Source organism: Burkholderia sp. GW821-FHT14F03, assembly GCF_058803765.1.
In genome coordinates this window covers 24,314-77,747 of record NZ_JBXAPG010000040.1, presented here as the reverse complement: position 1 = coordinate 77,747, position 53,434 = coordinate 24,314, and the positions used below count along the sequence as shown (strand labels likewise).

At 66.8% G+C, this 53,434-nt stretch carries 38 protein-coding genes and 2 pseudogenes; 23 read left to right on the top strand and 17 right to left on the bottom strand.

The features are described 5' to 3' along the window. Positions 1 to 493, top strand: a pseudogene (locus AC1RQF_RS24725) (integrase core domain-containing protein); the annotation flags it as partial. A 211-nt stretch (positions 494 to 704) separates the two neighbouring features. On the opposite strand, the gene AC1RQF_RS24720 reads toward AC1RQF_RS24725, so the two are convergent. Together AC1RQF_RS24720 and AC1RQF_RS24715 are read right to left on the bottom strand one after the other, a co-directional pair. Continuing rightward, the gene (locus AC1RQF_RS24720; RefSeq protein WP_492873163.1) at positions 705 to 1,385 is read right to left on the bottom strand and encodes an NUDIX domain-containing protein; all 681 of its coding nucleotides are present in this window, start codon (positions 1,383 to 1,385) and stop codon (positions 705 to 707) included. Positions 1,386 to 1,471: 86 nt separating this feature from the next. Beyond that, complete coding sequence (locus AC1RQF_RS24715) at positions 1,472 to 1,723, bottom strand: hypothetical protein (protein WP_492873162.1); 252 nt, start codon at positions 1,721 to 1,723, stop codon at positions 1,472 to 1,474. Between the two features lie 391 nt (positions 1,724 to 2,114). Here AC1RQF_RS24715 and AC1RQF_RS24710 point away from each other — a divergent pair, with 391 nt between their 5' ends. Continuing rightward, positions 2,115 to 2,990 carry a hypothetical protein gene (locus AC1RQF_RS24710; protein ID WP_274004429.1) on the top strand — a complete coding sequence of 292 codons (876 nt, stop codon included), beginning with the start codon at positions 2,115 to 2,117 and terminating at the stop codon, positions 2,988 to 2,990. 84 nt (positions 2,991 to 3,074) lie between these two features. Further along, positions 3,075 to 3,422, top strand: coding sequence for a hypothetical protein (locus AC1RQF_RS24705; RefSeq protein ID WP_492873161.1), 348 nt, complete (start codon positions 3,075 to 3,077; stop codon positions 3,420 to 3,422). Positions 3,423 to 3,650: 228 nt separating this feature from the next. On the opposite strand, the gene AC1RQF_RS24700 is transcribed toward AC1RQF_RS24705, so the two are convergent. Further along, entirely contained in the window at positions 3,651 to 4,307 is a 657-nt protein-coding gene (locus AC1RQF_RS24700) for a hypothetical protein (RefSeq protein WP_492873160.1), read from the bottom strand. Between the two features lie 151 nt (positions 4,308 to 4,458). Here AC1RQF_RS24700 and AC1RQF_RS24695 point away from each other — a divergent pair, with 151 nt between their 5' ends. From AC1RQF_RS24695 to AC1RQF_RS24670, 6 genes are all read left to right on the top strand, one after another. Beyond that, a complete protein-coding gene (locus AC1RQF_RS24695) occupies positions 4,459 to 9,354 on the top strand; it encodes a YadA-like family protein (protein WP_492873159.1) in 4,896 nt (1,631 codons plus the stop codon). 163 nt (positions 9,355 to 9,517) lie between these two features. After that, positions 9,518 to 10,585, top strand: a complete 1,068-nt coding sequence (locus AC1RQF_RS24690) for a helix-turn-helix domain-containing protein (protein ID WP_492873158.1) — start codon at positions 9,518 to 9,520, stop codon at positions 10,583 to 10,585. A gap of 732 nt (positions 10,586 to 11,317) precedes the next feature. Then, entirely contained in the window at positions 11,318 to 14,791 is a 3,474-nt protein-coding gene (locus AC1RQF_RS24685; protein WP_492873157.1) for a type VI secretion system Vgr family protein, read from the top strand. An 82-nt stretch (positions 14,792 to 14,873) separates the two neighbouring features. Next, positions 14,874 to 15,209, top strand: a complete 336-nt coding sequence (locus AC1RQF_RS24680; protein ID WP_274000890.1) for a hypothetical protein — start codon at positions 14,874 to 14,876, stop codon at positions 15,207 to 15,209. Positions 15,210 to 15,245: 36 nt separating this feature from the next. After that, positions 15,246 to 16,655 (top strand): LysM peptidoglycan-binding domain-containing protein, encoded by a 1,410-nt coding sequence (locus AC1RQF_RS24675; RefSeq protein WP_274000891.1) that lies wholly within the window; start codon positions 15,246 to 15,248, stop codon positions 16,653 to 16,655. Further along, the gene (locus tag AC1RQF_RS24670; protein WP_274000892.1) at positions 16,655 to 17,290 is read left to right on the top strand and encodes a hypothetical protein; all 636 of its coding nucleotides are present in this window, start codon (positions 16,655 to 16,657) and stop codon (positions 17,288 to 17,290) included. The genes AC1RQF_RS24675 and AC1RQF_RS24670 overlap by 1 nt, the downstream gene beginning before the upstream one ends. 30 nt (positions 17,291 to 17,320) lie before the next feature. Here AC1RQF_RS24670 and AC1RQF_RS24665 read toward each other — a convergent pair whose 3' ends face one another. From AC1RQF_RS24665 to tssJ, 3 genes are all read right to left on the bottom strand, one after another. Beyond that, complete coding sequence (locus tag AC1RQF_RS24665; RefSeq protein WP_274000893.1) at positions 17,321 to 18,106, bottom strand: DotU family type IV/VI secretion system protein; 786 nt, start codon at positions 18,104 to 18,106, stop codon at positions 17,321 to 17,323. Continuing rightward, positions 18,103 to 19,449, bottom strand: a complete 1,347-nt coding sequence (tssK, locus tag AC1RQF_RS24660; RefSeq protein WP_274000894.1) for a type VI secretion system baseplate subunit TssK — start codon at positions 19,447 to 19,449, stop codon at positions 18,103 to 18,105. The genes AC1RQF_RS24665 and tssK overlap by 4 nt, the downstream gene beginning before the upstream one ends. Before the next feature lie 109 nt (positions 19,450 to 19,558). Beyond that, positions 19,559 to 20,173 carry a type VI secretion system lipoprotein TssJ gene (gene tssJ, locus AC1RQF_RS24655; RefSeq protein WP_274000896.1) on the bottom strand — a complete coding sequence of 205 codons (615 nt, stop codon included), beginning with the start codon at positions 20,171 to 20,173 and terminating at the stop codon, positions 19,559 to 19,561. Positions 20,174 to 20,548: 375 nt separating this feature from the next. Here tssJ and AC1RQF_RS24650 point away from each other — a divergent pair, with 375 nt between their 5' ends. The 9 genes from AC1RQF_RS24650 (at position 20,549) to tssA (ending at position 31,304) form a co-directional block, all read left to right on the top strand. Continuing rightward, positions 20,549 to 21,226 carry a tetratricopeptide repeat protein gene (locus tag AC1RQF_RS24650; protein WP_274000898.1) on the top strand — a complete coding sequence of 226 codons (678 nt, stop codon included), beginning with the start codon at positions 20,549 to 20,551 and terminating at the stop codon, positions 21,224 to 21,226. Positions 21,227 to 21,265: 39 nt separating this feature from the next. Next, on the top strand, positions 21,266 to 21,781 hold the full coding sequence (gene tssB / locus AC1RQF_RS24645) for a type VI secretion system contractile sheath small subunit (RefSeq protein ID WP_252985181.1): 516 nt from the start codon (positions 21,266 to 21,268) through the stop codon (positions 21,779 to 21,781). 15 nt (positions 21,782 to 21,796) lie between these two features. Next, positions 21,797 to 23,287 carry a type VI secretion system contractile sheath large subunit gene (tssC, locus tag AC1RQF_RS24640; protein WP_274000900.1) on the top strand — a complete coding sequence of 497 codons (1,491 nt, stop codon included), beginning with the start codon at positions 21,797 to 21,799 and terminating at the stop codon, positions 23,285 to 23,287. Between the two features lie 72 nt (positions 23,288 to 23,359). Further along, on the top strand, positions 23,360 to 23,863 hold the full coding sequence (locus AC1RQF_RS24635; protein WP_274000901.1) for an Hcp family type VI secretion system effector: 504 nt from the start codon (positions 23,360 to 23,362) through the stop codon (positions 23,861 to 23,863). A 57-nt stretch (positions 23,864 to 23,920) separates the two neighbouring features. Further along, positions 23,921 to 24,403: a type VI secretion system baseplate subunit TssE gene (gene tssE / locus AC1RQF_RS24630; RefSeq protein ID WP_252985184.1), complete on the top strand. Its 483-nt coding sequence runs from the start codon at positions 23,921 to 23,923 to the stop codon at positions 24,401 to 24,403. 84 nt (positions 24,404 to 24,487) lie between these two features. Continuing rightward, the gene (tssF, locus tag AC1RQF_RS24625) at positions 24,488 to 26,326 is read left to right on the top strand and encodes a type VI secretion system baseplate subunit TssF (protein WP_274000903.1); all 1,839 of its coding nucleotides are present in this window, start codon (positions 24,488 to 24,490) and stop codon (positions 26,324 to 26,326) included. Continuing rightward, positions 26,290 to 27,396 carry a type VI secretion system baseplate subunit TssG gene (gene tssG / locus AC1RQF_RS24620; RefSeq protein ID WP_274000905.1) on the top strand — a complete coding sequence of 369 codons (1,107 nt, stop codon included), beginning with the start codon at positions 26,290 to 26,292 and terminating at the stop codon, positions 27,394 to 27,396. The genes tssF and tssG overlap by 37 nt, the downstream gene beginning before the upstream one ends. A 33-nt stretch (positions 27,397 to 27,429) precedes the next feature. Then, positions 27,430 to 30,093, top strand: a complete 2,664-nt coding sequence (tssH, locus tag AC1RQF_RS24615; RefSeq protein WP_492873156.1) for a type VI secretion system ATPase TssH — start codon at positions 27,430 to 27,432, stop codon at positions 30,091 to 30,093. 77 nt (positions 30,094 to 30,170) lie between these two features. Then, positions 30,171 to 31,304: a type VI secretion system protein TssA gene (gene tssA / locus AC1RQF_RS24610; protein ID WP_274000909.1), complete on the top strand. Its 1,134-nt coding sequence runs from the start codon at positions 30,171 to 30,173 to the stop codon at positions 31,302 to 31,304. 53 nt (positions 31,305 to 31,357) lie between these two features. Here the strand turns inward: tssA and AC1RQF_RS24605 are convergent, their stop codons facing one another. The 4 genes from AC1RQF_RS24605 to AC1RQF_RS24590 form a co-directional block, all read right to left on the bottom strand. Continuing rightward, entirely contained in the window at positions 31,358 to 32,305 is a 948-nt protein-coding gene (locus AC1RQF_RS24605) for an OmpA family protein (RefSeq protein WP_274000911.1), read from the bottom strand. Between the two features lie 4 nt (positions 32,306 to 32,309). Continuing rightward, on the bottom strand, positions 32,310 to 33,299 hold the full coding sequence (gene tagF / locus AC1RQF_RS24600; RefSeq protein ID WP_274000913.1) for a type VI secretion system-associated protein TagF: 990 nt from the start codon (positions 33,297 to 33,299) through the stop codon (positions 32,310 to 32,312). Continuing rightward, complete coding sequence (gene tssM, locus AC1RQF_RS24595; RefSeq protein WP_492873155.1) at positions 33,296 to 37,144, bottom strand: type VI secretion system membrane subunit TssM; 3,849 nt, start codon at positions 37,142 to 37,144, stop codon at positions 33,296 to 33,298. Before tssM ends, tagF begins: the two co-directional genes overlap by 4 nt. A 292-nt stretch (positions 37,145 to 37,436) precedes the next feature. After that, entirely contained in the window at positions 37,437 to 38,285 is an 849-nt protein-coding gene (locus tag AC1RQF_RS24590; protein WP_274000916.1) for a M15 family metallopeptidase, read from the bottom strand. 123 nt (positions 38,286 to 38,408) lie between these two features. Here AC1RQF_RS24590 and AC1RQF_RS24585 point away from each other — a divergent pair, with 123 nt between their 5' ends. Next, the gene (locus AC1RQF_RS24585; RefSeq protein ID WP_492873154.1) at positions 38,409 to 39,350 is read left to right on the top strand and encodes a phage tail protein; all 942 of its coding nucleotides are present in this window, start codon (positions 38,409 to 38,411) and stop codon (positions 39,348 to 39,350) included. A 103-nt stretch (positions 39,351 to 39,453) separates the two neighbouring features. Here AC1RQF_RS24585 and AC1RQF_RS24580 read toward each other — a convergent pair whose 3' ends face one another. The 4 genes from AC1RQF_RS24580 to AC1RQF_RS24565 form a co-directional block, all read right to left on the bottom strand. Then, on the bottom strand, positions 39,454 to 40,899 hold the full coding sequence (locus AC1RQF_RS24580; RefSeq protein ID WP_274000919.1) for a TolC family protein: 1,446 nt from the start codon (positions 40,897 to 40,899) through the stop codon (positions 39,454 to 39,456). Continuing rightward, positions 40,896 to 43,142, bottom strand: coding sequence for a peptidase domain-containing ABC transporter (locus tag AC1RQF_RS24575; RefSeq protein WP_492873153.1), 2,247 nt, complete (start codon positions 43,140 to 43,142; stop codon positions 40,896 to 40,898). The genes AC1RQF_RS24580 and AC1RQF_RS24575 overlap by 4 nt, the downstream gene beginning before the upstream one ends. Before the next feature lie 13 nt (positions 43,143 to 43,155). Beyond that, the gene (locus AC1RQF_RS24570) at positions 43,156 to 44,418 is read right to left on the bottom strand and encodes an HlyD family secretion protein (RefSeq protein WP_274000921.1); all 1,263 of its coding nucleotides are present in this window, start codon (positions 44,416 to 44,418) and stop codon (positions 43,156 to 43,158) included. Between the two features lie 150 nt (positions 44,419 to 44,568). Further along, the gene (locus tag AC1RQF_RS24565; RefSeq protein ID WP_274000922.1) at positions 44,569 to 44,793 is read right to left on the bottom strand and encodes a hypothetical protein; all 225 of its coding nucleotides are present in this window, start codon (positions 44,791 to 44,793) and stop codon (positions 44,569 to 44,571) included. Positions 44,794 to 45,321: 528 nt separating this feature from the next. Between AC1RQF_RS24565 and AC1RQF_RS24560 the strand changes: the two genes are divergently transcribed. Continuing rightward, complete coding sequence (locus AC1RQF_RS24560) at positions 45,322 to 46,368, top strand: transporter (protein ID WP_274000923.1); 1,047 nt, start codon at positions 45,322 to 45,324, stop codon at positions 46,366 to 46,368. A 3-nt stretch (positions 46,369 to 46,371) separates the two neighbouring features. On the opposite strand, the pseudogene AC1RQF_RS24555 reads toward AC1RQF_RS24560, so the two are convergent. After that, a pseudogene (locus AC1RQF_RS24555) lies at positions 46,372 to 46,521 on the bottom strand (DUF1427 family protein); the annotation flags it as partial. Between the two features lie 23 nt (positions 46,522 to 46,544). After that, entirely contained in the window at positions 46,545 to 47,522 is a 978-nt protein-coding gene (locus tag AC1RQF_RS24550) for a quinone oxidoreductase family protein (RefSeq protein WP_274000924.1), read from the bottom strand. A gap of 127 nt (positions 47,523 to 47,649) precedes the next feature. Here AC1RQF_RS24550 and AC1RQF_RS24545 point away from each other — a divergent pair, with 127 nt between their 5' ends. Beyond that, positions 47,650 to 48,570: a LysR family transcriptional regulator gene (locus AC1RQF_RS24545; protein WP_274000926.1), complete on the top strand. Its 921-nt coding sequence runs from the start codon at positions 47,650 to 47,652 to the stop codon at positions 48,568 to 48,570. Between the two features lie 127 nt (positions 48,571 to 48,697). Here AC1RQF_RS24545 and AC1RQF_RS24540 read toward each other — a convergent pair whose 3' ends face one another. Then, the gene (locus AC1RQF_RS24540) at positions 48,698 to 50,878 is read right to left on the bottom strand and encodes a M1 family metallopeptidase (RefSeq protein WP_274000928.1); all 2,181 of its coding nucleotides are present in this window, start codon (positions 50,876 to 50,878) and stop codon (positions 48,698 to 48,700) included. Between the two features lie 680 nt (positions 50,879 to 51,558). Here AC1RQF_RS24540 and AC1RQF_RS24535 point away from each other — a divergent pair. Continuing rightward, positions 51,559 to 52,065, top strand: a complete 507-nt coding sequence (locus tag AC1RQF_RS24535) for an LEA/WHy family protein (protein WP_274004431.1) — start codon at positions 51,559 to 51,561, stop codon at positions 52,063 to 52,065. A 114-nt stretch (positions 52,066 to 52,179) separates the two neighbouring features. Further along, complete coding sequence (locus tag AC1RQF_RS24530; protein WP_274000929.1) at positions 52,180 to 53,310, top strand: class I SAM-dependent methyltransferase; 1,131 nt, start codon at positions 52,180 to 52,182, stop codon at positions 53,308 to 53,310. The last annotated feature ends 124 nt before the right edge of the window (positions 53,311 to 53,434 follow it).

Genomic DNA, 53,434 nt, shown 5'->3' with positions numbered 1-53,434 from the left:
GGCTGACCAGCTTGCTGATGGCTCGAAATTTCGCACTTTGACGATCGTGGATGTGTTCACGAAGGAGGCGTTGGCGATCGAAGTGGGGCAACGCTTGAAAGGCGAACACGTGGTATCCGCATTGAACCGAATCGCCGCTCGGCGCGGCGCTCCGCGGCATCTGTTTGTCGACAACGGCAGCGAGTTTTCCGGGCGCCTGCTCGATATGTAGGCGTACCACTACCAAGCAAAAATCGACTTCAGCCGACCGGGCAAGCCGACGGACAATTGCCACATCGAGACGTTTAACGGATCATTCCGCGATGAGTGCTTGAACCTACATTGGTTCGAGACGTTGGGCGAAGCCAAAGCGATCGTCGAGGCCTGGCGCCGGGATTACAACGAGAGCCGTCCTCACTCTGCTCTCAAAGAGTTGGCACCAGCTGAATTCGCCCGTCAGCTGATGCCTTTGCCGGGTTCAACCAGACCCGAAACGCCGGAAAACTCGCTCTAGATCTGGTCCGGGAAACCCAAGCGGATCAAACGAGGCCGTTCCCCAAGCTTGAAATGGCCCGAAGAAATCAGGCAGGTCATCCGCATTAACTTAAACCAACCAGCCTCCACGATTCCCGGTGCGGTTCAAACGCGCGCTTTGCTTGCCGTCACCTCCGGCCAACCGTATTCGGCCAGGCATCGGCCGGCCCTCGGCCCTGTGTCTTGGTCGCCTATTCGGCCAGTCCGAAAAGATCGACGCGCAGATATTTAAGGACGATGTAATACCAGCCGATGTCATCTCGTCCCTTCCATGACTTGATGGTATTCCAGTTGTCGGCCAGCGTGATGTTCCAGACGGCGACATGTTCAAGTTCGTTGTCGTATGGCCAGGGGATTAAATTATTGCGCACGGCATACGACACGGTATTTGAGTAGCCGATCTCGCCTTCCCATTTATTTTCCTTGATTTCGATAATTAGTTTTTCCGCATTCTTCAGGCTGGTGCCGTATATGGTCGCGCCGGTACGTGCCACATCATTTTTATTGTTCGCTTTGAAGTACGCCCCTGTGAACGAACCTCGGTCGCTGAAGGATTGCGCTTTGATGAGTTTATGAGCAGGTAGGTTGACACCGGTCTCCTCGATGAATTCGCGTTCGGCGGCCGCGGCGGCCCCCTCGTTCTTGTGTATCCCGCCGCCGGGAAGCGCGTACTGCCCGGGGCCGTTCGTTATGCGTATTCCTTTATGGTAGGCATCTCCCTTGCGGCCGTTTCCAAAATAGAAACCCTCGGTTCTCTTCTTGGCGATGATGAACCAGCCTTCCTCGTCGTATAGGACCGCATATGCAGAGGCCACGGTAATCTCCTTGATGATTTCGGCCGAAACAGGCAACGGAATTGGGAGTCTGCCCATGGGCCGGTTTTCAGCTTAGGACCGTTTTTGGCATGAAGGTAGCTACCATTTATAACAGGAATGGAAGCGCCGAATTATCCGAAACGTTATTTGGGATGTGATGTTGTTGGGAAATCAAATTCATCGATGGTGAGCGCGTCTCCCGGATATTGAGAAGGCTCGACGGGACGCCTTCCCTCCTCATGTGGCGGATCGACGCTGAACCAGCGACGCGAGGCATGGATCTCTCCAGGTCTGGTATGGAGGATCGGAAACTCAATAAATCCTCTTGGCGATTTCGTGGTATCTATGGCGCGCGGGTTAATTCTCGATGATTGTCTGTCGACCTTGTCGATCAAGCTTCATCGATCCCAAGCCCCAGCAGAACAACGATGTACAAGACGGTCTGTCGTATGGCGTGTGCCGGATTCGATGCAAGGGCGGTCGGGGAGTCAGCCGTCAACGCGCGCATGACGTGTCGTGTGTTCGCAATCGCGTCCGTATTGTCCGGTCCCGACACGCTCTATTTGACGACCTGTTCGCCGGCCCCCTCCTGCTTCTGGCTTTCGAATGCCGAGATGGCACAAACCGTCCATCCTCGGCCGCCGGTGTGCTTCCGGTCATTCGATCGATGATCGTTCCCATGTTTGTGTGGAGCATTGGCGGGGCGTGCGGCGGATTCGCGTCGACATCGCTTGATCCTGATAACAACCAATGCCCATCGAATGGCAAAACCTGGAGAGCCGTACCATGCAAGCACCGCTTCACCGCCACCATCTTCTCGCCCTTGCGCTGCTCGCGGCGACCCTTTCCGCCTGTGGCGGGGGAGATGACGGCGGGACATCCAGCACCGGATCAACCGCGTCGCCCCTGCCGGCGTCGCCCGCACCCGAAGCCCCCGCACCGTCGGCACAAGCCGCGTGCCGGCCGAGCGGTCGCTTTACCTATTCCGGCTCGGCTTCCCAGGTGGCGGCGAGCAACGGTCAACTGGCCGTGGTGGTCGTCCCGAGCCTGCCCACGGCGTATCAGAAGAAAAGAAACTTCACCGCACCGGCCGCGCCCGCATCGAGCCTGGTGCAGCAGCCGAGCGGTGGATTCACGACCTTGGCCGCATCGGCTGCGGCGACCGATTGTCTCGGCCTCGATCACGGGATGGTCACGGACATACAGAGCGTCGGCGCCGACGTGGCGATCGGCCGTTGGACTCAGGCCATGGACACGGACCGCAATACCTATAACGGCGAGCAGGGCGTCAGCTATGCGGTGGGGACGCCGTTGACGTTGTCCGCGACGAGCGGATCGCTCGTCTGCACGTCATTGATCGCGGGTCCGGTGGCAAACAACACCGGAGCGGAAGGGGGCTCGCTCGGAACGGCGTCGGCCACGCTCGATCTCGCCGCGCGCACGCTGAACAACCTGAGCCTGTCGATCACGGTGATCAATACGCCCTACACGGTGACGAAAGCGCAGACCCCGTTGAATGGGGTATCGAGCGAAGGAATGCTCACCGTCCAGTCGGTCGTCGTGGGACATGACGCGAAGCGGCCGCTGGTGGCGCTCGGCTACTCGGCAGCGCCGCCGAATACGCAAGGGGTCGGCGGCGTCGTGGTGATGTCGTGCCAGTAGTGATGGGCGCGTGACGTGACGGCGCGGCAATGTCGCGCCGGTCGTCGCGCGAGAGGATCGCCGCCACGCAGCGTGATGCCTGGCATGCAGGCGATCGGCAAAGCCGCCGTGTACTCCGGCGCCGGCGGCTTTTTTGCATCTGCATCTGGCAGCACGGCTTTGCCCGGCGCCAAGTCGGCCACCTACACCTTCAACTGGTATTTCACGCTTCGGCGCGGTTCGGATGGAATCCTCGGCACGTCTTCCACCCATCCCAGCCCATCGCTGCGCCAACGTCGCATCCTGCACCGTACTTGCCCGATCCCACCTGGGGCTGCCCTGGCCACAGAGCCGCGAGCCGATGATCCGACGGCGATCACGACGCAATTTATAAATGGAATTGTTTGGAGATATCTGCAATTCAGGTGCTCGATACAGTCAATATTTGGCTGATCGAGATTGGAAAACGTTTGCGGAAGAATTGCGTGTAAGAAGAAATAGTCCGTCGAAATGAAAAGAAGAAAAGCTCGATCCGAAATCTCATGATCCGTCGAGGGTGGCAGCCGCGAACTGCTTGCCCATGAAGGAAATGAGACGTACGGCATCATCAAATGAGACAAGGATGATGCGTCGGGATTGCGTATTTCTTGACGAATTTAAGAAATGAATGGTGAGTATTTTTTAGGCAATTTCAATAGCGTGATTTTGCGAAATTTTACAAACAAGTGATTCGTTTTTACATTTCTTGAAGATTGTAAGTCGATCGTAGTCGATATAATCGTCGCGAAATTTGAGATTGTAAGGACGGACAGGATTGCATGCCGTCCGGAAGGAAGTTCGTGGGTCGGCCCATGACGATGGGGAAGGTGGTCTGTCATGCGGCAAGGCAGGTGATGGGAAGTCGAGTGTGATCCGGTAGTCCTGCGCACGGTGCGCAAATTTTCCACGTATTGGCGACGCGTCGAGCCGAGTGATTGTGCCCATTCGGAATGCATCGTCGCGTGGATCGATTCGTCGATATAGAAGAGCGGCCTTCAAAACCCGGTGCGATATCCGGTTGAAGATGCTTCCGGCCGCGCAGGTGAAAACAGAGACCAAGATGCCATGGAAACGCGAGAGAGTTCCGGGGAAAGCTGCGTCCGCATTCGGCCGTCGATCGGTGGTCGCGCAAATCGCGACGAACGTCGATGCCGTCACGCCGGATTTCAAGGCCGCTTCAATCCGTTTTCCAACGTGTTTCGTGCGTCGCCGCCGCTTGGCGATACCGCGGAAAGTCAGCCCGTAAAACCATAGAAATCGTGCAGACAGCGCGCCCGACGGCGCGTCATCTGCGATCACAGAAATAACACGGATTCGCCGCTGCGTAGTGGCGTCCGTGCGCTTCCTGGCGCTTATCGACGTACAGCCGTCCCCGGATCCTCCCCGCGAGGAAACGTTTCGCATTACTGAATATAAATCAACGCTACTCAAGAACATTAGGAGAGACCAATTGAAGAATACGCATATTTCGATGCTTGTCACGGCGATGTTCGCGGGCGCCGGCATCCTGGGCGCAGGCACCGTGGCGGCGCAATCGAGCGCGAATTTCGTCGACCGGGGCAACCCCGACAACGCGCTCAACGGGCAATGCATCGACGGCACGACGTCCGGATGCATTTCCACCAAGAGCGGTTCGAACGTCGCGGTGAGCAGCTCGAGCTACAAGGCGGGCAACAACGCGCAAGCGGGCGCCGGCGGCATCGCGATCGGCGATCAGGCCAATGCGAACAGCAAGGGCGGCGCGGCGGGCGGCGGCGCGATCGCGGTCGGCACCGGCGCGCAGGCGCTCTCCAACTCGGCGACGGCGATCGGCACGGTGGCGATGGCCCAGGGCAATACGTCGCTCGCGGTCGGCCGCCAGTCGGCTGCGGTCGGCGATTTCTCGATGGCGGTGGGCAACGTCGCCGATGCGCGCGGCAAAAGCTCGATCGCGCTCGGCCATTCGGCGCTCGCGCAAGGCGACCGCTCGGTCGCGATCGGCGGGGCCAACCCGACGACGAGCGACGGTGTCTCGAACGGCGCATCCTACGACGCGGCCACGCAGACCCGCGCGGCCGGCACGCAATCCGTCGCGATCGGCGCAGGCGCGCAGACGGGCGGCGACAACCAGGTCGCCATCGGTTCCGGCGCGGTCGGCGCGGCGAACAACACGAGTCAGCCGGTGTTCGGCGGCACGGCCGCGCCGGTCGGCGGCGCGGTGTCGTTCGGTTCGACCGGCAAGGAGCGCCAGCTGAAGAACGTCGCGGCGGGTGTCGATGGCACGGATGCCGTCATCGTCTCGCAACTGAAGTCGGTCAACGACGGCCTGACGATGAGCATCAACAAGGTCGATGCGCGCGTGACCAGCCTGAGCACGACGGTCGGCGGCCAGATCGCGAACCTCAACACGTCCTTGTCGACGGCAACCTCGAACATCACGAACCTGCAGGCCGCCGACAAGCAGAACGTGAAGTACACGGACGGCAGCCACACCGCGATCGCGCTCGACGGGCAGGGCGGAACGACGATCGGCAACGTCAAGGCCGGCGTCGCGGATACGGACGCGGCGAACGTGGGCCAGCTGAACAGCGGCTTGTCGACGGTGCAGGGCAACGTCAATACGCAGATCAACACCCTGGGCGCGTCGCTGAGCACGTCGGTGAGCAGCGCGACCAAGGACGCCGTTCAATACGACAACGGCCGGCACGACAGCGTGACGCTCGGCGGCGCGGGCGCAACCTCGACGGTCGGCCTGCACAACGTGGCCGCGGGCGTCGCCGACACCGACGCCGTGAACGTCAAGCAGTTGAACGGCAGCCTCAGCAGCGCGGTCGCGCCGATCAACCAGAGCATCTCGAACCTGCAGACCTCGATCAGCACGACCAACCAGACAGTCGGCAACCTGAGCACGAGCGTCGCCCGCATCAATACGTCGTTGAGCACGGCGGCATCGAACATCACGCAGCTGCAGCAGCTGGACGCACGCAACGTGAAGTACGACGGCCCGGCGGGCTTCGAGACGGTGACGCTGCAAGGCGCGAACGGCACGACGCTTAAAAATGTCGCCGACGGCAAGGATGCGCATGACGCGGTGAACGTCGGCCAGTTGAGCGGCGGCCTGTCGTCGCTCAGCACGAGCGTGACGAACGGTGTCAATGCGCAGATCCAGAATCTCAGCACGACGGTCAACAGCCAGATCGGCGCGGCGACGAAGAACGCCGTGCAGTACGACGACGACAGCCATGCGAGCATCACCCTCGGCGGCTCGGGCGCGAGCGGCCCGGTGAGCCTGCACAACGTCGCGGACGGCGTCGCGAGCCGCGATGCGGTCAACGTCGGGCAACTGAACGGCGCGATCTCGCCGCTTCAATCGTCGCTGTCGTCCGCGGCGACGAACATCACGAACCTGCAGGGCAATGTGAGCAGCCTGAGCACGTCGCTCGGGACGGTGAACCAGAGCGTCGCGAACCTGAGCACGGGCCTGGTCGGCACGCAGGCGGACGTGTCGAGCCTGCAGGTGGCCGACAAGCGCAACGTGAAGTACGACGGCCCCGTGGGCTTCGAATCGGTCACGCTGGCCGGCCCGAACGGCACCAGGCTGACCAACGTGAAGGCGGCGGAGCTGTCGGCGGCCAGCACGGATGCGGTGAACGGCAGCCAGTTGTTCGCGACCGATCAGGTGGTGGCGAAGCAAGGCGATTCGCTCACGCAGCTCGGCGCTCAGGTCACGCAGAACACGACGAACCTCGGCGCGCTGCAACAGGATGCGCTGCAATGGTCGGCGTCGGCGGGGGCGTACGACGCGTCGCACGGCAGCGGCGGCGCGCAGAAGATCACGAACGTGGCGGCCGGCGACGTTTCGTCGACGAGCACGGACGCGATCAACGGTGCGCAGTTGAAGAACGTGCAGGATCAGATCAACACGCAGATCGGCGGCGCGACGAAGAACGCGGTCGTCTACGACACCGATGCGACCGGCAACCGCACGAACACGGTCACGCTCGCGGGCGGCGCGAATGGTCCGGTGACGCTCAAGAACGTAGCGCAGGGCGCGCTCGACGCGAACAGCACCGATGCGGTCAATGGTTCGCAACTGTTCGCGGTCAACCAGAACGTCGCGGCGCAAACCTCGCGCGTCGACGCCCTGACGACGAATGTGTCGACGCTGACCAGCAACCTGTCGACGACGAACGCGAACGTGGCGAACCTGCAGGATGCGGACAAGCTGAACGTCAAATACGACGGCAGCGACAGGGGGGCCGTCACGTTCGGCGGCGCGGGGCAGGCGCCCGTCAAGCTGTCGAATGTCGCGGACGGCGTCGCGAACAACGATGCGGTCAACGTCGGCCAGCTGTCGAAGGCGACCGGCAACCTGCAGCAGCAGATCAGCACGCAGGGCGATACGATCACGTCGCTCGATCAGCGCGTCACGACGAATACAGCCGGCATCGCCGCGCTCCAGCAGGACGCGCTGCAATGGAACCCGACACTCGGCGCATACGATGCGAGCCACGGCAGCGCCGCGCCGCAGAAGATCTCGAACCTCGCGCAAGGCGTGCAGGGCACGGATGCGGTCAACGTCGACCAGCTGAATTCGGCGGTGAAGAGCGGCGTCGGTGAACTCGATGCGCTCGCGGTGAAGTACGACGATGCGAGCAAGCGCCAGGTGTCGTTCGGCGCGGGCAACGGCGGCGCGCCGGTGCGCGTGACGAATGTGGCGGAGGGTGGCGTGCAGGCCGGCAGCACCGATGCGGTGAACGGCGCGCAACTGCGCTACGCGACGGACAGCGCGGCGGCGGCGCTGGGCGGCGGCGCGACGGCTAACACGAACGGCTCGATCACGGCGCCGAAGTACGCCATCGGCGGCGACACGTTCAACAACGTCGGCGATGCGCTCGGCAACCTCGACGGCCGCGTGACGAGCAATGCGACGACGCTGAGCCAGCACGATACGCGGATCGGCAACGCGGAGACGAGCATCGCCAGCCACACGACGGCCATCGCAGGTCTGGAGAAGGATGCGCTGAAGTTCGACGCGAACCTGGGCGCCTACAGCGCGGCGCGCGACGGCGCGGCCACCAAGGTCTCCGGCGTGGCGGACGGCAGCATCGCGGCGGGCAGCCAGGACGCGGTGAACGGCGGCCAGCTGTTCGGCGTGAAGTCCGATCTCCAGCAGCAGATCACGAACGTGTCGAATCAGGCCGGCGAGGCCGTGAAGCATGTCGTGAAATACGACGTGGACGCGAACGGCAACCGCCTGAACTCGGTGTCGCTCGCAGGCGGCGATGCGGCGTCGCCGGTCGTGCTCAAGAACGTCTCGGCCGGGGTGGACGACACCGACGCCGTGAACGTGAAGCAGCTGAAGAGCGTGCAGTCGAGCCTCAGCCAGCTCGGCGCGCTGGCGGTCACCTACGACGACAGCTCGAAGAGCGTGATCACGCTCGGTGGCGGCGCGGGCGGCACGAAGCTCACGAATGTCCAGGCTGGCACGCTCAGCGCGACCAGCACGGACGCCGTGAACGGTTCGCAGCTGCACGCGACGAACCAGCAGGTCGCGCAGAACACGACCGACATCACGAGCCTGCAGCAGAACGTGAGCAACGTGACCAACGGCAAGGCGGGCCTCGTGCAGCAGCAGGATCCGAACGGCCAGATCACGGTCGGCGCGGGCACGGGCGGGGCCTCGGTGAACTTCGGCAACGGCATCGGCGCGGATCGCGTGTTGACGGGCGTCGCGGCGGGCGTCAACAGCAACGACGCGGTGAACGTCGGTCAGCTCACGAATGCGCTCAAGGGCATGTCGGCTGACCAGGCGGTGAAGGCGGCCGCCACCGATGCGAACACGGGCTGGATCGCGCGGGCGGATTCGGGTGCGTTCGGTTCGTCGTCGACGGCGAGCGGCCGGAACTCGGTCGCGGTCGGACAGGGCTCGGTCGCGGATCGCGACAACTCGTTCGCGGTGGGCGCGAAGGGCAGCGAACGCCAGGTCACGAACGTCGCGGCCGGCACGGCGCCGACCGACGCCGTGAACGTGCAGCAGCTGAACGATAACGTCGCGGCCTCGTCGGCGGCGTCGCGCAGCTATACCGATCAACGCGTCGGGCAGATGTACAACGACCTGAACACCGTGAAGAAGGATATGTTCGGCGGCGTCGCATCGGCGATGGCGGTAGCGGGCCTGCCGCAGCCGACCGCGCCGGGGCGTTCGATGGTGTCGGCGGCGACGTCGACCTATCGCGGCCAGCAAGGCTTCGCGGCGGGCTATTCGTATGTGACGCAGAACGACAAGTGGGTCGTCAAGGCGTCCGTCACGGGCAACACCCGCTCGGACATCGGCGCGGTGGTCGGCGCGGGTTATCAGTTCTGATGACGGCGCTGTCGTAGCGATGCGCGTTCATTGCGCATGAGGTTCACCGGAAGCGACGCGCCCGTGAGGGGGCGTCGCTTTCGCATGCGCCGCGCACGGACGCGGCCGTGCCGTGTCGCTTATCGCGAGCAAAAACATTCGCAGGGAAACAGGCGAGGAGACCATGACTTCCGGGGAAGTCTTCCTTTCGACCGACACGGTCGAGCCCGCGCTGCGGGAGGGTTACTGGCGGCAAGTCATGCGACCGATCGCGGAGGTGGAGCGGGCCGACGGGGAGCCGGTCGCCGGGAGTCCGGCCGAAGGACATGACGATGCGGGGCTCGCCGCCACGCTCGCGTCGCGGATGTGCGGCGATATGCTGCTGTGGCGGGCGTCGGTCAATGCACAGCACTATCGGCGCGACAGCCGGACGATCCAGCAGAGCGGGCTCGATCAATACTGGGTGCAACTCGTGCAAGCGGGCGTGCACGCCGGTGATTTCAATGGCGCAGCGGCGCGGGCGGAGGCGGGGGACGTCTACGTCATCGATCTTGCGCAGCCGATGAGCAGCCGGATGGACGCAGGCGCATCCGTCGCGGTCATCATGCCGCGCGCGGAGCTCGATCGCGCCGCGGCCGGCCGGAACCTTCATGGCGCATTGCTGAAGGCGGGTGCGGGCCTGACGCCGCTGCTGGCCGATTATCTCGTCGGGGTGCATCAGGTCGCCGCACGGATCTCGGCGCGGCAGGCGCGGGTGGTCCAGGATGTACTGGCGGCGCTGCTCGCGACGGCGCTATCGGATACGCCGCGTCCTAGCGGCGGGCGCGCCGCGTCGCAGTCCGCCGCGTTGCGGCGGCGGCTCGTGCACTACATCGCGGAGCATTTGACGGAGCGCGAACTGAGTCCTGAATCGCTGGTCGCGCGCTTTCGTATTTCGCGCGCGCATCTGTACCGGGTGTTCGAGGCAGACGGCGGCGTGGCGCGGTTCATCCGCGAGCGTCGGCTCGATCTCGCGTATCGGGCGCTCGCCGATCCCGACGGGAAGGGCGAGTCGATCAAGGCCGTGGCGCTGCGTCACGGCTTCTCCAGCGGCGATCGGCTGGTGCAGGCGATGCGTCGGCGCTTCGGGGTGAGCGTGCGGGAGATCAGGACGGAGGCGGGGCCGCCGGAAGGGACCGGTGGCGACCTGGCTCGGCTGCATGAGCATTTCGCGCGGTTCGTGGTGCGCCGGGAGGGGGCGCGCGGCGATTGAGGCAAAGCCGGCATGTGATGGGTAAGCATGGGTTCCGTGCCATTCCAGTTTTCAGGGAAAGGCGGACGGGGAACCAGAGATGTCGTGTTCGACACAAGCGTATTCTCGAATGAAATAAGATTCACCCGATCAAGCCGTCGCGTCATCGCGGCGCAGGATCCGGGCCGCTCGGCGCTATCGTCTGCGCCGTTTTCTTCGTCGGGAGTCGTGTTATGGATAATCGGGTGTCAGCGCACTTTAATGCCGACGCTTCATCGTTTTTCTCACGGCATGGATTCGAGTGGCGCGAATCGTGAAAGCCCGGCGCGAACTCAGTAGCGGTATCGGCAGGATTCCACGCGATATGACATCACGACAATTTTTCAGTGGCCGTGACGTCGACGGACTGACTGAATATCGCTGAATGCCGCGTCGCAGCTGGGATCTCAGGGCCGCGTGCCAGCGCTTCCTCATTAGCCTGCTCCTCGCTTCCACTTGTGCATATTGCACCACTGTCGTTTTGATTTCTTTAAATCGGGTTAAATTACCTGCCTATCGAATTGAATCAGGTTTGTAGTCGGAAAAAACTACGTTAATCCATGGTCGCGGCATCGTCTTTTAAAGCGAATGCGTCATCCCACCTTTCATCAAAATCCCTTTCCTCGTTAAAATGACGCCCGACACAAATGCCGATAACGAGACAATCCATCTCGCCACAATCAGAAACCGGGCTGACCACTGAGGGGTAACACGTTGAACATGCAGGATCTGATCCGGGCCATCCAGGGAGGCCTGATCCAGCAAGACCGACTGTTGCGGCTGGATACACCGCTGCCGGCGAACACGTTCGTTCCCAGGCGTGCGTTGGCGGTCTCGGCACTCGGTCGTGATTTCAGCTGGACCCTCGATGTCGTATCCGGGGCGGGCGACGTCGAACTGAAGAAGCTGATCGCGCAGCCCGTCACCGCATGGCTGCAGCAGGCCGACAAATCGTATCGCCCGTTCAACGGCTACGTGCACACGGCCCGCCGCCTGGGCGCGGACGGCGGTCTGACGAGCTATCAGCTGGTGTTCGCGTCGTGGCTGCACTTCCTGCGTTTCCGGCGCGACGAGCGCATCTGGCAGGACCGTCCCGCCGACGCGATCATTGCCGACGTCTTCAACGAACACCCCCAGGCCCGGGGGCACTTCCAGTTCGCGCTGTCGAAGCCGCTGCCGTCGCGCTCCTACTGCCGCCAAAGCGAAACCGACTGGAACTTCGTGCACCGCCTGCTCGAAGCGGAGGGGCTGTACGGCTTCTGGCGTCACGCCGACGACGGCAAGTCGCATACGTTCGTCATCACCGACACGCCGCAGTCGCTCGATGCGATGACGCCGGACACGATCCGCTTCCACCGCGCCGATCTCGGCAGCGAGCGCGACGCGCTCACGCAGTGGGCCGGCTCGCGCACGTTGCAAAGCACCGCGTTCGCGTCGCGCACGTTCGACTACAAGCAGCCGTCGACGCCGCACAACCCGAAGGGCACGTCGCTGCCGACCAAGGCGAACCAGGGCGAGCTGCCGGGGCAGACCGAGATCTACGAATACACGGGTGCGTACACCTACGGCCCGCAGGCGAACGGCGACCGGCTGTCGGCGATCCGGCTCGAGGAATGGGAGTCGCGCGCGAAGCGTTTCCACGGCGCGGGCGGCGTGCGCGGCGCGGACGCGGGCCGCCGTTTCCATCTCGCCGGGCATCCGGAGCACGACCGCGACGCGGCCGAGCAGCGCGAGTTCGTGATCATCGGGATCACGCGCGTGATCGAGAACAACCTGCCGCTGGGCGGCGGGGAGACGAACTTCCCGCACAGCCTCGCCGGCGCGATCGCCGAGGCGCGCGCGACGGGCGCATCCGCCGCGGCGAGCGTGCCGCACGCGGGCGATGGCGCGCAAGGGTTCTACCACGTCGAGATCGAGGCGCAGCGCGCGTCGGTGCCGTACCGCAGCGCGTTCGAGCATGCGAAGCCCGAGATGCATCTGGAGACGGCGATCGTGGTGGGGCCGAAGGGCGAGGAGGTGTATACCGACGACCTGAACCGTCACAAGGTGCAGTTCGTGTGGGACCGCCTGAACGCGGGCGACGAGCGCGCGTCGTGCTGGCTGCGCGCGGCGTTCTCGGACAGCGGTGCGGGCTACGGCGCGGTGCATCCGCTGCGGGTGGGCGAGGAGGTGATCGTCGACTACGTGGGCGGCGACTGCGATCGGCCGCTGATTACCGCGCGGGTTTACAACGGGGCGGTGAAGCCGCAGTGGCATTCGAACGGGATCCTGTCGGGCTACCGCACGAAGGAATACACGGGCAGCGGCTACAACCAGATGGTGTTCGACGATGCGACGGGCCAGAACCGCGCGCAGTTGTTCAGCAGCCAGGGCAATACGCACCTGCATCTGGGCTACCTGATCCAGCAGGACGGGAATGCGCGCGGGCCGTTCCTCGGGCAGGGCTTCGACCTGCGCACGGACGCCTACGGCGCGGTGCGCGCGGGCGGCGGCCTGTATGTGACGACCTATCCGAAATCGGCGGCGAGCCAGCCGTTCGACGCGAGCGACACGCATCGTCAATTGGGCAACGCGCAGCAGCTGCTCGACGCGCTGTCGAACGCGAGCGCGACCCATCACGCGGAGAGTTTGAGCGAAGGGCGCGCGGCGCTGGGCGCGCTGAGCGACGTGACGCGCGACACGAAGCCGGGCGGCACGACGGGCGGGCGCACGGCGGGCGGCGGGACGGGCTCGGCGGCGGCGTTCAAGGAGCCGGCGATGCTGTTCGGGAGCCCGGCGGGGATCGGCCTGTCGACGCAGCAGAGCACGCAGATCAGCGCGGACCAGCACATCAACGTGGTGAGCGGGCAGAGCACGCACGTGGCGGCGGGGAAGTCGCTGATCGCGAGCGTGACGGAGAAGCTGAGCCTGTTCGCGCAGAACGCGGGGATGAAGCTGTTCGCGGGCAAGGGCAAGGTGGAGATCCAGGCGCACTCGGACAACATCGAGCTGACGGCGCAGAAGACGGTGAAGATCCTGTCGGCGACGCAGACGATCGAGGTGGCCTCGCCGAAGGAGGTGCTGCTGACGTCGGGCGGCGCGTACGTGCGCATCGCGGGCGGCAACATCGAGATCCACGCGCCGGGCAAGATCGACATCAAGGGCGCGACGCACGCGTTCGAGGGGCCGGCGCAGCGCGACTATCCGCTGCCGGCGCTACCGATTCCGGCCGACGCGAAGCGCTTCAGCAACCGCGTCGACTTCTCGGGCCTCGATGCGATCTCGGAGACGGAGGGCGGCGCGCACGCCTGGGCGCATACGCCGTACTACGTGACGGGCGCGACCGGCGCGGTGATCGCGAGCGGCGTGACCGATCGTTTCGGCCAGGGCGAGCGCTTCTTCACGCGCGAGCAGGAAGACGTGCACGTGTGGATGGAGAAGGACGAATGGCTGAGCAGCGAGGAACTGGAAGCACCGGCCGACGCGCCCGGCGCGCCGGCCGGCGCGAAGATGCCCGACTGCTCGTACCTCGACGGCTCGAAGGGCCGCATCGACGCGCCGCCTGATTTCTACACGCCCAAGAACACGGTCACGATGGAGCCGCCGCAGGACACGAAGTTCAAGTTCCCGGGCGGCGGCGAGCAGGATGCGCTGCTCTACAAGGCGAAGATCAACGATCATCCGTTCGACATCCTGGTGCCGAAGAGTGGCGGACCCACCGGCACGGCGCTGCCGGATGCTCAGAGCATGGCGACGGCACTCTCGCGAGTGTCGCCCAAGCAACTGGCCGACCTGAGCCGGGTGTCGATGAACCCGGCTCCGAATCCGGCCGATGCGGACTGGCGCGAAACCTACAACGATCCGAATTTCTACTCGGCGGCGACCGCGAGCATCGCGCAGGGTGTCGCGTTCTATCCGTGGAAGGGCTGGGAGACGATTCCGCAGCAGTACGTCGACAGCACGATGACGCACGAAACCGGGCATCTGTGGAGCGAGGCGCTGTGGAAGAACGCCAAGCTCAAGCAGGACTATCTGGCCGCGATCGCAAAGGACGGCAAGGCGCCGTCCGATTACGGCAGTCATAATCCGACCGAGGATTTCGCGGAATCGGCCAACATGTACTGGTCCAGCCAGGGGACACCGTGTGAACAGGAAGGGAGAAAGCGCTATCCGGCCCGCTATGACTACTTCGACAAGATTGCCAAATGACATTCGCCGCGCGTCGGTGACACTCGTCCTGTCGGCGCTGCTCGTGAGCGGCTGCACGTCAGGCGCATTGGGAGGACACAGCATGAGCAAACCATGGCCCCCGGGGGCACAGGATCCGAAAGCGCCGCATCCCGGCACGATCACGGTGAAATTCGCGTGGGACGGTTCGACCGTCGTCAAGGATGCTTCGAAGATGTCCGATGCATTCATCTTCCGCTGTGGCGATGCGAACGGCAATCAGGTTCCCCGCGCGGAGGCGATCTGGTGCATTCCCGTCGTCGAGATCGAGACGGTATCGGCCGACGAGGCCGGCAAGCCGGTGCCGCCGAGGGGGGCGTATACGGTGTCGAGCTCGGTCTACGGTCCGAATCACCTGTTCCTCGAACACGTCGCGTCGGCGCCGAAGCCGCGCCCATGAGCGTGTTCCCGACCGCCCGCCGCCGAGGGAATCGACATGACGGATGATCCGTCCATCTACACCGTGCAGCCGAACGACACGCTGAGCGCGATCGCGCACCGGAAAGGCGTGCCGTGGAAGGAGATCGCGCGCGCCAATCAGATCCACGATCCGCGCACGCTGCAGCCGGGCCAGCGCCTGAGGATTCCGAAGAAGGCCGGCAAGATCAACACCAACACGCTCGACGCGGAGCACAACCCGCTGCCCGATGCCCCGTACAAGATCCGCAGCGGCGACAAGGAAGTGTCGGGCCGCACCACGAAGAGCGGCCAGCTCTCGGAATTCCTGCCGGACTTCACGGGGCAGACGGTCGAGATCTTTTTCCAGAAGCTGAACGGCGAATGGAAGAAGGTCTACGAGACGGTGGCGGAGGAGACGAACAAGCTGGTCACGCTCGTCAGCCCGCGCCTGCGCATCAAGACCCAGACGGAGCCGCATCCGGAAGGCGGCGGCGCGGCGCCGCGCAAGCCGCAGCAGCCGGCGCCGAAGGCCAAGCCGGCGGGCGACCAGACCGACTCGAAGTTCGGGCCCGACAAGGGCGTGAAGAAGCAGCAGACGAGCGACAAGTCGGGCGCGCCGGACCTGAAGGTCACGAGCGACGATGCCTCGCTCGACGAGTTCCTCGACAAGTACACGGGCGACCCGATCACCGAGCAGGACTTCGCGGACGCCGCGAAGGAGATCGGCTGCAAGGTGAACGTGATCAAGGCGGTGCACCAGACCGAGGTGGGCGGCGGCAGCTTCACGACGGTCGACGGGCGCACGGTGCCGAAGATCCTCTACGAGCGCCACTATTTCTACCGGCTGACGGGCAACAAGTACTGGGACACCAATCCCGACCTGTCCTACCCGATCGGCTATTACCGGCTCGGCACGCGCTACATCAAGAGCACGATGAAGCTGGTCGGCGAGGACGGCAAGACGCACGACGTCGACATCTGGCGGCGCTACAACAAGAAGAAGGACAAGGACCACTTCAAGGAAAGCGAGACCGGCAAGGAACTGCTCGCCGAGGGCGTGCTGGAGAAGGATCGCGACCTGTACGGCTCGCTGAGCTACCGGCGTCTGCGCAAGGCGTTCCGGCTCAATGCGTCGGCGGCGCTGGAATCGTGTTCGTGGGGCGCGTTCCAGATCATGGGTTCGAACTACAAGACGCTCGGCTACGCGAGCGCGCTCGAGATGGTGAGGGCGCTGTCGCGCTCGGAACGCGCGCACCTGAAAGGCTTCGTGGCCTTCGTGAAGGCCAATCCTTCGCTCGTCAAGGCGGCCAAGAACGAGGATTTCGCGAGCTTCGCGGCCGGCTACAATGGCTCGACCTACAAGGAAAACAACTACGACGTGGTCATGAAGGGACACTTCGACGCGTTCGAGAAGGCGGATGCCGCCAAGCAGAAAAAGGGCACCTGATGAAACGTTTCTGGATGGGCTGGGTTGCCGCGGCGACCCTGATGGCGGCGGCGGGCCCGGCGGCCTCGGCCGACGAACTGCGCGCCGGCATCTACGACCTGCGCACCGTGCCGGGCACGACGCTCGACTATCGCAAGGTCTATATCGCGGTCGACCAGGGCCGCGTGTCGGGCTTCTTCGACAATCCGTTCACGACGCCGGCGCAGAACGACCCCGATCGCGATCCGACCTGCCGGTTCCTGCTCGAACCGGCGAGCGTCCAAGGGCGCAGCATTCGCTTCGCGACCGCGTTCGCGGGCGAGCAGGGCGACGCGCTGCAGCTCACGTCGAACGGCCAGGGCGACTGGAAGGCGCAGGTCGGCGGCACGCTGCCGAACTGCGACATCCCGACCATCGAGACCAACGACTACCTGCGCCTGAACACGGAAAAGCCGTGGATCGGCTTCGCGAGCGTCGCGGCCAAGCGCGCGGCGCTGTACACGGCGGCGAACGAGGGCGCGCGCGGCAAGGCGTATCTCGTCAAGAACGACGTGGTGGCCGTGCTGGAACGCATCGGCCCGTGGGCGCGTGTCGATTACTTCTCGCGTGGCACCGACCTGATCCGCTGGATGAAGCAGTCGGACCTGCGCGACTGAGCCGGCGGGCGGGCCCGCCCGCCGCGTCGCTCAGGGCAGCGAGATCGTGAGGTTGGCGGATTCGGGCCCGACCTTGATCACCTGCGAATACGGCGCGAGCGCGCGCAGCGTGCTGTCCTTCAGGTAGCTGTTGAGCCCGAGGAAGGCGAGCAGGCCGACGAGCGCGAACACCGCGCCGATCGTCCACAGCGGCACCTCGCGCTTGAGCCGGTGCGCGATCTGGTCGGGCAGCGGCCAGTGCGGCGCGAACGGCGCGCGCTTGCCCTTCATGTGCGAGATCTCGTCGCCGAGGCGCGCGGTCAGGTAGGCGAGCTTCTCGGGCCCTTCGAGCAGGTACTTGCCCTGGAAGCCGAGCAGCAGGCACATGTGGAACACCTCGAGCGACTGCAGCCGCGCCGCGCCCTGCGCGCGGCATTCCTCGAGATACTGGAAGAACTTCTCGCCCGCGAGCTGCTCGCCGAACAGCACGAGCTGCAAGGGCCGGCGCTCCCATTCCGGACGAATCCGGAACTGCGACGACAGCACCGACTCGTCGATCGCCGCGCAGAACGCGAACTTGGCGGCATAGACGTCCTCGGCGGCGATGTTGAGCTTCTTCGCGCCGCGCTCGAAATCGCCGAGGAATTCCTGGATGCGGGTGCCGAATTCCGCCGCCTCGCCGGGCTCGCGGCCGTTCTTGAGCAGGAACAGCATGAAGAACCCGTCGTACAGCAGGTCCAGCAGCGTGCGGGCCTGGTGGTTCGCATCGGTGGAGGACGCCGAGGGCGGGGCGGCGGGCGGCGCGTTGCCGCCGAACAGGGAAGGCGCGTAGCTCATGATGTGACGGCGATCAGTTCGAATTTGAGGTCGGCGATCCCCGAGGGCGCGTAGATCATCGCCGACTGGGACTGCAGCATGCGGTCATACAGCGCGCTGCGCGCGTCGAGCGCGAAGTAGCACGCGCCGGGCCGCACGGGAATCGCGGGCGGCACCTGCGGCGTGTACGACAGCCGCACGCCCGGCATCGCGGACAGCACCAGCTTGTCGACGTCGTCGGGCGCGCCGATCTTGAAGCGCGCGGGCACGGCGTCGACCAGCTCGACCGACGGCATGTCGGCCGAGACCGCGAGGTAGAACTCGGTCTTGTCGTCGATTTTGCCGGAATCGAGGCGGCCGATGTGGAACGACGGCCGCACCTCTTCGAGCGTGATCGCGAAGTAGCGCGTCGAGATCACGGTTTCGAGCAGGTCGCGCAGGATCGTGTCGAGGCGCGCGAAGCCGGGGCCCGGATCGTCGTGCCGGTAGGCGGGCAGGTCGGCCAGCGCGTAGCCCTTCGAGAACGTCATCAGCTGGCCGGCCAGGCGCAGCAGCTCCTGGAACAGCCGCTCGGGATGCAGCGCCGCGTGCTGGTGCAGGTGCGCGAGCGCGGCGAACGCGGCGCTCGCCGTGTGCAGCAGCCAGAACGACGCGATGTCGCCCGAGCGGAATTCGATGATGTTCTTGCTCGGCTCGCGGTGGAAGCCGTAGAGCGCGTTGACCTTCGCCTGCAGCGCGTCGATCAGCTGGCGCAGGCGCTGGTGCAGGATCGGCGAGGCCTCGATCGCGAGGCACGGCGGCACGAAGCTGTCGTCGATCTCGAAGCCCGAGGTGGCGGTGCGGCGCACGCGCGCGAGCGGGATCGACAGCAGCTGGTCGCGCGGCTCGCTGTGCGCGATCAGCTTGACGTTGGTCTTGAGAAAGGTGATGTCGGCCTCGGCCGCATCGGTGAAGTGGTCGGCGACGGGCGCCTGCTCGCTCACGAAGCGCGACACGAAGCCGGCGTCGCGGTGCTCCGCGTAGTTCGAGCCGTTCTCGCGCAGCGGATGCAGCGCGAGATAGAAGGTGAATTCGTTGATGCCGTCGGGCAGCGTGTCGAGCGCGATCGGCGGCGGCAGCTCGTCGGCCTGCGGCGCGGAATAGAGCGCGCCGTCGGGGAACACCAGCGACAGCTCGCTCGCTCGCAGCACGTTGCTGCCGAGCGCGTCGCGGTCGAAGCGCACCGAGCGCACCCCCCAGTTGTACGGCTGGATCGCCTGGATCGACTCGAACAGCCGAGCCTCGTGGTAGGCGTCCTGTCGCTGAAAGTGCTGGGGCCTCAGAAACAGCCCTTCTCCCCATAGCACCTTGGCCGAATAACTCATGTCGAACCCGGTTTAATGTGATTGCACGGCAAGCCGCTTTATTCGCGCCCTGAATTTAACGCGAAACTGTAAATTCGTGTTAAATGGCGCCATTGTGCCAGTCCTTCTTTTAGCCGCAGCTGACAGATGAAAGTAAATCGAGCCGGCCGGCCGGCACGCCTTGTTGCGGCGAGATTACGGAGCCGCCCGTCACGGTCATCGCGCAGTTGTGCAGGCCGATGATTATGCCGGATTTCTCGGACTTCGCCGGATCGAAAGTGAGCTTCCAGCGCTGCAATGCAGGATCGCGAAACAATGCGACGATGCCGAATGCCTGCGCTTCACGCGAGACTTTCTCGGTGGCGTTGTAACGCTGGCCCGGAATCAGCGTGATTTCGCGCACGCTCAACAGGTCGCCGCCCAGCGCGGCCTTTTCCTTGCCCGCATCGGTAAAACTGTCGAACGGCGCCTGCTGGAACGAGGTCGGATCCTTGAGCGCGTAGAGGCGCACGACCAGCGCGAGCGGCCGGTTGTCGTTGGCGGCGTTGAGGTTGGGCGCCGCGTAGAGCGTGATGCCTAGATTGCGCGGCGGCTTCTGGGCGTCGGGCAGATCGGGCTTGCCGATCCCCGCCATCTGCAGCGCCGCGCTGCCCGCCGAGCCGAGCAGCGGAACCGCCGCGGCGCAGCCGCCCAGCAAGGCGCACGCGGCGAGCGGCAGGATGTAGCGATTCAAAAGCGAATTCATCGTGTTTCGGGGCGGATGCCCGTCACTCCCTGTCAGAACTACCAGTTCAATCGGATTGCGTGAAAGTGAAATCGCAGCTGGCTGCTCAACTATCGGGCATTAATGCGTTATCCACAAATAACGACGGAAATTTTTTCCGATAATCGTTTGAGTGGGTATATTTCGGGTAATTATTGCCAATCGACAGGCTATGCGAATCGCTCCCTGGATTGCTCTCAGCCACAATCGATGCGGAGAACATGCGCTTTAAATGCGCTAAAGCCTCACATGAAGATTGAATTATGAAAAATTGATCGGTACTATACCCGCGCGCTTGTGGCAAAGCAAAACTGCCGATTCTCAACGATTTAAAATTTCCGCGCCGGTGATATAACGATGAAAGACCGTCTCTTCGCAAAACTTTCTGGGGTAGTGTTGGCATGCGGCGTGATCGCCGGCTGCGCTTCGACGCAGACCGCGGCGCCCACGCCCGAAGTGTTCAACAAGTCGTTGGCCGACGCCGACGCAGTGGCGAAGGGCGGCGATCAGGATCGCGCGATCGGCCTCTATCAGGAACTCGCCAAATCGGATCCCACGCGTGAGGAGCCGTGGTCGCGCATCGCGCAGATCCAGTTCCAGCAGGGTCACTACGGCCAGGCCATCGTGGCGGCGCAGGAAGCGCTGCAACGCGACCAGACCGACCGCCAGGCGAAGAGCGTGCTGGCCGTCGCCGGCCTGCGCATCGCCACCACCTCGCTCGGCGAACTGCGCCAGGACGCCTCGCTCGCGGGCGACGCCAAGTCGGACGCGCAGGCGCTCGCGAAGCAATTGCGCGACACCCTCGGCGAACAGGCGCTGTTCCCGGCCGACCAGCAGCCGAAGCCGGTCGTGAAGAAGCGCCGCATCGTGCGCCGCCTGAAGGCGCCCGCGCATGAGGGCGCGCCGGCCGATGCGACCACCGCCGCGGCCCCTGCCGCCGCGCCGGCCGCCGCGCCGGCCGCCACCGCACCCGCGGCGCCCGTCGCGGCCCCGGCGAAGGCCGCCGGCGGCGATCCGTTCAGCGCGCTGCGCTGAGTGTCGCGCGTGATCCATACCTAACCGGGAGCCGTCGAGATGGCCAAGAAAGAAAGCATCCAGAAGCGCTTGCAGAAAATCCGGCCGCCCCGCGTCCAGCTGACCTACGAGGTTGAGCGGGGCGATGCGATCGAGGTCAAGGAGCTGCCGTTCGTGGTCGGGGTCGTCGGCGACCTGGCGGGCCAGTCGGAAGTCGAGCAGCCGAAGCTGCGCGACCGCAAGTTCGTGAACATCGATCGCGACAATTTCGACGACGTGATGAAGGGGGTCGAGCCGCGCGCCGTGTACCAGGTGGAAAACCGCCTGAGCGAAGGCGGCGGCAAGTTCGCGGTCGACCTGAAGTTCAAGTCGCTCGCCGACTTCAATCCGGATGAGGTGGTCGCGCAGGTCGAGCCGCTGCGCCGCCTGCTCGAGGCCCGCTCGAAGCTCGCCGACCTGCGCAACAAGCTCGCAGGCAACGACAAGCTCGAGGATCTTCTGAGCGAGGTGCTGAGCAACACTCAGCAATTGGAGGCTCTGGCGAAGAGCTCGGGCGGCGACAAGCAGGGCGAATAAAGCACGGGGTGTGAGATGAACCAGCAAACAGCCGCCGTCCAGGCGAACGGCGCGGCAAGCAGCACCGAATCCTCGCTGCTCGACGAGATCGTCGAGAAGAGCAAGGTCGCGAAATCCGATTCCGAGCACGCGCGCGCGAAGGACCTGATCGGCGAACTCGTCCATCAGGTGCTCGACGGCACGGTGGTGGTGTCGGACAACCTGTCGGCGACGATCGACGCGCGCGTCGCGGAACTCGACCGGCTGATCTCCACGCAGCTGAGCGCGGTGATGCACGCGCCCGAGTTCCAGCGCCTCGAAAGCACCTGGCGCGGGCTCGACTATCTCGTGAAGGAAAGCAACACCGGCTCGACGATCAAGATCAAGGCGCTGCACGCGCCGAAGCGCGATCTCGTGCGCGATTTCAAGACCGCGAGCGAGTTCGACCAGAGCGCGCTGTTCAAGAAGGTCTACGAAGAAGAGTTCGGCACCTTCGGCGGCGCGCCGTTCGGCGCGCTGGTCGGCGACTACGAGATCTCGCGCCAGCCGGAAGACATGTACTTCATCGAGCAGATGTCGCATGTCGCGGCCGCCGCGCACGCGCCGTTCATCGCGTCGGCCGCGCCCGAGCTGCTCGGCCTCGAATCGTTCGCCGACCTCGGCAAGCCGCGCGATCTCGGCAAGGTGTTCGACACGGTCGAGTACGCGAAGTGGAAGTCGTTCCGCGACGCCGAGGATTCGCGCTACGTGGGCCTCACGCTGCCGCGCTTCCTGGGCCGGCTGCCGTTCAATCCGAAGGACGGCGCGACCGCGGAAGGCTTCAACTTCCTCGAGGAGGTCGACGGCACCGACCACAGCAAGTACCTGTGGTGCAACGCCGCGTGGGCGTTCGCCGCGCGCCTCACGGCCGCGTTCGACGACTTCGGCTGGTGCGCCGCGATCCGCGGCGTCGAGGGCGGCGGCCTCGTCGAGGACCTGCCGACCCACACGTTCCGCACCGACGACGGCGAGATCGCGCTCAAGTGCCCGACCGAGATCGCGATCACCGATCGCCGCGAGAAGGAGCTGAGCGACCTCGGCTTCATCCCGCTCGTCCATTGCAAGAACTCCGACTACGCCGCGTTCTTCGCCGCGCAGTCGGTGCAGAAGCCCAAGAAATACAGCACCGACAGCGCGAATGCGAATGCGGTGCTCTCCGCGCAACTGCAGTACATCTTCTCGGTGTCTCGTGTCGCGCACTACCTGAAGGCGATGATGCGCGACAAGATCGGAAGTTTCGCGTCGGCGCAAAACGTCGAAGTATTCCTGAATCGCTGGATTTCGCAGTACGTGCTGCTGGATGACAACGCGAGTCAGGAACAAAAAGCGCAGTTCCCGCTGCGCGAAGCCTCCGTGCAGGTCGCAGAGATTCCCGGCAAGCCGGGCTCGTATCGTTCGGTCGCGTTCCTGCGGCCGCACTTCCAGCTCGACGAGCTGTCGATCTCCCTGCGTCTGGTCGCGGATCTGCCCAAATCGGCAAACTCATAAACGAAGCAAAATCGCCCGGGCGGGCCGCCCGGGTAGGAAGTTAAAACCACCTCTTTGGGGAGTCGACGCGTCATGTTAGACATCTATCTGAAATTCGGGAACCCGGCCATCCAGGGTGAATCGCAGGACAAGGATCACGCCAACTGGGTCGAAGTGAAATCGTGGGATCACTCGATCGTGCAGCCGCGTTCGGCGACGTCGTCGACCTCGGGCGGCCACACGTCGGAGCGCTGCGAGCACGGCGACATGGTCTTCACGAAGGAAATCGACAAGGTCAGCCCGCTGCTGTACCAGCACGCATCGGGCGGCACCACGTTCGACGAGGTCTCGATCGACTTCATGCGCTCGGACGGCGAAGGCCAGCGCGTCAAGTACCTCGAGATCAAGCTGAAGTACGTGATCATCTCCAGCGTGACGCCGAGCGTGCAGAAGGAAGGCCTGCCGGTCGAGCAGTTCTCGCTGAAGTACGCCGCGGTCCAGTGGAAGCAGACCCAGCAGAAGATCGGCGGCAACCAGGGCGGCAACACCCAGGGCGCCTGGAGCCTGACGAAGAACGACAAGACCTACGCGGTCTAAGCGTTCGACGGGAACGGGGCACGGCGTGCCCCGTTCCCGTTTTGCGTCCTGCCTCCGATGAAACGCTTCGAGCCGAGTTTTCTCGACAAGCTGTTCGACGACGAACCGCATCTGCCGGCCTCTCCGGCCATGCGGCAGTTGTCGCTGGAAGAACTGAAGAACACCGTCGCCCGCGACGTCGAGGCGATCCTCAATACGCGGATCGCGCTGACCGAGCAGGATCTGGCGACGCTGCCGGAGTGCCAGCGCTCGGTGCTGACCTACGGGCTCAACGACTTCGCGGGGCTCAGCCTCGCGAGCCACTACGACCGGACCTTCATCTGCAAGTCGATCCAGCAGGCGATCGCGCGGCACGAGCCGCGGCTGCAGCAGGTCGCGGTCACGTTTGAACTGAACGAGCAGTCGACCAACGCGTTGTATTTCGCGATCCAGGCGCTCCTCGTCGTGCACCCGGCGGAAGAACCGGTGAACTTCGACGCGATGCTGCAGCCGTCGACGCTGCAATATTCGGTGACGCGCACGCGCGCCGCCAAGGTATAGACCAGCCTGCCGCGGCACGCGCCGGGCGCCGCGCGGCGCCCTTCGGCCGGTCGGCAGTGAAGTGTGAGGTTTCGGGGATCATCGATGGAAGAGCTGCTGCCGTACTACGAACGCGAATTATCGTTTTTGCGGCGCTATTCGCACGATTTCGCGAATCGATACCCGAAGATCGCCGCGCGCCTCGCGCTGTCCGGCGAGCACTGCGAGGATCCGCACGTCGAGCGCATGATCGAGTCGTTCGCGCTCCTGGGTGCGCGCATCAACAAGAAGCTCGACGACGACTACCCCGAATTCACCGAGGCGCTGCTCGAAGTCCTCTATCCGCACTATCTGCGGCCGTTCCCGTCGTGCTCGATCGCGCAGTTCGCGCCGTCCGCGACGCTCGCGCAGCAGACCGAGCCGTTCGTCGTCGCGCGCGGCACCGAGCTGAAGAGCCGCGCGATCCGCGGCGTGCAATGCCAGTTCCGCACCGCCTACGACGTGACGCTCGCGCCGATCCGCATCAGCGAGGCGCGCTACGCGTCGATCGCGACCGCGCCGAGCGCGACCGTGCTGCCCGGCAACGCCACCGGCGTGATCTCGATCACCTTCGAGTCGACCGCGCCGCAGCTCGATCTCGCGGCGCTGAAGGTCGGGCGGCTGCGCGCGCACCTGCACGGCGAGCAGTCGTTCGTCGCCGCGCTGTCGGACTGCCTGTTCGCCAATGCGCTCGCGACCTATGTCGAGGCCGAGCGCAACGGCCAGTGGCGCGCGGTGCGCCAGACGCCGTTCGAGCAGGCGGGCTTCGACGAGGCCGACGCGCTGATCGACTATCCGGCCAAGTCGCATCCCGCCTACCGGCTGCTGACCGAGTATTTCGCGTTTCCCGACAAGTTCGACTTCGTCGACTTCGATCTCGCCGCGCTCGCGCGCCAGGCGGGTCGCTGCCACCGGCTGACGCTGCACGTGGTGCTCAAGGAGGTGCGTGGCGACTCGCACGTGGCGCGGCTGCTCGACATGCTGTCGGCGCATCACTTCCGGCTGTTCTGCACGCCGGTCGTCAACCTGTTCAAGCAGCACGGCGAGCCGATCCGGATCAACCATCAGGCGGTGTCCTACCCGGTGATCGCCGAATCGCGGCGCGCCTTCGCCTACGAGGTGTATTCGATCGACTCGGTGCACCTGGTGCGGCAGACCGCGCATGAGGAAGCGGTGATCGAGTTCCGGCCGTTCTACTCGCTGCATCACGGCGAGGCGGCGCGCGCCGGCCACTACTGGTTCGCGCGGCGCAACGACTGGGTCGCGCAGAAGAGCCCCGGCTACGAGACCGAGATCTCGATCGTCGACATCGATTTCGAGCCGGCCGCGCCGCAGACCGACACCCTGAGCCTCGACCTCACGTGCACCAACCGCGACCTGCCGGCGGGGCTCGCGACGGGCCTCGAAGGCGGCGACCTGTTCCTCGACGGCGGCGCGCAGACGGGCGCGATCTCGATGCTGCGCCGGCCGACGCCGAGCGTGCGCTTCGAGCGGGGCCGCTCGGTGCACTGGCGGCTGATCTCGCATCTCGCGCTCAATCACGTCTCGCTCGCCGACCACGGGCTCGCCGCGCTCAAGGAAATGCTCACGCTCTACGACCTGCGGCGCACCGCGGTGTCGATCCGCCATATCGACGGGATCGTCGGCATCGAGCAGAAGGGCGCCGTGCAGTGGCTGCCGGGCAAGCCGTTCGCGACCTTCGTGCGCGGCATCGAGGTGCGCGTGACGGTCGACGAGGAGCATTTCGTCGGCACGAGCCTCGCCTCGTTCGTGCGGGTCATCGACACGTTCTTCGGCCTCTACGTGCACCTGAACAGCTTTGTCCAACTGATCGTCGTGTCGAAGCGCACCGGCGAGGAGATCATCCGATGCAAACCACGCAGCGGCGAATCGATCCTGGCGTAGTCGAGCGGCTGCTCGACGAACCGCACCGCTTCGAGTTCTTCCAGGCGGTGCGGCTGCTCGAGACCTGGTTCGGGCGGCGCGCCTCCGACGTGCGCTACGCGGCGCGGCCGGGCGAGATCGTCGCGCGGCGCATCGGCTTTCGCAACACGATCTCGCTCAGCTTCCCGCCGAGCGAGCTCGAGCGCGCGCGTTCGTTCGACGCGGCGGGCGCGCTGCTCAAGCGCGACGGCGACGGCGCGGCCGGGGAGGCCGAGACCGTACACGAGGTCGAGCGGGTCGAACTGACGCCGGCGTTCTTCGGGCTCCTGGGCGGACAGGGCGCGCTGCCGCTGCACTACACCGAGCAGATCATCGCGCGCGAGCAGATCAAGCGCGACCACGCGGCGCGCGAATTCTTCGACGTGTTCTCGAACCGCGCGACCGCGCTGTTCTACGCGGCGTGGAAGAAGTACCGGCTGCCGCTCCACTACGAGCTGGACCGCGACGAGCGCTACCTGCCGCTGCTGCTGTCGCTCGCGGGCGTGTCGAACGCCGACGCGCGCAGCAGCGTGCAGGAGGGCCCGGGCGCGCTGATCGACGAGGCGATCGCGGGCTATGCGCTGGCCGCGCGGCACCGGCCGGTGTCGGCCGCCTACCTGCAGCGCACCCTGTCCGAGTATTTCCGCGTGCCGATCCGCGTCGAGCAGTTCGTCGGCAAGTGGTACGACGTGCCGCCCGACCAACTGACCGTGATCGGCAACGTCAACGCGACGCTGGGCGCGACGGCGCTGGTCGGCGAGCGGGTCTGGCAGCGCGACATGCGCGCTCGGCTCGTGGTCGGGCCGCTGTCGAAGCGCGACTACGAGGCGTTCCTGCCCGGCGAGGAGCGCGCGGTCGCGCTCGAACGGATGCTGACGCTGCTGGCCGGCGTGACGCTCGAATACGAGGTGTCGCTCGTGCTCAAGCACAGCGAGGTCGGCGCGAGCGTGCTGAGCGGCGGCGCGCGGCTCGGCTGGGACGCGTTCCTGTGCACGCGCGCGGCGGTGCGCGACCGCGCCGACGCGCGCTACGAACTGCATGTCATTCACTGATAACAACGATCGAACCTGAGTGGACCGTATCCCATGAGCACGCCTCTGAAGACCCTGATTGCGAAACTGAATCCGATTTCCCGGAAGGCGACGGAGCGCGCGGCGAGCCTGTGCTTTTCACGCGGTCAGTTCGAGGTCGATCTCGAACACCTGTTCGTCGCGCTGCTCGACGAGGCGACGGGCGATCTGCCGCTCGTGCTGCGCGCGAGCGGCGTCGATCCGCACGCGCTGCGCGCCGACCTGGAGCGCGAGCTTGAAAAGCTGAAGACCGGCAACACGCGCACGCCGGTGTTCTCGGCGCATCTGGCCGGCTTGTTCGAACAGGCGTGGCTGATCGCGTCGCTCGATTCGCAGATCGGCCGGATCCGCTCGGGGCACCTGCTGCTCGCGCTGCTGACCGGGCCGGACCTCGCGCAGTTCGCCCAGCGCATGTCGCTGCAGTTCGCGCGGGTGCGCGTGACCGATCTCAAGCACAAGTTCGACGAACTGACGGCTGGCTCGGTCGAGGCGGAGCCGCGGCAGGGCGAGGCCGATGCGGCGGTGCCCGACGGCAGCGACGCCGGCGCGGCGGCCGGCCCGTCGAAGACGCCGGCGCTCGACACCTACACGACCGACCTCACGCAGCGCGCCCGCGAAGGCCGCATCGATCCGGTGATCGGCCGCGAGGCGGAGATCCGCCAGGCCATCGACATCCTGATGCGACGGCGCCAGAACAACCCGATCATGACCGGCGAGGCCGGGGTCGGCAAGACCGCGGTGGTCGAGGGGCTCGCGCTGCGGATCGCCGCGGACGACGTGCCGCCGCCGCTGCGCGGCGTCGCGCTGCGCGCGCTCGACATGGGCCTCCTGCAGGCCGGCGCGAGCGTGAAGGGCGAATTCGAGAACCGGCTGAAGAGCGTGATCGAGGAGGTCAAGCAAAGCCCGCACCCGATCATCCTGTTCATCGACGAGGCGCACACGATCATCGGCGCGGGCGGCCAGGCCGGCCAGAACGACGCGGCGAACCTGCTCAAGCCCGCGCTCGCGCGCGGCGAGCTGCGCACGATCGCGGCGACCACCTGGAGCGAATACAAGAAGTACTTCGAGAAGGACGCGGCGCTCGCGCGGCGCTTCCAGGTCGTGAAGGTCGAGGAGCCGTCCGAGCCGCTCGCGGCGGCGATGCTGCGCGGCATGGCGGGGCTGATGGAACGCCACTTCAACGTGCGGATCCTCGACGACGCGATCACCGAGGCGGTGCGCCTGTCACACCGCTACATCAGCGGCCGGCAGCTGCCGGACAAGGCGATCAGCGTGCTCGACACCGCCTGCGCGAAGGTCGCGCTCGCGCACAGCGCGACGCCCGCCGCGATCGACGACACCCGCAAGCGCATCGAGCGGATCGAGGTCGAGCTGGCCGCGCTCGAACGCGAGGCGGCGGCCGGCGCGCATCATGACGCGCGGCTCGCCGAACTGCGCGCCGAGCGCGACGCGGACCTCGACGCGCTGCGCGCGGACGAGGCGCGCTACGCGGCGGAGCGCGCGCAGGTCGAGGAGATCGGCGCGCTGCGCGCGATGCTCGACGCGGCGCGCGAGCCGTCGGCCGAGGGCGGCCGGATCGACGCTGAGGCGACGCGCGCCCAGCTGGAGTCACGCGTGGCCGCGTTGCGCGAGTTGCAGGGCGCGCAGCCGATGGTGCCGCTGCAGGTGGATGCGCAGGTGGTGGCCGAGATCGTCGCGTCGTGGACCGGGATTCCGCTCGGCCGCATGGTGAAGGACGAGATCCAGACCGTGCTGAACCTGCAGGGGCTGCTCGCCGCGCGCGTGATCGGCCAGGATCATGCGCTGGAGGCGATCATGCAGCGCGTGCGCACCGCGAGCGCGAGCCTGGAGGATCCGAACAAGCCGCGCGGCGTGTTCATGTTCGTCGGACCGTCGGGCGTCGGCAAGACCGAAACCGCGCTCGCGCTCGCCGACATCCTGTACGGCGGCGAACGCAAGCTCGTCACGATCAACATGAGCGAGTACCAGGAGGCGCACAGCGTGTCGGGGCTGAAGGGTTCGCCGCCGGGCTACGTCGGCTACGGCGAGGGCGGCGTGCTGACCGAGGCCGTGCGCCGCAATCCGTATTCGGTGGTGCTGCTCGACGAGGTCGAGAAGGCGCACCCGGACGTGCTGGAGATGTTCTTCCAGGTGTTCGACAAGGGCGCGATGGACGACGCCGAGGGGCGCGAGATCGACTTCCGCAACACGCTGATCATCCTGACCTCGAACGTCGGTTCGTCCGCGGTGATGCAGGCGTGCCTGAACAAGACGCCGGAGGAGCTGCCCGATGCGGACGCGCTCGCCGAGACGCTGCGCCCGCAGCTGTACAAGACCTTCAAGCCCGCGTTCCTCGGCCGCATGAAGGTGGTGCCGTACTACCCGATCTCCGACGACGTGCTGGCGGAGATCATCGAACTGAAGCTGGAGCGCATCCGCCGGCGCATCGAGACGAACCACCAGGCGGTGTTCGAATGGGACGAATCGCTGGTCGAGGCGGTGCTCGCGCGCTGCACCGAGGTCGATTCGGGCGCGCGCAACGTCGACCACATCCTGAACGGCACGCTGCTGCCGGAGATCGCCGGGCACGTGCTCGGCCGGATCGCCGACGGCGCGGCGCTGGCGCGCATCGCGGTGCGCGCGGACGACGCGGGCGCGTTCGAGTACACGGTCGAATGACGCCGCGGCGCCCGCGCGACAGGCGGGCGCCGCGCTTACACGGATTCACGCTGTCATGAATTGCTGAGCCTCACACCATGCCGATCAAGCTTTCCGAACTGCTGGCGCCCGTCAGCGACACCTCGCCGTGCGGCGACGATCTCCTGTTCTCGTCGGAATTCGACGCGATCCAGCACGCGCGCAAGTTCGACGATCCGTCGCTCGATCAGGGCGAGTGGATCACCGAGATCAAGGAGGCCGACTGGGGCTTCGTCGTCGATCATGCGGCCGAGCTGTTGCGCGGCCAGACCAAGGACCTGCGGCTCGCCGTGTGGCTCACCGAGGCGCTCGCGCTGGAGGAGGGCGTCACGGGGCTCACGCAGGGCTACGCGCTGCTGACGGGGCTGTGCCGTCAATACTGGGAGCAGGTGCATCCGCTGCCCGAGGGCGACGACGCCGAATACCGGCTCGGCAACGTCGCGTGGCTCGCGACGCGCACGGCCGAGCTGCTGCGCGCGGTGCCGCTGACGGAGGGCGCGTCGAGCGCCTACAGCGCGCTCGACTGGGAGATCGCGCAGCACGTCGCGCAGGCGGTCAAGCGCGATCCCGAGCACGCGGACGACATCGCGCGCGGCAAGCCCGCGGTCGAGCAGATCGAGGCGTCGAAGCGGATGACGCCGGTGGCGTTCTACGCGACGCTGCTCGGCAACCTGAGTGCGTTCGAGGTGGAGCTGAACGCGCTCGAACAGGAACTCGACCAGCGCGCCGGCGATGCCGCGCCGAGCTTCCGGCAGGCGCGCGATGCGTTCCGCGGCGTGTACCTGCTGGCCGAGCGCTTCGCGCGCGAGCAAGGCCTGTCGACCGATGCGCCGAAGGCCGCGCCGGCGCCCGATGCGCCGCCGGCGGTGGGGCGCGCGGAACCGTCGTTCAAGACCCCGCTTCAATTGGAGGAAGCCGTGCCGACCTCAACTGTCGCCGCCCGTCCGGTCACGCCGGCGCCCATCGTGATCGCGGGGATCCAGAACCGCGCGCAGGCCGTCGAGCAATTACGCTCGGTCGCGCGCTACTTCCGTGCGACCGAGCCGCACAGCCCGGTCGCGTATCTGGCGGACAAGGCGGCGGAGTGGGCCGACATGCCGCTGCACCAGTGGCTGGCCTCGGTCGTCAAGGATGACGGCTCGCTCGCGCACCTGCGCGAATTGCTCGGCGTGAAGTCCGACGAGGGCAACTGAGCGCGCGGAGCACCCGGCCGGGATGCCGGCCGGACTTGCCGCGCGCCGGACGCTTACTGCCCCGCCCGGAACTCGATCCGGCGGTTGCGCGCGCGCCCGTCGTTGCTGTCGTTCGATGCGATCGGCTGATCCGGCCCGACGCCCGTCGTGCTCAGCTGCTGCGACGCGATCCCCTTCGTGATCAGGTACCCCTTCACCGCATCGGCGCGCGCCTGGCTCAGCGCGATGTTCGAGGTCCGGTTCCCCGAGTTGTCGGTGTGGCCGATGATCTCGACGGTGCGGTTCGTCATCTTGCCGAGCGCGCCCGCCATCTGGTCGAGGATCTGCTTGCCCTGCGGCGTGAGGGTCGCGCTGCCGGTCTCGAACTCGATGGTGCGGTTCGCGAGCGTCTGGTCGAGCAGGCCCTGCTCGGACGCGCTCACGCGCAGCCCGTTGCGGATCGTGTAGGTCGGGTTCAGCGCGTTCGCCATGTCGCTCGCGAGCTGCTGGCGCTGCGCCTCGTTGTGCACCTCGCCCTTCACGTCGATCTGCGTGCCGTCGATCTTCAGCTGCCCCTTGCTGATCTGCTTCAGTTGCGGGCCGATCAGCTTCTGCACGTTCGTCGTCCAGTTCGGCGGCGTCGCGACGTCGCCGACCTCGATCTGGTCGACCACGTTCGCCGCGCCGTAGGTGTCGCGCAGCCGCTGCAGCACGGCGGCCTTGGTCGCCTCGTCGGGCACCTTGCCGCCCACCACCACCTGGCCCGGCGTCGCGTTCGCGGGCGCGGGCGTCGAGACCACCGCGCCCTGTCCGGCGCTGCCCGCGAGCGCGGGCGCGCCGGCCTGCGACGGCGGCGCGAGCACGGTCGTCTTCACCGTGATGCCGCTGTTGTCGACCGGCGTGACGGTCGCGGGCCCGAGATTGTCGGCGTGCGCGACGCCGGCGCAGAGGCCGCCGGCGAGGAGCGCGAGCGGCAGCGCACGCAGCGCGGCAAAGCGGAACGGGAGGCGCTTCTTCGTCATGGCGTCAGGCTCCGATGAACGCTTCGTGGAAGGTGTCGATGCCCACGCGGAGCGACAGTTGCGGCTGTTCGAGGTAGCTGACGAGCTTGCTGATCCCATGGTCATTCTGTGCATGTCCGTCGATCCACTCGGGATCGTCGATGTCGATGTTGTGTTCGGCGTAAGTCTGCGGATCGACCACGCTGTGCAGGGTGCGCGCGGATGCGCCGTTGAAGCCGATGATCAGCCGTTCGCGCTCGGCGATCGTGCCGATGAAGATCGCGAGTTCGAAATCGGCGCGCGACACGAACGGCGCGACGAGTTCGAGCCAGAACGCGGCCACCAGGCTGCGGTAGAACGGATCGACCGGCAGCGGCAGCGTGAGGCCGCGCTCGATGTGCGAGGAGCCGCTTTGCATGACCGGCCGCAGCAGCGAGCCGAGCGCGAGCATCGCGCCGCGCAGCCGCACCGGGTGGCCGCTCGCGAGCAGCATCTGTTCGAGGCCGGCCAGGGTCTGGTGCTCGACGAAGTCGTTGAAGGTGCCGTCGTGCGCGCTGCCCGGGCCGCCCGTGTCGATCGGCACCTGGGTGTCGCCGAGCGCCTGCAGCGCGCCCGGCGGCTCGTCCTTGCCGAGCAGCCCCTGCATCTGCGCGGCCGCGCGCGACCACAGCCGCGCGAACGCGAGCGGGCTGCGCGCGAGGAACGGCAGCGGCCGGTCGACCTCGAGCGCGGTCGCGGCGAGGAACGGGAAGCGCCGGTTCGACGCGTCGTGGCTCGCGACCATGTGGCCCGCGACCGCGAGCTTGCTGCGTGAGCCGAGGAACGCGAAATGCATCGGCTTCGCGCCTTCGTAGACGATCTTCCAGCGCGGATCGTCGGCGAGCAGCTCCATCGCGCGCGCGATCCACTGATCGAGCGTCTGCAGCAACTGCGGGTTGTGCGGGCTCTTCACGAAGTCGCCGCGCGACGGGATCTTGCCGAAGTAGGCGATCTGGGCCTGGACCGTTTGCGTCATTGCGCCCCCTGTGCGTTCGATGCGGCCGCCGCGGTCACGGCGGCCGGTGCGGCGCCGGACGCGCCGACGGGTGACGGCGCCGCGTTGACGGCGTTGCCCGCGCTCACGTCGGCGACCGACGACGGCAGGCGCATGCCGCGCAGGCTCTGCTGCTGCGGGGCGTCGCCGCTGCTCGCGGTGGGCTGCGAGGTGCTGATGATGCGCATCGTCACCGACAGGGTCACGTTGCCCTGCGTCCAGGTCAGGTCGAAGGTGCCGTCCGGCCGGCGCTTGCGCTGCGCGGAGTTGATCAGCTTCTCGAGACCGTAGCGGCCCGGCTCGTTGACGATCTGCAGCGTGCGGCCGTCGAAGGTGGTCGCCGTCAGCGTCGCGCCCGCCGAGCCCTGCGGGTTCGGCCACACGAAGTTGGTCCACTGCGGCGGCGTGTTGCGGTAGCGCAGCTGCTGGCCGTCGATCGCGATCGTGTACTCGGTCGTGCCGCTGCTCGGCTGCGGCAGGATCTGGAACACGGTCTGCGGCTCGGACGAACCGCCCGCGCTCGCGGCGGCGGCGCCGCCCGCGAGCGGCGCGACCCAGCGCGAGAAGCCGCTCGTGAAGTCCGGCGTCAGCGCGAGCCCCATGTCGCCCCAGGTGCGCGCGGACAGCGAGTCGCCGCGGCGCACCGCGAGCGGCCCGAGCGTCGTGCCGACGAACTTCGCGATCGAGCCGTCCGGCCCGAACACCTGCGCGATCTCGCCCGCGCCGGCCTCGACCTTCGCGCCCGGCGCGAACGGATACTTGTTCGCGAGCGAGCCCTGGAACTGTTGGTAGACCTGCGCGTTCCACACCTTGTTGACCTCGACGCTGGCCGGCTGGATCACCACCGCGAAGGCCTGCATCAGCGGCCGCACGAGCAGCGGCCGCAGCGACTTGCGTTGCGAATCGGTGAGGCCCGTCAGCATCTGCTCGTCGACGAACTTGAGCGAATCCGCGAGTTCCGAGCCGCTGCCGTCGAGCGTCTGCTGCATCAGCTGACGCGCGCCCGGCCCCGGATCGCCCTGGTTCTTGATCACGTTGAAGCGGGTGCGGACCTTCGACAGCGTGTCCATGTAGCCGGCGAGCATCGAGGTGCCGTCATGGGTCGCGACGATCCGGCCCAGGCCGATGAATTCCTGCCCGATCGGGCCCATCGGCGTGTCGGCGGGATTGCCGTTGATGTCGACGTTGGCCGCGAGCTGGCCGCCCGGCTGGCGCGTGAACCACTGCTTGACCCAGTTGACCATGCCCGTCTGCGCTTTCTTGAGCGTCACGTTCGCGAGCGACGGGTTGTCCCACGAGGTCTGGTCGTAGGCGGTTTCGAGCACCTTGCGGATCGGCGAGTCCTGCGGGTCGCCGAGCTTGTTCATGCCGTCGACGGCCTGCCCGAAGCTGCCGAAGCCCTGCACCGCGATGCCCTGCATGAACTTCTGCCAGTGCTGCGCGTACTCGTTCTTGTACATCGCCACCAGGGTCTTCTGGATCTGCTCGGGGCTGCCTTCGAGCGTCAGGTCGTCCTGGGTCGCGGTGTTCAGCACCCAGTCCTTCGCCTGCAGCTCCTTGGTCGCGGCGTCGCGGATCGCGGGCTGCACGTACTGGAACCACGCGTCGCGCGTGAAGGTGCCCGGAATCGCGTAGCTGCCGGCGATCAGGTTGGTGTTGCCCTCGCCGACGATGCGCGCGATCGTCATCGGCGCGAAGCGGGTCGACGCGCGCGCCTTGATCTCCTCATACACGCGCTGGCGCGCCGGCATGCCGCGCACCACGCGGCGCAGGTTCTCGCGGGTCTGGTCGACCAGCGCGAGGTTCGAGTCGATCATCGGCCAGTCGTTGTCGGACACCCGCGACAGGTAGAAGGTGATCATCCGCTCCGCGCTCTTGATCATCTCGTCGCGCGGCATGTTGCCCCGGTTGGTTTCGAGCCAGCCGCGCCAGAAGCGCGCGATCTGGTCGGTCAGATGGGCCTGCTCGACGTGGCGCTTGTCGGACAGCATCAGGTAGGTCTTGAGCGCGTTGTACGCGTCCTCGACGTTGGTCGGCGAGGCGTCGTTGTACAGGCCGCCCTGCGCGTTCGGCGCGGGAACCTTGTCGGACACCGGCACCGCGCCCGATTCGGGCGCGCGCGTCATCGGCGCGAGCTGGTCGGGATGCGCGTTGACGTCCTTGAGGAACGAGGCGAGATTGCCCGCGACCGGCGCGAGCAGGATCTGGCGCACGCCGTTGTAGTACTCGGTCAGCAGGTGCTGTTCGAGACGGTCGCCCTGGTAGAGGCCGAGCGACACCGACAGCGGCTTGTCGCGGCGGAACTGCTCGAGCTGCTCGATGCGGTCTTCGAGGATGTCCATGGCCTGCAGGCGCGACTGCAGGTCGTTGCGGTTCTGCTGGAGGCGCGTCACGTTGTCGAGATCGGCCTGCACGTTGGTGACGAGCTGCTGGTTGCCGATCGTCGACCAGGTCCAGCCGCCGAGCGCGAGCGCGAGCACGGCGACGAAGCCGAAGAAGGTCGCGTAGCGCATCCGGGTCTTGGTCGGGCTCGCGAACTGGCGGACCGTCTGGCGGTCCGCGAAGATCACCTTCGAGAACAGGTCGCGCAGGAAGAAACCGTTTTTCGAGAACGCGCTGGCCGGCTTCGGCAGGCTCGAGGCGTCCAGCCCGAAGCGCGACGCGATGCGCTGCGCGGCCGCGCTGTTGGTTTCGCCCTCCTGCAGCGCGCTGGTGAAGTAGAAGCCGCGGAAGATCGGCTTGTACTGAAACGGATTGTTCTCGAACAGCGTCGCGAGGAACGCGCGCAGCGCGGGCTTGATGGTCGAGAATTCGAGCGGGAAGCTCAGCTGGCCCGGCGACAGCGGCTGGCCGCGATGGATCGACAGCTGCGCGACGCTGATTTCCTTGAGGCCGTCGTACAGTTCCTCGAAACGCTCGTCGAACTGCGCGACGACGTCGCGCTTCTCGTCCGGCTCATAGGGCAGGGTCGCGCCCCACACGCGGTCGTATTCCTGGCGGTCGCTGCTGCTGAAGAACTCGGTGAAGCCGGTGATCAGGTCGGCCTTCGTGAACATCACGTAGACCGGGGCGAACACTTCGAGCTTCTCGGTCAGCTCCTGCACGCGCTGGCGCAGGTTTTTCGCGAGGTTGATGGCGAATTCGGGGCGGTTGCCGGTGAGTTCGGCGATGCTGGCGGTGACGATGATGCCGTTGATCGGCGCCTTCGGACGGTAGCGCTTGAGCAGCCCGAGGAAGCCGAGCCACTCGGTGCGGTCTTCCTCGTGCACCGAGTAGCGGCCCGCCGTGTCGAGCAGGATCCCCTCGGTGGTGAAGAACCAGTCGCAGTTGCGGGTGCCGCCGATGCCGTGGATCACCGCGCTGTTCTTGTCCGCGAACGGGAATTGCAGCCCGGAGTTGATCACCGCGCTGCTCTTGCCGGCGGCCGGATTGCCGATCACGATGTACCACGGCAGTTCGTAGAGCGCCGACCCGCCGGAGACCTGGCCGATCTTCGAGGTCTTGATGGTCTTCACCGTATCGACGAGCCGGGTGCGCAGCGTGTCGAGTTCGGCCTGCTTCGCGGGCTCGGCGGCCGGGGTCGACTTGCCGACCTCGGCCTGCTGTTCGAGCATGTCGCCGAGCTTGCGGTTCGCGCTGCGCACCCGCAGGCGGCGCACGAGCCGGACCAGTAGCCACAGCGCGAGCACGGCGGCGAGCACGACGGCCGGCCACACGTAGGCGATCTGCAGCACGTCGGCGGCGATGAACAGGACAGCCGCGAGCGCGAGGATGCCGACGATCGAGAGCGTGCGTGGATGTGTCAACACGTTGAGGAAGCGTTGCATAGGACGTTCAGGTTCCGGTGCGATTCAATGGGGTGGGGCGCGCATGCGCCGCGCGCGGCGGGTGGGCGCGCGCATCGTTCCGCGTGACGGGGGGCGTCGGGGTCACGCGGTCGGCGATGCAAAACAGCGGGAAGCGGGCCGGGCGGCCGCGCGGGGCGCAGCGCGATGGCCGGAAGCGGGCAGGCCGCGGACGCGGCGCGCGCGGTGCTTGCGATGACCGGTGCAGGTCGCGCCTGCCGCCGGTGGATTGTTCAATTGCCCCATACCGCCCTCATTATTTCTTGCTCGTCCGTTATTGCGGATTCGGACGTCCCAGTTTGAAACCGGGTTTATGGTATTCGACGTGACCGAGATCCATCAATTTCCATCGGCCGCCCCAGGTCAGGCCCACCTGTTCGGCGACCTGACCATATAACTGATAGCCTCGCATGGCCCAGGGATCTTTTTCCGAGATGACCAGCTTGCCGTCGCGCAAAAACGCGTTGTCGGCCGCCAGTCCGTATTGATGGTAACTCTGGAACGCTGCCGCATTGGTGACGCCGCCCATTTGCGCGAGCCGATTTTGCCGTTCGGGGCTGCGATAACCTTCGAGCAGCGCCATTTCATAGCCGTATTGTTCGTGCATTATTTTATAGACGAGCAGCAGACGGGTTCTGAAATCGGCATCCAGCAGGTTCCAGTCGCGGCTCGCGTCTTTCAACGCGGGCCTGACTTGTTCGACTTCGCGCGTGGCGAACACTTCGGGCGGCAACGGCAGCGGCGGCACCAGCTGCTCGCCTTTCAGCAGCGCCGCGATTTTCTCGTCGGGCACGCGCGCGGTGTCGTCGTACTGGAACATTTGCCGGCCCCGCAACGCGATGGCCACCAATGGAGGCGTCGCAAGAATACCTGCCGAGATCATAATCAGCAAGCGCCGCCGAATCAGTAAATTTTGCAAATTGCTCAATGTCGATTGAGACAATTTTGCCGATCGGCTGATTTGGCTGCGGGTGCGCGTGGCGCGATCGAAGGCGCGCCGGCTTAATTTGCCGTGAAACTGGGCGACCGAATCGAATACCGTCGCCCGTACGGCCGGTAATAGCAACAATGCCGCGGCGAGGACCGCGAGCGCGAAATAGGCAACCAGAACGACGGCAATCAAAGAAATCCCCGGAATATGGAATCGATTGTAATTTGCAATGCTTACTCTTAGAATCAGGCCTGCTCCGAGAAGGCCGGGACATATTATTGCGTCGAATTAAACCAGGATTCAATGAGACACTGAATGAGCGCGCCGGAAGATTCCAATTCGAAAGCTCCGCCGAGCCTGCTTTCGGGCGCCCGTCCTGAAAGCGGCGCGAACCACTCGCGTATTCTCGCGAATCTGGAGGGCCGTGTCTCGCCCTCGACCGACGCCGCCGCCCCCCGTTCGCGCAAAACCCCGCTCGCCTTGCTCGCGCTCCTCGTGGTCGCGATCGGCGGCTGGGGCGTGTGGCGCGTGCAACAGCATGCGGGCAGCGGCGCCGAGATAGCGGCCGGCGCGTCGGCAAGCGTGGTGGCGAAGGCGGCCAGCAGTGTCGCGGCGAGCGCGCCGGCGGTCGCGCAAGCGGCCTCCGCGCCGCAGGCCGCGACGATCGTCAACGACGACAGCATCGCGAGCGACGTGAGGGCGGCTGCGCCGGCGTCCGCTGCGGCGGGCGACCGCTTGTCGCGCGCGCTCGCGAACGGCGCATCCGATGTGTCGCCGTCCGAGACGGCGGCAGTCGCGGGCGCGGCGGCGGCGACGACGGCGGCGGCCGCCGCCAAGGCCGCGCATCCGACGAAGAGCGCGCAGGCCAAGCCCGAGGCGAAGCCGGCGAAGGAAACCAAGGCCGAGCTGGCGGCGCGCAAGCGCCACGAGAAGGCCCAGCAGGCGGAACTCGCGCAGGCGAAGAAGGCGCGTCAGGCCGCCGGCCGGAATGCGAACGGCAAGGACGATCCCGATGCCGATCTGCTGGCCGCGCTGGTCGCGCGGACCAAGCCCGCCGATCCGAAGACGAACGCCGCCGCCAAGGCCAATGCCGCGAAGGTCAGCACGGCCGCCGCCGATACGCCGCTCGCCGCGAAGGTGAAAGACTGTAGCCAACGCGGCTTCTTCGAAGACCAGCTGTGCCGCTGGCGCGTGTGCGACGGGCATTGGGGCAAGGATCCCGCGTGCCCGACGGCGGCGTCGCCGAAGCAACCCTGAGGCTGCGCCGGCCCGGGGGCGGCGACGCGCCCTGCCGCTGTCACGATGAGGCTGGCCTCGCCTCGCTGCGTTCCTCCGCGCGCCCGCCTGCCGGGCGCGCCCTTCACTGCACCGACCACAAGCCCAGATTGCCCAGGCTCGCCGCGAGCCGCAGCCGCGAGGTGCGCCACTTCGAGACCGCGAGCACGCGTTGCTTGCGCGCGTCGGCGAGCGCGGCCTGCGTATCCTGTAGTTCGGTGAAGGTGCCGACGCCGGCCTTGTAGCGGCCCCGGGCGATGTCGAGCGCGCGCTGCGCGTCGGCGAGCAGCGCGTGTGAGTTGTCGAGGTTCGCGGTGTCGGTCTGCACGCTCTGGTAGCTTTTCCACACCTCGAGTGAGACCTGCAGCTCGGTGTTGCGCAGTTCGGCCTCGCGCGCGTCGGCCTGCGCCTGGGCCTGTGCGACTCGATAACCGGATGCGAAGCCTTCGAACAAGGGGATCGTGACCTGCACGCCGATCGTGCTGCCGCGGCTTGCCGTGATCGGGACGGATTGCGGCTGCTGCTGATAGGACGGGTTGTTCTGCGAGAGGCTGCCGACCAGCGAGATGGTGGGGCGGCCCTGCGCGCGCACCACGTCGACGTTCTCGCGTGCCGCCTGCAGCTTCGCGCGCGCGGCGACGAGTTTCGGTTGTCGCGCCTTCGCCTCGTCGAGCAACTGATCGACGCCTTGTGCGAAGGCATCGTGCTCCGCGAGCGGCGGCGCGGGCGCGACGCGCAGCGGCGTGTTCGCGTCGAGCCCCATCGCGACGGCGAGCGCGCCGTCCGCGCCGTGCGCGTCGCCCTCGGCGCTCACGCGATCGAGCAGCGCGCGGCGATAGGCGGTCTGCGCCTGCAGCTGATCGCTCAGCGTGCCTGCGCCGGCATCGTGCTTCGCGCGGGCTTCCGCGAGACTCTCGCCGGCGATCCGTTCGGTCTGGCGCGCCGCGTCGAGCGCGGCCTGCGCGTCGCGCACCGCGTAGTAGGCCTGCGCCGCATTGAAGAACACGGTCTGCAGGGCGTCGTCCTGCGCCGCGTTGGCGGCCTCGAGCAGCTGGCGCGCCTGGCGCAGCCCGGCGCTGCGCTTGCCGAAATCGAACAGCACCCAGCTCAGGTTCAGCATGCCGTACTTGCTCGACGAATTTTGCGAATTGCGGATCGAGCCCAGGCCGATTTTCGAGTAGTCGTAGGTGGTCGACAGTGTGTCGCGCTCGTAGCCGCCGGTCGCATTGATCGTCGGCAGGAACGCGGCCTCGCTGACGCCGACGGCCGCGGCCTGCGCGCGCGCGTTCGCCCAGGCGAGGCGCGCCTGCGGGTTCGCGCAGACGGCCTGGAGGATCGCATCCTCGAGTTCGAGCGGGCGGTCGGCGACCTCGGCGACGCACGAGGCGTTCTTCAGCAGCGGCGCGGCGGGCGTGTCGGACACGAGCCGCTGGGTGCGATAGGCGTCGAGCCATTGCGCATGGGCCGCCGGTGAACCCAGCAGCGCGAGCGCCGCGCAGGCGGCGAGGGTAAGCGGCCGTATCGGTTTCATCGTTCCGTCGCGGCCTGTGGTTCGGTGGGCGCGCTCGCGGCGGCGTTCGATGCAGCGGCACCCGATGCAGCGGCACCGGCAGCGTCTCGGCCCGAGGCACCGTCCGCCTGTCCCGCGCCGAGCGGGGAAGTCGGCTGGTCGAGCGCGATCTTGCCGCCGTTCAGCAGGATCACGCGCGACGCCGACGCGATCGTCTCCGGCCGGTGTGCGACGATCAGGCGCGTCATGTTGAGCGACGCGACCGCCGCGTTCACCTGCTGCTCGCGCTGCACGTCGAGGTGGCTGGTGGCTTCGTCGAGCACCAGGATCCTGGGCCGCTTGTACAACGCGCGCGCGAGCAGCACGCGCTGCTTCTGACCGCCCGACAGCACCGTGCCCATGTCGCCGACCAGCGTGTTGTAGCCCATCGGCATCGCGACGATGTCCGCGTGCACCGCCGCGCGCTGCGCGCACTCGGCGACCCAGCGCGGGTCGGCCTGCGGATCGAAGAAGCTGATGTTGTCGGCGATCGAGCCGGCGAACAGCACGTCGTCCTGCAGCACGGTGCCGACCAGCGTGCGCAGCCGCTCGATGCCGAGCCGCTCCACCTCGACGCCGCCGATCCGCACGCAGCCGCCCGTCGGCGCGAGCAGGCCGAGCAGCACGTTGATCAGCGTGGTCTTGCCGCAGCCGGACGGCCCGACGATCGCGACCGATTCGCCGGGCGAGATCGACAGCGACACGCCGTCGAGCACGAGCGGCTCGCCGTCGGCGTAGCGGAACGCGAGCTGGTCGGTCTCGATGCTCGCGACCAGCTCGTCGGCCTCGCCCGGCACGTTGCGCAGGCTCGCGTCGGGTTCGGACTGCGCGAACACGATGTCGGCGAGCCGCTCGCCCTGCAATTGCAGCATCTTCACCTCGAAGTACTTGTCGATCAGGCTGCCGACGCGGCTGTCGAACTGCATGCGGTACGCGTTGAACGCCATCAGCACGCCGACCGTGAACTGGCCGTCCATCACGAGCCGCGCGCCGAGCCAGATGATCGCGATGCCTTCGAGGCCGAACAGCAGCCCGTTCAGTTGCTGATACAGCAATTGCAGCTTCTGCACATGGAGGCCCGCGTTGACCTGTTCGACGAACAGCGTGAGCCAGCTCGCGCGCCGCTCCTGCTGACGGTTGAACAGCTTGATGGTCTTCACGCCGCGCACGGTTTCGAGGAAGTGGCTCTGCTGCTTCGCGGCGTGGACGATCTGCTCCTCGGTCGCGCGCCGCAGCGGCCGGTACCAGAGCCAGCGCAGCAGCGCGTAGAGCAGCATCGCGCCGAGCGCGACGAGCGCGAGCTTCCAGCTGTAGAGGAACATCATGCCGAGCGTGACGATCGTCATCAGGCCGTCGATCACGGCGCTCAGGAACGAGGTGGTGAGGGTCTGCTGGATCGTGTCGACCGCGCCGAAGCGCGACACGACGTCGCCGAGGTGGCGGCGCTCGAAGTATTGCACCGGCAGGCTCAACAGATGCGTGAAGACATTGGCGCGCCACTGCACGTTGAGCGTCGTGCCGAGATACATGAGCGCCCAGCCGCGGATCGCGTTGGTGGCCTGCTGCATCACCATCAGGAGTGCGAAGCCGAGGCCGAGCACGGTCAGCAGGTCGCGATCGGCGCTGACGATCACCTCGTCGATCACCCATTGCAGGAAGAACGGCGAGGCGAGCGCGAACACTTCGAGCGCGAGCGCCAGCAGTAGAATCTGCCCGAGCGAGCGCGAGAGCCCGGCGACCGGGCCGAGCAGCGCGCGCAGTTTGACGGCGGGCGCGCGCTCGCGCGGCTCGAAGCCGCCGACCGGCCACAGTTCGAGCGCGACGCCGGTGAACGCGCGCGAGACTTCGGCGAGCGTGAGCTTGCGGATGCCCTGGGCCGGATCGTGGATCGTCACGGTCTGGCCGTTCACCGCGCGCAGCACGACGAAGTGATTGAAGTTCCAGTGCAGCACGCAGGGCAGGCGCAATTGCGCGAGGTGATCGAGATCGAGCTTGAGCGCGCGGGTGCCGAGTTCGAGGCGCTGGGCGACCTCGATCACGCGCCCGAGTCCGGCGCCCTTGAGCGAGACCGGAAAGCGGCCGCGCAGCGTGGCGAGATCGACATGATGGCCGTGGAAGCCGGCGACCATCGCGAGGCAGGCGAGGCCGCATTCCGCGGCTTCGGTCTGCAGGATCATCGGCAGCGGGTTGCCGATGCCGAAGGAAAGCCGGTTGAGAAGGGACATGGGCGGGCGCGGGTCAGAGTTTGCCGGTGAGGCTGTAGAGCGGTTCGAGCACCCACTCGTACAGGCGGCGGCGTTCCTGCAGGATGTCGGCCTGCAGGGCCATGCCGGCCTGCAAGGGCTGCGGCTTGCCGTAGGCGGTGACGGACTGCGACCGCAGTGCGACGGTGACGCGGTAGTAGGTGCCGTCGCCGCTCGCGGGGCCGCCGCTCGACGCGAGGTCGGCCGTCGACAGCGCGGTGCGCGCGATCGAGGTGACGGTGGCCGCGTACTGGCCGAATTTCTGGTACGGGTAGGCCTGGTAGCGGATCAGCACGGGCGCGCCGACGTGGATGAAGCCGACCGCGGCGCTCGGCACGAACAGGTAGGCCTGCCAGTGCGAGCTCGCCGGCACGATACTGGCAAGCGGGTGAGCCGTGTCGACCATCTGGCCGGGTTCGGCGATCACGGCGGTGGCGGTGCCGGTCTCGGGTGCGGTGATCACGAGCTCGCGGCGGGCCTCGCTCTCGATCAGGCTCTGGTCGACTTCGCTGACGTTGCGGCCGAGCTGGGCGAGCTGGTTCTGCTGCTTGAGGGCGAGGCCGTCGAGATCGCTGAGCGCCTGGGTGAGCTGCTGCGTCGTGCCGGCCCGATCGCGCTGCAGGCCGTGCAGCTTCGATTGCTGGTCGAGCAGGTCGGCCTCGCGCTGTTGGGCCTGGTCCTTGGAGATGTAGTCCTTGGCGAGCAGGCCGGCGTAGCGCGCGGCCGCATCGGCCGCGAGCGAGGTGCGCGTGCGCTGGGCGGCGAGCTGGTCGTCGATGCCGGCGAGTTCGGCGCGCAGGCTCGTGATCTTGGCCTGCAGGGTATCGCGCTCGTCGCCCTGCAACTGGCGGGTCTTGGCCATTTCCTGCTGGAGCGAGGACTTGCGCTGGCGGGCCTGATCGATGATGGCGGCCTGGGTGTCGCCGGCGGCGGCGCTCTGCAGGTCGGTGGAGATCGCATAGAGCGGCTGGCCGCGCGTGACGGCGCGGCCCTCGGTCACGTACTTGCGCAGCACGATGCCCGGCTGCTGGGTGTAGAGCTTGACGAGCCCGGTGTCGGGCGTGAGCACGCCTTCGACCGTGGTGCGGCGCGTATAGGCGCCGAACGCGAAGAACAGGATCACGACGAGGGCCATGCTGACGGCCGCGAGCGTCAGGAAACGGAGCGAGACGGGGCGGATCAGGACGATCTCGCCGAGCGTGCGGGTGCGCTGCGCGTCTTGCGCGGCTTCGCGGAACAGGGGCGTGGGCGAGGTCACGGACGGGAGCGGTCGAATGGGGCGGCGTGCTTGGCGATGCGCCGCAAAAGCGACCCGGCATGCACGGCCGGAACCGTGCATGCCGGGCGGGCCGGCGACCGCCGCGAAGCGGCCGCCGGTCGTCGCGCGGGAGACGCTGTGCGCGAAAGCTTACTTCTTGATGCCGAACAGGCTGCCGATCAGGCCCAGCAGGGTGTTGCCCGTGGTGACCGCGACCGTCGTCACCGCTTCGCCCGCCTTGTACGCGGCCAGGCCGACGTTGACCAGGCCCTGGGCATATGATTCGATCAGATTGCCCGCCGTATCGAAAATGGTGCCGCCGTCATAGTGACCGCCCGAAACCAGCGCAACTTCCTGTTGGTTGAGTTCTTGCATGGATCTTCTCCAATAAATGCCAGATGGCCCATCTGGCAGGGTACCGATCTGCCGTGCCTTGTTTGCACTGTGCAAATCAATTCTCTTTAATATTTCGCGATCCTATATTTTCAACCGCGCCCTTATCAGGATTCATGCTCGAACATCGATTCAGAGGGGAATTGAAGGATGGGCGGGGCTGTTTTCCAGGTCGTGCTCGAGACGGCGGTTTTGTCCGATGAAAATTAACAAAGCTTGCGTGAGGTGAAAGTGCGGTAGCGTACTCAGCGTTCAGATTGCTAATTCGAGATAAAGCAGGATCTCGAAATAAGCGTCGTCGAGAATGTTCATTTAGCGGTGCGTAATTAAAAGTCGGTGTGATCCATTACGTCGCGAGGCGTGAGGAACGCGGAATGCCGTCGCTTGTGGGAAAGGCCGGCGCGGCGTCGGGCGAGACGGAATGGAGCCGGATACGCGTCCTGACATCGCCGCGACACACGACTGTGGCATTGGCTACGGATCCGAAATGCTGAGCAGGCGAACACCGCAATGAAACCCGAGTTGATCGTGCAAACCTATGGCGCCGACCTGTCCGGCATGGTGTGCGGCTTCCTGTTCGCGCCCGACGCCGCGGGCGAGCCGGTCGACGCCGGGCAGGTGGTCGAGTGGCTCGCGCGGCAGCCCGACGCGCCGGCGCGCGACGACGGCCGGCGCCCGTTCCTGTGGCTGCACTTCAATCTCGCGCATGGGGCGAGCGAGCGCTGGATGCGCGCGCACCTCGATTTGCCGGAGACGTTCTTCGAATTCCTGCGCGAAGGCTCGCATTCCACCCGGATCGAGCAGCAGGACGGCGCGCTGCGAGCCGTGGTCAACGACGTGATGTTCAATTTCGATCCGACGCCGGCCGAGATCTCGACGCTCTGGGCGTATGCGCACCGGCACCTGCTGGTCAGCGCGCGCCTGAAGCCGCTGCGCTCCGTCGACACGCTGCGCGCCTGCGTGCGGCAAGGCGAGCGCTTCCGCTCGCCCGCCGGGCTGCTGATCCATCTGCTGCGCGATCAGGCGGACCTGATGGTGGAGATCGTGCGGCGCACGAGCGTCGAGATCGACCAGATCGAGGATCGCTTCCTGTCGCAGCGGCCGACCGCGAACCGGATGGAGCTGGGCACGATGCGCCGCACGCTGACGCGCCTGCAACGCATGCTCGCGCCGGAGCCGGGCGCGATCTTCCGGCTGCTCGCGAAGCCGCCGGCGTGGCTCCTGCCCGACGACGTGCAGGCGCTGCGCGAATCGACCGAGGAATTTTCGCGCGTGCTGGCCGATCTCGCGGGGCTGGTCGAGCGGATCAAGCTGCTGCAGGAAGAGATCAGCGCGCGGCTCGCGGAGCAGAACAACCGCACGCTGTTCACGCTGACGCTCGTGACCGTGATCGCGCTGCCGATCAACATCGTCGCCGGTTTCTTCGGCATGAACGTGGGCGGCGTGCCGTTCTCGGAGAACAAGCACGGCTTTTGGATGATGGTGCTGCTGGTGGCGGGCTTCACCGCGCTGGCCGCGTGGTGGGCGTTCCGCCGCAACCGGGGCGGCGACCGCTGACTAGCGCAGCAGCGCGATCGCGCGCTCGCCGAGCACCATGCCGAGCAGGCCGACCAGCGCGACGAGCGGCGGCGCGGGCGAACGCACGTGCAGCAGCGCGTACAGCACGCCGACGCCGAGTCCGACGACGAGCGAAACCAGGTAATCGGTCATGGCCATCTCCTTCGTTGCGAGGCTCAGGGTTTGAGCAGGACACGTTCGCGCGCGCCCGCGAGCACCGCGCGGTATGCATCGTGCGCGCGTTCGAGCGGATACGTGTGATCGGCCGTGATCGGGAAGGCGCGCAGCGTGCCGCCCTCGAAGCCGGGCGCGAGCGCATCGAGGATCCGCGCGCTCGCGGCGCCGTCGAGCGCGAGCGAATCGACGCCGACGTAGGTGTGCTGGCCGCGATAGAACGCGAAGATGTCGAACGGCACGCTGCGTTCGAGCGTCGAGATGAAGATCTGGCGCGCGCCGATCGCCATCGCCGCGTTCGCCGCCGCGAAGTAGGGACTGCCGACGGTGTTGTAGACGAGATCCGCGCCGCGGCCGCCCGTGGCGTCGCGCACCGCGGCGGCGACGTCGCCCGCCGAGGCGTCGATCACGGGCACCGGCCCCGTCGCGTGGCCGCGATACGCGCCCGGACCGCGCTCGACGCCGATCACGGTCGCGCCGCGCGCGCTCGCCAGCTGGATCGCCGCCTGGCCGACCTTGCCGTTCGCGCCGAACACGAGCACCACCTCGCCCTCGGCCGGCAACCCGGCGCGGCGCAGGCCTTCGTAGGCGGTGATGAACGGCACGCCGACGCCGGCCGCCTCGTCGAGCGTCAGGCGCGCGGGCTTGCGGCGCACCTTGGCGGCGTCGAGCGCGAGCAGCGCGGCGTGCGAGCCGTCGCGGCGGATCCCCAGCTCGCCGCCCGAGCCCCACACCGGCGCGCCGATCCAGTCGGCGGGGCCCACGCGCACGATGCCGGACCAGTCGCGGCCCGGCGTGCGCGGCCAGATCGCGTGCGGCATGTGGCCGAGCGCGGCCTTCACGTCGCTCGGGTTCACGCCGGCCGCGTGGATTTCGATGAGCAGGTCGCCCGCGGCCGGGGTGGGCGCGTCGACCTCCCGGACGGCGGCGTCGAGCGCGTCGATGTCGGGGGCGGCGGTGTCAAGGCGGATGCTGCGCATGGCGGGCTCCTGGTGGAAGGCCGCCTTGGGCGGCCGGAGAAAAGGGATGAGGGCAGTGTAGGCAGGCGCGGTTGACGCGGAAAGATGCAAAGGCGCATGATGGTTTTGCATTCAACGCAAAGCCATCATGGACGATCTCCTGTCTCCCCATCTCTCGGTCTTCGTCGACGTGGTCGACCAGCAAGGCTTCTCGGCGGTGGCGCGGCGGCTTGGCGTGGCCGCGTCGTCGGTCACGCGCCGCATCGATCACCTGGAGGCGCAGCTCGGGCTGCCGCTCCTGCACCGGACCACGCACGCGGTGAAGCCGACCGAGGCCGGCCAGTTGCTGTACGAGCGGGCCAAGGGCCTGCTCGCGGAGATCCGCGGCCTGCAGGAGGACCTGCACAGCCGGCACAGCGAGCCGGGCGGGCTCTTGCGCGTCGATTGTCCGGCGCCGTTCGGCCGGCTCCACCTGATGCCGGCCGTCGCGGCGTTCATGCGGCGTCATCCGGCGCTCGACGTGGAGCTGCTGCTGACGGACAGCATGGTCGATCCGCACGGCGAGCGGCTCGGCGCCGAGGTCGATCTCGCGCTGCGGATCGGCCCGCTGGAGGACACGCGGCTGGTCGCGACGGTGCTCGCGCCGCAGCGGCGGGTGCTGTGCGCGAGCCCCGCCTATCTCGAGCGGTGCGGCGCACCCGCGTCGCTCGACGCGCTGGCGGAGCACGACTGCCTCGCCTGGGTCGGCGCGCCGCCGCCGGGCGCGTGGCGGTTCGGCGAGCGCCGGCTGCCGCCGGCGCGGCCGAGGTTCCGCAGCAATCATTCGGAGGCCTTGCTGGCGGCGGCGCTCGACGGGCTCGGCATCGCGCATCTGCCGACCTGGCTCGCGGGCGACGCGCTGCGCGCGGGAACCTTGCAGCGGGTGCTGCCGGCGCTCGGCGCGATCGAGGAGCGCGCGACGATCCACCTGCTGCGCCAGCAGGCGCGCGGCAGCGCGCGCACGCTGCGGCTCATCGAGTTCCTCAAGGCGTGGTTCGCGCCGCCGCCGTGGGAGCGCGAAGCGGGCTGAGCGCGGCGCGCGGGCGAAAAAAAACGGACCTCGCTGACGAGGTCCGTTGGTTGGGGCGGGCGGCCGGCCGCGCGGGGCGGCCGGTGTCGCGCGCGCCGTGCGACGGCCCGCGCGATCCGCCGCGCGCTTACTGCGTGTGCACCTGCCGCGGCACGAACTTGCCCTGGTAGCGCAGCGTCGGATAGTCGCGTTCGCGTTCGTCCGTCGTGGCCGGCGCGAGCAGCGTGCTGCCGGACGGCACCTGACGCAGCGACATCGCAGCCGGCGAGTTGATCGTGCCGATGCTGCTCGAACGCGAGGCCGGTGCGAGGTTCGAGCCGACCAGCAGCGCGGCTTCGCTCTTCAGGCTTTGCAGCAGCACTGGATCGGTCGTGCGGCCGAGCTGCGGCAGCAGCGCGCTCCACGCGGCGTCGCTGTAGTTCGTCACGTAGTAGTCGTGGCCCGACGGGTTCGCGAGCACCGCCGAGCAGCCGTCGAGACGGATCTGCGTCTGGGTGTCCTTGAGCGCGAGCGTCTTGCGGTTGACGAGGCCGTCGCCGTACGCGAGCGTGACCGGCACCGTCCACTGCGTGCCCGGATACTTGTTGGTATTCGGGTACGGCGCCTGCTTCAGCGTGACGATGGTCTGGTTCTTCGTCAGGTCGCACTGCGTGTCGAGGCTCAGGAGCGGCACGCCGGTCTGGCGCACGTAGCTGTCGCCGATCGGCCCGACCTGCTGGCCGCTCGCCTTCGACAGCGCATCCCACAGCCGCTTCGGCGTGCCGTTGCCGAACGAGTAATCGGTCAGGTACTGCTGCAGACCCTTGCGCAGCGTTTCCTCGCCGAGATAGCCCTCGAGCATCTTCAGCACGTGGCCGCCCTTGTTGTAGACGAACGAGCCGCCGCCGAGCACGAATTCGTTCGAGCCCCACGCGTTGAAGTTCGGCGCGACCGGGAACGCGTTCGGCCCGATGTCGCGATTGATCACGCGATAGCGGTCCTTCACGTCATCGATCCAGTTGAACTGATCCGGGAAGAACTGGATCGTCGTCTTGGTTTCGAAGAAGGTCGCGAACGATTCGTTGAGCCACACGTTGTCCCACCAGTCGGCCGTCACGAGATCGCCGAACCACTGGTGCGCGACTTCGTGCGTGAGCACCTGGTCGCCGTAGCGCGACATCGGCTTGCCCGGCTCGGGCAGGATGTCGTCCGCGAACTCGAGAATCGAGCCCCAGTTCTCCATGCCGCCGAAGTTCAGGTTCTTCTGCGCCTTGAACGCATCGTTCGCGGCGACCGTGTCGAACTTGGTGAGCGGCAGCGGAATGCCCGTATAGCGGTAGTAGAAGTCGAGCGCCTGCTTGGTGCGCTGCATCGCGGGCTTCGCCCAGTCCCGCATGCCGGGCGGCGTGAACACGCGCAGGTGCAAGCCGCGGCCGTCGGGCAGCGGGCTCGTGAAGTCGTCCTCGAGCACGTCGAACTGGCCGCCGCCGAAGAACACCAGATAGGACGGCATCGGCGGCGTCTTCTCGAACGACACCAGCTTGTAGCCGCCGCCGACGTTCGCCGCCGGCTTCTCGGCCGCGTTCGACACCACGCGCCACGCCTGCGGCACCTCGGCCGTCACCTCGTAGGTCGGGCGGAACGCCGGCTCGTCCCAGCCGGGGAACCACTGGCGCGACAGGTCGGTTTCGCCCTGCGTGAGGATCGCGCCGCTGGTCTTGCCGTCGGTGCCTTTCAGGTCGACGCGGAAGATCCCTTCGGCGGCGGAGCAGCCGGGATACGGATCGTTGTCGCAGCTGCCGACGGTGCCCTTGGTCGGGTCGCCCTTCGACATGAAGTTGATGATGCCCTGCCATTCCATGTGCAGCGAATAGTTGCCCGGGGCGATCGAGCCGCTCGCGGGGCGCAGCTGGTAATAGTCGCCCTTGCTCTGTGGCGTGGCGATCAGCGGCACGTTGCCGGGCTGCAGCGTGATCCGGCCGTTGGTGAACTGGATCCGGTGCGCGGCGACGACGATCGCATTGACCGGCTTGAGCACCTTGATCTCGACGTCCGCGCGCCCGTTGAACTGGTTCAGGTCGTCGTTCGGGCGGAACCACAGCCGGTAGTTGACCGGCACCACCGTGTCGGGCAGCTCGACCGGCTTCGCGCTTTTGTCGACCGGGGTGGCCGCCGGCGTGCTGGCGGCGGGGGTGGCCACGGTCGGCGCGTGCGCCGCGCCGAGCGACGTGGCCGAGCCGCCGATGCCGCCGTCGTCGCCGCCGCAGGCTGCGAGCGCGAGCACGCCCAGCAGCGACAGGTAGCGAATCCTATGCGTATTGATCCACATGCTGAAACCTCGAATGGAAGAAAGACCAGACAATCATGTTTTGCAATCGACCGGCAATAGTTCGCCCTCGCCGTTAATCGACGGCGAATGACGGTATTCCGGTGATATTCGAAAGGCGTGGTAATTGACTAGATGAAGATAATCATGGAGTGGTGCCCCCTTTTGATTCTGGATTGTCGATCAAACTGCCGGCGCGGCCGAATCGGACGTCAGCTCGCGCACGGCGGCGACGCGCCGCCGCGGCGCGCTTCACCAAGGCCGGGAGCCATATGGGCCGGCGACTTCCGCCGTCTGGCATAGCTTCGGCGCGCGCTTGAACGCACCCGCCCGCCAGAGCGGCGGAGGCGTGATTGTCAAGCACTTTTAAGGTATGTCAGGCGAATCGAAAGATGTGGGTCAATATACTTGATGATTTTCTGCAAAGGAAACGAAATTTTTCTAAAAATGCATATTACGTTTCTTTCAATGAATATGAATTGAGTGAGTTAATGGACAATATTTTCGGGTGATTGAATTTTCGTAGTGCGGCGCGCGCGGCCGGCGGCGCGCCGCGCGGAAACTACGAGATCCACCGGCCGGGTTCGTCGGACCAGGGCGCGCGCGACGGGGAGTCCGAACGAGGCGACGGGGCGGGCTCGGTACAATGGCCGGTCCGGGTGTTCCAAAGCGAGGTCGTCGTCATGTTCCGTTCGTTCCGTGCCGTTCCACGTGGGTGGCTGCTTGCGCTTGCCATGTTGCTGATGCTGGGCGGCTGCGCGGCGCTGTCCGGTCGCGACCCGGTGCGCGCGAACGTGGTGGGCCTCGAACCGCTGGCCGGCCAGGGGCTGGAGGCGCGTTTCAACGTGATGCTGCGGCTGCAGAATCCCAACGACAGCGCGCTCGACTACGACGGCGTCTCGCTCGATCTCGAGGTGAACGGCAAGGCGTTCGCGACCGGCGTCAGCGATGCGCGCGGCACGGTCCCGCGCTTCGGCGAGGCGGTGATCGCGGTGCCCGTCACGGTGTCCGCGTTCGCTGTCGCGCGGCAGGCGTTCGGCCTCGCCGACGTGGCCGGCGCGGGCAAGCTGCCCTATGTGATGCGCGGCCGGCTCGGCGGCGGTCCGTTCGGCGGCGCGCGTTTTCACGACGCGGGCGAGCTGAGCCTGCCGGCGTCGCCGCTGTTCGGCACCGCTCCCGCGCCGTATTGAGTTGGCGTGCCGCGCGGCCGGTCGCGCGGTTTTGCGGCCGCGGCCCAAAGCGCGCTACTGTGTGGTCCGTGCGATGCACGGCATCGCCTGTGATTCAACCGTTTTCGAGTACGTGTGACTGATTCCACTCTTTTCCATTGGACCGACGCTCAGGGCGCGGACTGTGTCGCGCGCTGGCGCTCCGAAGCGGGCGCGAGCCCGCCGCGGCGCGCGGTGCCGGCCGACGACCGCACCACGGCCGACGTCGCCTATCGCCTCGCGAGCGAGGGCACGGCGCTCGTCTGGCAGGGCGACTTCCAGAATGCGCGGCAACTGCTGCAGGCGCTCGCGCGCCGCCTCGACCGCAAGCCGCGCAAGGCGGCCGCGACGCCCGCCGACGCCTTCAATCTCCATCGGCTCGCGCAGTCGCAGCGCGCGCGCACGCTCGGCATGCTGCTGATCCCGCTCGAGGCGGACTACGGGATCGCGCTGCGGCGCGCGCCCGATTGGCGCGACGCGTGCGAGGAAGCCTACGGGCCGGGCGGCGGCGAGCGCTCGATCGTGTCGCTGCGCGAATTGCTCGGGCTCAACGGCGCGCACGAATGGCGCAAGAAAGGGGTTGAGATCGACGCGCTCGGCGCGCGCATCCATCCGCACTACGGCGTGTTCTCGCCGGTGCGCGGCGAGTACGTGACGCTGGTCGCGCGCGCGCCGCTGCCGTCGAGCGCGCTCGCATTCGACATCGGCACCGGCACCGGCGTGCTGGCGGCGGTGCTGGCGGCGCGCGGCGTGCGCCGCGTGGTGGCGACCGACCAGGATCCGCGCGCGCTGGCCTGCGCGCGCGACAACCTCGCGCGGCTCGGCTATGCCGGGCAGGTCGAGGTAGGCGAGGCGGACCTGTTTCCGGCCGGGCGCGCGCCGCTCGTGGTCTGCAATCCGCCCTGGGTGCCCGCGCGGCCCAGCTCGGCGATCGAGTATGCGGTCTACGATCCGGACAGCCGGATGCTCAGGGGCTTTCTCGCGGGGCTCGCCGCGCACCTGGAGCCGGGCGGCGAAGGCTGGCTGATCCTGTCCGATTTCGCGGAACATCTCGGCCTGCGCACGCGCGAGGCGCTGCTCGGCTGGATCGAGGCGGCGGGCCTGACGGTAATCGGTCGCGACGAGATCCGGCCGCACCATCCGAAGGCGGCCGATCCCGCCGATCCGCTGCATAGCGCGCGCGCGGCGGAGCGCACGTCGCTGTGGCGGCTCGCCGCGCGGGCGTGACGCGCCGCGCTTTTCGGTAAACTGAGGTTTTCTCCGCCTGCCTGTCCGCCGCGCGCCCGATCGATCGGGGGCGCGGCGGCTGGTTTCCGCACGACGTCGAACAAAAACTCCGAAATCCGTGTGA

What these genes read in the sequence shown, in the direction of transcription:
- AC1RQF_RS24710 (WP_274004429.1), top strand. Translation starts at nt 2,115, where the DNA reads ATGCAAGCACCGCTTCACCGCCACCATCTTCTCGCCCTTGCGCTGCTC.
- AC1RQF_RS24550 (WP_274000924.1), bottom strand. Translation starts at nt 47,522, where the DNA reads ATGCGCAGCATCCGCCTTGACACCGCCGCCCCCGACATCGACGCGCTC.
- tssG (WP_274000905.1), top strand. Translation starts at nt 26,290, where the DNA reads ATGCAAACCACGCAGCGGCGAATCGATCCTGGCGTAGTCGAGCGGCTG.
- AC1RQF_RS24535 (WP_274004431.1), top strand. Translation starts at nt 51,559, where the DNA reads ATGTTCCGTTCGTTCCGTGCCGTTCCACGTGGGTGGCTGCTTGCGCTT.
- AC1RQF_RS24545 (WP_274000926.1), top strand. Translation starts at nt 47,650, where the DNA reads ATGGACGATCTCCTGTCTCCCCATCTCTCGGTCTTCGTCGACGTGGTC.
- AC1RQF_RS24565 (WP_274000922.1), bottom strand. Translation starts at nt 44,793, where the DNA reads ATGCAAGAACTCAACCAACAGGAAGTTGCGCTGGTTTCGGGCGGTCAC.
- tssK (WP_274000894.1), bottom strand. Translation starts at nt 19,449, where the DNA reads ATGAGTTATTCGGCCAAGGTGCTATGGGGAGAAGGGCTGTTTCTGAGG.
- AC1RQF_RS24675 (WP_274000891.1), top strand. Translation starts at nt 15,246, where the DNA reads ATGACGGATGATCCGTCCATCTACACCGTGCAGCCGAACGACACGCTG.
- AC1RQF_RS24560 (WP_274000923.1), top strand. Translation starts at nt 45,322, where the DNA reads ATGAAACCCGAGTTGATCGTGCAAACCTATGGCGCCGACCTGTCCGGC.
- AC1RQF_RS24665 (WP_274000893.1), bottom strand. Translation starts at nt 18,106, where the DNA reads ATGAGCTACGCGCCTTCCCTGTTCGGCGGCAACGCGCCGCCCGCCGCC.
- tssH (WP_492873156.1), top strand. Translation starts at nt 27,430, where the DNA reads ATGAGCACGCCTCTGAAGACCCTGATTGCGAAACTGAATCCGATTTCC.
- tssE (WP_252985184.1), top strand. Translation starts at nt 23,921, where the DNA reads ATGAAACGCTTCGAGCCGAGTTTTCTCGACAAGCTGTTCGACGACGAA.
- AC1RQF_RS24670 (WP_274000892.1), top strand. Translation starts at nt 16,655, where the DNA reads ATGAAACGTTTCTGGATGGGCTGGGTTGCCGCGGCGACCCTGATGGCG.
- tssF (WP_274000903.1), top strand. Translation starts at nt 24,488, where the DNA reads ATGGAAGAGCTGCTGCCGTACTACGAACGCGAATTATCGTTTTTGCGG.
- tssB (WP_252985181.1), top strand. Translation starts at nt 21,266, where the DNA reads ATGGCCAAGAAAGAAAGCATCCAGAAGCGCTTGCAGAAAATCCGGCCG.
- AC1RQF_RS24720 (WP_492873163.1), bottom strand. Translation starts at nt 1,385, where the DNA reads ATGGGCAGACTCCCAATTCCGTTGCCTGTTTCGGCCGAAATCATCAAG.
- AC1RQF_RS24575 (WP_492873153.1), bottom strand. Translation starts at nt 43,142, where the DNA reads ATGTCCCTTCTCAACCGGCTTTCCTTCGGCATCGGCAACCCGCTGCCG.
- tssA (WP_274000909.1), top strand. Translation starts at nt 30,171, where the DNA reads ATGCCGATCAAGCTTTCCGAACTGCTGGCGCCCGTCAGCGACACCTCG.
- tssM (WP_492873155.1), bottom strand. Translation starts at nt 37,144, where the DNA reads ATGCAACGCTTCCTCAACGTGTTGACACATCCACGCACGCTCTCGATC.
- AC1RQF_RS24540 (WP_274000928.1), bottom strand. Translation starts at nt 50,878, where the DNA reads ATGTGGATCAATACGCATAGGATTCGCTACCTGTCGCTGCTGGGCGTG.
- AC1RQF_RS24585 (WP_492873154.1), top strand. Translation starts at nt 38,409, where the DNA reads ATGAGCGCGCCGGAAGATTCCAATTCGAAAGCTCCGCCGAGCCTGCTT.
- AC1RQF_RS24580 (WP_274000919.1), bottom strand. Translation starts at nt 40,899, where the DNA reads ATGAAACCGATACGGCCGCTTACCCTCGCCGCCTGCGCGGCGCTCGCG.
- tssC (WP_274000900.1), top strand. Translation starts at nt 21,797, where the DNA reads ATGAACCAGCAAACAGCCGCCGTCCAGGCGAACGGCGCGGCAAGCAGC.
- AC1RQF_RS24680 (WP_274000890.1), top strand. Translation starts at nt 14,874, where the DNA reads ATGAGCAAACCATGGCCCCCGGGGGCACAGGATCCGAAAGCGCCGCAT.
- tssJ (WP_274000896.1), bottom strand. Translation starts at nt 20,173, where the DNA reads ATGAATTCGCTTTTGAATCGCTACATCCTGCCGCTCGCCGCGTGCGCC.
- AC1RQF_RS24705 (WP_492873161.1), top strand. Translation starts at nt 3,075, where the DNA reads ATGCAGGCGATCGGCAAAGCCGCCGTGTACTCCGGCGCCGGCGGCTTT.
- AC1RQF_RS24650 (WP_274000898.1), top strand. Translation starts at nt 20,549, where the DNA reads ATGAAAGACCGTCTCTTCGCAAAACTTTCTGGGGTAGTGTTGGCATGC.
- tagF (WP_274000913.1), bottom strand. Translation starts at nt 33,299, where the DNA reads ATGACGCAAACGGTCCAGGCCCAGATCGCCTACTTCGGCAAGATCCCG.
- AC1RQF_RS24690 (WP_492873158.1), top strand. Translation starts at nt 9,518, where the DNA reads ATGACTTCCGGGGAAGTCTTCCTTTCGACCGACACGGTCGAGCCCGCG.
- AC1RQF_RS24635 (WP_274000901.1), top strand. Translation starts at nt 23,360, where the DNA reads ATGTTAGACATCTATCTGAAATTCGGGAACCCGGCCATCCAGGGTGAA.
- AC1RQF_RS24605 (WP_274000911.1), bottom strand. Translation starts at nt 32,305, where the DNA reads ATGACGAAGAAGCGCCTCCCGTTCCGCTTTGCCGCGCTGCGTGCGCTG.